At 64.0% G+C, this 57,237-nt stretch carries 51 protein-coding genes (2 of these 51 running past the window's edge); 31 read left to right on the forward strand and 20 right to left on the reverse strand.

The features are described 5' to 3' along the window. Positions 1 to 2,095, forward strand: the 3' portion of a protein-coding gene (locus J8I29_RS07190) for a CusA/CzcA family heavy metal efflux RND transporter (protein WP_209431116.1). It extends 1,079 nt beyond the left edge of the window; only the last 2,095 of its 3,174 coding nucleotides appear in the window; its start codon lies beyond the left edge, outside the window; its stop codon occupies positions 2,093 to 2,095. A gap of 28 nt (positions 2,096 to 2,123) precedes the next feature. Here the strand turns inward: J8I29_RS07190 and J8I29_RS07195 are convergent, their stop codons facing one another. Further along, positions 2,124 to 2,558, reverse strand: a complete 435-nt coding sequence (locus tag J8I29_RS07195; RefSeq protein WP_105865120.1) for a MarR family winged helix-turn-helix transcriptional regulator — start codon at positions 2,556 to 2,558, stop codon at positions 2,124 to 2,126. A 101-nt stretch (positions 2,559 to 2,659) separates the two neighbouring features. On the opposite strand from J8I29_RS07195, the gene J8I29_RS07200 reads away from it, so the two are divergent. The 4 genes from J8I29_RS07200 (at position 2,660) to maiA (ending at position 7,552) form a co-directional block, all read left to right on the forward strand. After that, the gene (locus J8I29_RS07200; RefSeq protein ID WP_209431117.1) at positions 2,660 to 3,991 is read left to right on the forward strand and encodes an MFS transporter; all 1,332 of its coding nucleotides are present in this window, start codon (positions 2,660 to 2,662) and stop codon (positions 3,989 to 3,991) included. A 69-nt stretch (positions 3,992 to 4,060) separates the two neighbouring features. After that, positions 4,061 to 5,419 carry a homogentisate 1,2-dioxygenase gene (gene hmgA / locus J8I29_RS07205; RefSeq protein WP_209431118.1) on the forward strand — a complete coding sequence of 453 codons (1,359 nt, stop codon included), beginning with the start codon at positions 4,061 to 4,063 and terminating at the stop codon, positions 5,417 to 5,419. Continuing rightward, positions 5,419 to 6,726 carry a fumarylacetoacetase gene (gene fahA / locus J8I29_RS07210; protein WP_209431119.1) on the forward strand — a complete coding sequence of 436 codons (1,308 nt, stop codon included), beginning with the start codon at positions 5,419 to 5,421 and terminating at the stop codon, positions 6,724 to 6,726. Before hmgA ends, fahA begins: the two co-directional genes overlap by 1 nt. A 190-nt stretch (positions 6,727 to 6,916) precedes the next feature. Beyond that, positions 6,917 to 7,552: a maleylacetoacetate isomerase gene (gene maiA / locus J8I29_RS07215; protein WP_209431120.1), complete on the forward strand. Its 636-nt coding sequence runs from the start codon at positions 6,917 to 6,919 to the stop codon at positions 7,550 to 7,552. A 110-nt stretch (positions 7,553 to 7,662) separates the two neighbouring features. On the opposite strand, the gene J8I29_RS07220 is transcribed toward maiA, so the two are convergent. Beyond that, positions 7,663 to 8,928, reverse strand: a complete 1,266-nt coding sequence (locus J8I29_RS07220) for an AGE family epimerase/isomerase (protein ID WP_209431121.1) — start codon at positions 8,926 to 8,928, stop codon at positions 7,663 to 7,665. 463 nt (positions 8,929 to 9,391) lie between these two features. Between J8I29_RS07220 and J8I29_RS29965 the strand changes: the two genes are divergently transcribed. Then, a complete protein-coding gene (locus tag J8I29_RS29965) occupies positions 9,392 to 9,580 on the forward strand; it encodes a GNAT family N-acetyltransferase (protein WP_245196761.1) in 189 nt (62 codons plus the stop codon). A gap of 16 nt (positions 9,581 to 9,596) precedes the next feature. Here the strand turns inward: J8I29_RS29965 and J8I29_RS07230 are convergent, their stop codons facing one another. The 4 genes from J8I29_RS07230 to J8I29_RS07245 form a co-directional block, all read right to left on the reverse strand. Then, positions 9,597 to 10,097, reverse strand: a complete 501-nt coding sequence (locus tag J8I29_RS07230; RefSeq protein ID WP_209431122.1) for a DUF523 domain-containing protein — start codon at positions 10,095 to 10,097, stop codon at positions 9,597 to 9,599. A gap of 858 nt (positions 10,098 to 10,955) precedes the next feature. Beyond that, the gene (gene eno / locus J8I29_RS07235; RefSeq protein WP_209431123.1) at positions 10,956 to 12,263 is read right to left on the reverse strand and encodes a phosphopyruvate hydratase; all 1,308 of its coding nucleotides are present in this window, start codon (positions 12,261 to 12,263) and stop codon (positions 10,956 to 10,958) included. Then, positions 12,260 to 13,276: an aminoglycoside phosphotransferase family protein gene (locus J8I29_RS07240; protein ID WP_245196762.1), complete on the reverse strand. Its 1,017-nt coding sequence runs from the start codon at positions 13,274 to 13,276 to the stop codon at positions 12,260 to 12,262. Before J8I29_RS07240 ends, eno begins: the two co-directional genes overlap by 4 nt. A 7-nt stretch (positions 13,277 to 13,283) precedes the next feature. Beyond that, the gene (locus J8I29_RS07245; protein WP_209431124.1) at positions 13,284 to 13,880 is read right to left on the reverse strand and encodes a TetR/AcrR family transcriptional regulator; all 597 of its coding nucleotides are present in this window, start codon (positions 13,878 to 13,880) and stop codon (positions 13,284 to 13,286) included. A gap of 67 nt (positions 13,881 to 13,947) precedes the next feature. On the opposite strand from J8I29_RS07245, the gene J8I29_RS07250 reads away from it, so the two are divergent. The 4 genes from J8I29_RS07250 (at position 13,948) to J8I29_RS07265 (ending at position 17,627) form a co-directional block, all read left to right on the forward strand. Next, the gene (locus J8I29_RS07250) at positions 13,948 to 14,376 is read left to right on the forward strand and encodes a VOC family protein (RefSeq protein WP_209431125.1); all 429 of its coding nucleotides are present in this window, start codon (positions 13,948 to 13,950) and stop codon (positions 14,374 to 14,376) included. Positions 14,377 to 14,533: 157 nt separating this feature from the next. Next, positions 14,534 to 15,061 (forward strand): DUF1269 domain-containing protein, encoded by a 528-nt coding sequence (locus J8I29_RS07255; protein ID WP_209431126.1) that lies wholly within the window; start codon positions 14,534 to 14,536, stop codon positions 15,059 to 15,061. Between the two features lie 377 nt (positions 15,062 to 15,438). Next, entirely contained in the window at positions 15,439 to 16,494 is a 1,056-nt protein-coding gene (locus tag J8I29_RS07260; RefSeq protein WP_209431127.1) for a hypothetical protein, read from the forward strand. Between the two features lie 311 nt (positions 16,495 to 16,805). Then, entirely contained in the window at positions 16,806 to 17,627 is an 822-nt protein-coding gene (locus J8I29_RS07265; RefSeq protein WP_209431128.1) for a DeoR/GlpR family DNA-binding transcription regulator, read from the forward strand. A 56-nt stretch (positions 17,628 to 17,683) separates the two neighbouring features. On the opposite strand, the gene J8I29_RS07270 is transcribed toward J8I29_RS07265, so the two are convergent. Continuing rightward, positions 17,684 to 18,619 (reverse strand): LysR family transcriptional regulator, encoded by a 936-nt coding sequence (locus J8I29_RS07270; RefSeq protein WP_105865132.1) that lies wholly within the window; start codon positions 18,617 to 18,619, stop codon positions 17,684 to 17,686. A gap of 95 nt (positions 18,620 to 18,714) precedes the next feature. On the opposite strand from J8I29_RS07270, the gene J8I29_RS07275 reads away from it, so the two are divergent. From J8I29_RS07275 to J8I29_RS07285, 3 genes are all read left to right on the forward strand, one after another. After that, on the forward strand, positions 18,715 to 18,894 hold the full coding sequence (locus J8I29_RS07275; protein ID WP_105865133.1) for a hypothetical protein: 180 nt from the start codon (positions 18,715 to 18,717) through the stop codon (positions 18,892 to 18,894). A gap of 47 nt (positions 18,895 to 18,941) precedes the next feature. Then, entirely contained in the window at positions 18,942 to 19,352 is a 411-nt protein-coding gene (locus tag J8I29_RS07280) for a DoxX family protein (protein WP_209431129.1), read from the forward strand. Positions 19,353 to 19,600: 248 nt separating this feature from the next. After that, positions 19,601 to 20,200 carry a nitroreductase family protein gene (locus tag J8I29_RS07285; protein WP_209431130.1) on the forward strand — a complete coding sequence of 200 codons (600 nt, stop codon included), beginning with the start codon at positions 19,601 to 19,603 and terminating at the stop codon, positions 20,198 to 20,200. Positions 20,201 to 20,600: 400 nt separating this feature from the next. Here J8I29_RS07285 and J8I29_RS07290 read toward each other — a convergent pair whose 3' ends face one another. From J8I29_RS07290 to J8I29_RS07305, 4 genes are all read right to left on the reverse strand, one after another. After that, a complete protein-coding gene (locus J8I29_RS07290; protein WP_209431131.1) occupies positions 20,601 to 21,776 on the reverse strand; it encodes a CaiB/BaiF CoA-transferase family protein in 1,176 nt (391 codons plus the stop codon). A gap of 43 nt (positions 21,777 to 21,819) precedes the next feature. Then, positions 21,820 to 23,214, reverse strand: a complete 1,395-nt coding sequence (locus tag J8I29_RS07295; RefSeq protein ID WP_209431132.1) for an amidase — start codon at positions 23,212 to 23,214, stop codon at positions 21,820 to 21,822. A gap of 107 nt (positions 23,215 to 23,321) precedes the next feature. Next, positions 23,322 to 24,788: a deoxyribodipyrimidine photo-lyase gene (locus J8I29_RS07300; RefSeq protein WP_348535989.1), complete on the reverse strand. Its 1,467-nt coding sequence runs from the start codon at positions 24,786 to 24,788 to the stop codon at positions 23,322 to 23,324. A gap of 29 nt (positions 24,789 to 24,817) precedes the next feature. Beyond that, positions 24,818 to 26,104 (reverse strand): 3-phosphoshikimate 1-carboxyvinyltransferase, encoded by a 1,287-nt coding sequence (locus tag J8I29_RS07305; RefSeq protein WP_209431133.1) that lies wholly within the window; start codon positions 26,102 to 26,104, stop codon positions 24,818 to 24,820. 198 nt (positions 26,105 to 26,302) lie between these two features. On the opposite strand from J8I29_RS07305, the gene J8I29_RS07310 reads away from it, so the two are divergent. Then, positions 26,303 to 27,526 (forward strand): TCR/Tet family MFS transporter, encoded by a 1,224-nt coding sequence (locus tag J8I29_RS07310; RefSeq protein WP_209431134.1) that lies wholly within the window; start codon positions 26,303 to 26,305, stop codon positions 27,524 to 27,526. Here J8I29_RS07310 and J8I29_RS07315 read toward each other — a convergent pair. Further along, entirely contained in the window at positions 27,523 to 28,266 is a 744-nt protein-coding gene (locus J8I29_RS07315; RefSeq protein ID WP_209431135.1) for an alpha/beta fold hydrolase, read from the reverse strand. The genes J8I29_RS07310 and J8I29_RS07315 overlap by 4 nt on opposite strands. Before the next feature lie 153 nt (positions 28,267 to 28,419). Beyond that, on the reverse strand, positions 28,420 to 29,949 hold the full coding sequence (locus J8I29_RS07320; protein ID WP_209431136.1) for an altronate dehydratase family protein: 1,530 nt from the start codon (positions 29,947 to 29,949) through the stop codon (positions 28,420 to 28,422). Positions 29,950 to 30,109: 160 nt separating this feature from the next. On the opposite strand from J8I29_RS07320, the gene J8I29_RS07325 reads away from it, so the two are divergent. Continuing rightward, the gene (locus J8I29_RS07325) at positions 30,110 to 30,826 is read left to right on the forward strand and encodes a GntR family transcriptional regulator (RefSeq protein ID WP_209431137.1); all 717 of its coding nucleotides are present in this window, start codon (positions 30,110 to 30,112) and stop codon (positions 30,824 to 30,826) included. 11 nt (positions 30,827 to 30,837) lie between these two features. Continuing rightward, positions 30,838 to 31,890, forward strand: a complete 1,053-nt coding sequence (locus J8I29_RS07330) for an aldo/keto reductase (protein WP_209431138.1) — start codon at positions 30,838 to 30,840, stop codon at positions 31,888 to 31,890. A gap of 142 nt (positions 31,891 to 32,032) precedes the next feature. Here J8I29_RS07330 and J8I29_RS07335 read toward each other — a convergent pair whose 3' ends face one another. Then, complete coding sequence (locus J8I29_RS07335) at positions 32,033 to 32,935, reverse strand: EamA family transporter (RefSeq protein ID WP_245196763.1); 903 nt, start codon at positions 32,933 to 32,935, stop codon at positions 32,033 to 32,035. Further along, complete coding sequence (locus tag J8I29_RS07340; RefSeq protein WP_348535990.1) at positions 32,932 to 33,591, reverse strand: nitroreductase family protein; 660 nt, start codon at positions 33,589 to 33,591, stop codon at positions 32,932 to 32,934. The genes J8I29_RS07335 and J8I29_RS07340 overlap by 4 nt, the downstream gene beginning before the upstream one ends. A 115-nt stretch (positions 33,592 to 33,706) precedes the next feature. Here J8I29_RS07340 and J8I29_RS07345 point away from each other — a divergent pair, with 115 nt between their 5' ends. Continuing rightward, positions 33,707 to 34,612, forward strand: coding sequence for a LysR family transcriptional regulator (locus J8I29_RS07345; protein WP_209431139.1), 906 nt, complete (start codon positions 33,707 to 33,709; stop codon positions 34,610 to 34,612). A 25-nt stretch (positions 34,613 to 34,637) separates the two neighbouring features. Here J8I29_RS07345 and J8I29_RS07350 read toward each other — a convergent pair whose 3' ends face one another. Beyond that, positions 34,638 to 35,228, reverse strand: a complete 591-nt coding sequence (locus tag J8I29_RS07350; protein WP_209431140.1) for a hydrolase — start codon at positions 35,226 to 35,228, stop codon at positions 34,638 to 34,640. A gap of 389 nt (positions 35,229 to 35,617) precedes the next feature. Between J8I29_RS07350 and J8I29_RS07355 the strand changes: the two genes are divergently transcribed. The 7 genes from J8I29_RS07355 (at position 35,618) to J8I29_RS07385 (ending at position 41,244) form a co-directional block, all read left to right on the forward strand. Further along, positions 35,618 to 36,388: a GNAT family N-acetyltransferase gene (locus J8I29_RS07355; protein WP_209431141.1), complete on the forward strand. Its 771-nt coding sequence runs from the start codon at positions 35,618 to 35,620 to the stop codon at positions 36,386 to 36,388. 170 nt (positions 36,389 to 36,558) lie between these two features. After that, positions 36,559 to 36,861 (forward strand): DUF2849 domain-containing protein, encoded by a 303-nt coding sequence (locus J8I29_RS07360; protein WP_209431142.1) that lies wholly within the window; start codon positions 36,559 to 36,561, stop codon positions 36,859 to 36,861. Further along, the gene (locus tag J8I29_RS07365; protein ID WP_209431143.1) at positions 36,861 to 38,528 is read left to right on the forward strand and encodes a nitrite/sulfite reductase; all 1,668 of its coding nucleotides are present in this window, start codon (positions 36,861 to 36,863) and stop codon (positions 38,526 to 38,528) included. Before J8I29_RS07360 ends, J8I29_RS07365 begins: the two co-directional genes overlap by 1 nt. After that, the gene (locus J8I29_RS07370) at positions 38,512 to 39,279 is read left to right on the forward strand and encodes a phosphoadenylyl-sulfate reductase (protein WP_209431144.1); all 768 of its coding nucleotides are present in this window, start codon (positions 38,512 to 38,514) and stop codon (positions 39,277 to 39,279) included. The genes J8I29_RS07365 and J8I29_RS07370 overlap by 17 nt, the downstream gene beginning before the upstream one ends. Positions 39,280 to 39,338: 59 nt before the next feature. Further along, entirely contained in the window at positions 39,339 to 39,839 is a 501-nt protein-coding gene (locus tag J8I29_RS29970; protein WP_105865149.1) for a DUF934 domain-containing protein, read from the forward strand. Positions 39,840 to 39,949: 110 nt separating this feature from the next. Further along, the gene (locus J8I29_RS07380) at positions 39,950 to 40,300 is read left to right on the forward strand and encodes a hypothetical protein (RefSeq protein WP_209431145.1); all 351 of its coding nucleotides are present in this window, start codon (positions 39,950 to 39,952) and stop codon (positions 40,298 to 40,300) included. Positions 40,301 to 40,416: 116 nt separating this feature from the next. Further along, entirely contained in the window at positions 40,417 to 41,244 is an 828-nt protein-coding gene (locus tag J8I29_RS07385; protein WP_209431146.1) for a class I SAM-dependent methyltransferase, read from the forward strand. Between the two features lie 45 nt (positions 41,245 to 41,289). On the opposite strand, the gene J8I29_RS07390 is transcribed toward J8I29_RS07385, so the two are convergent. Continuing rightward, complete coding sequence (locus J8I29_RS07390) at positions 41,290 to 44,721, reverse strand: DUF3971 domain-containing protein (protein ID WP_209431147.1); 3,432 nt, start codon at positions 44,719 to 44,721, stop codon at positions 41,290 to 41,292. Positions 44,722 to 45,016: 295 nt separating this feature from the next. Here J8I29_RS07390 and J8I29_RS07395 point away from each other — a divergent pair, with 295 nt between their 5' ends. The 5 genes from J8I29_RS07395 (at position 45,017) to J8I29_RS07415 (ending at position 50,746) form a co-directional block, all read left to right on the forward strand. Next, positions 45,017 to 45,487, forward strand: coding sequence for a peroxiredoxin (locus tag J8I29_RS07395; protein ID WP_209431148.1), 471 nt, complete (start codon positions 45,017 to 45,019; stop codon positions 45,485 to 45,487). A gap of 274 nt (positions 45,488 to 45,761) precedes the next feature. Next, positions 45,762 to 47,870: a molybdopterin oxidoreductase family protein gene (locus tag J8I29_RS07400; protein ID WP_209431149.1), complete on the forward strand. Its 2,109-nt coding sequence runs from the start codon at positions 45,762 to 45,764 to the stop codon at positions 47,868 to 47,870. After that, positions 47,867 to 48,226, forward strand: coding sequence for an MmcQ/YjbR family DNA-binding protein (locus J8I29_RS07405; RefSeq protein ID WP_209431150.1), 360 nt, complete (start codon positions 47,867 to 47,869; stop codon positions 48,224 to 48,226). The genes J8I29_RS07400 and J8I29_RS07405 overlap by 4 nt, the downstream gene beginning before the upstream one ends. Before the next feature lie 356 nt (positions 48,227 to 48,582). Then, a complete protein-coding gene (gene fae / locus J8I29_RS07410) occupies positions 48,583 to 49,122 on the forward strand; it encodes a formaldehyde-activating enzyme (protein ID WP_105865156.1) in 540 nt (179 codons plus the stop codon). Between the two features lie 343 nt (positions 49,123 to 49,465). After that, complete coding sequence (locus J8I29_RS07415) at positions 49,466 to 50,746, forward strand: cystathionine gamma-synthase family protein (protein ID WP_209431151.1); 1,281 nt, start codon at positions 49,466 to 49,468, stop codon at positions 50,744 to 50,746. A 27-nt stretch (positions 50,747 to 50,773) separates the two neighbouring features. Here J8I29_RS07415 and attM read toward each other — a convergent pair whose 3' ends face one another. Beyond that, the gene (gene attM / locus J8I29_RS07420; protein ID WP_209431152.1) at positions 50,774 to 51,565 is read right to left on the reverse strand and encodes an N-acyl homoserine lactonase AttM; all 792 of its coding nucleotides are present in this window, start codon (positions 51,563 to 51,565) and stop codon (positions 50,774 to 50,776) included. 187 nt (positions 51,566 to 51,752) lie between these two features. On the opposite strand from attM, the gene J8I29_RS07425 reads away from it, so the two are divergent. Then, a complete protein-coding gene (locus J8I29_RS07425; protein WP_209431153.1) occupies positions 51,753 to 52,610 on the forward strand; it encodes a LysR family transcriptional regulator in 858 nt (285 codons plus the stop codon). A gap of 84 nt (positions 52,611 to 52,694) precedes the next feature. Here J8I29_RS07425 and J8I29_RS07430 read toward each other — a convergent pair whose 3' ends face one another. Next, positions 52,695 to 54,170, reverse strand: a complete 1,476-nt coding sequence (locus J8I29_RS07430; protein ID WP_209431154.1) for a hypothetical protein — start codon at positions 54,168 to 54,170, stop codon at positions 52,695 to 52,697. 218 nt (positions 54,171 to 54,388) lie between these two features. Between J8I29_RS07430 and J8I29_RS07435 the strand changes: the two genes are divergently transcribed. After that, positions 54,389 to 55,969, forward strand: a complete 1,581-nt coding sequence (locus J8I29_RS07435) for an alkaline phosphatase D family protein (RefSeq protein ID WP_209431155.1) — start codon at positions 54,389 to 54,391, stop codon at positions 55,967 to 55,969. 151 nt (positions 55,970 to 56,120) lie between these two features. On the opposite strand, the gene J8I29_RS07440 is transcribed toward J8I29_RS07435, so the two are convergent. Continuing rightward, positions 56,121 to 57,237, reverse strand: partial view of a malonyl-CoA synthase gene (locus J8I29_RS07440; RefSeq protein ID WP_209431156.1) — the 3' portion only. It continues 401 nt past the right edge of the window; the window shows 1,117 of its 1,518 coding nt (coding positions 402-1,518); its start codon lies beyond the right edge, outside the window; its stop codon occupies positions 56,121 to 56,123.

Genomic DNA, 57,237 nt, shown 5'->3' on the forward strand with positions numbered 1-57,237 from the left:
CCTCGTGGCCATCCTCATGCTGCCCGTCGGTATCCTCATGGCCTTCGCGGCCATGAAGCTGATCGGCCTCGGCTCCAACATCATGAGCCTCGGCGGCATCGCAATCGCCGTCGGAGCCATGATCGACGCCGCCATCGTGATGATCGAGAATGCCCATAAGCATCTCCAACGCGCCGCACCCGGCCAGTCCCGCATTCAGATCCTGACCAATGCCGCCGGCGAGGTCGGTCCGGCCCTGTTCTTCAGCCTGCTCATCATCACGGTGTCCTTCCTGCCGATCTTCACGCTGGAATCGCAGGAAGGGCGGCTGTTCGGGCCGCTTGCCTTCACCAAGACCTTCGCCATGGCCTCCGCCGCCCTCCTGTCGGTCACCCTGGTACCGGCCCTGATGGTGGTGTTCGTGCGCGGCAGGATCATTTCCGAGCACAAAAACCCGATCAACCGGCTGCTGATCTGGCTCTACCGGCCCGTCATTCACGGCGTCCTGAAAGCCAAGACTCTCACCATCATTCTTGCCTTGGCGGCGCTTGCCGCCACGGTCTGGCCGGCGCGCCAGCTCGGCTCTGAATTCATGCCGACGCTGGACGAGGGCACGCTGATGTATATGCCGACCACCCTGCCGGGTATCTCGATCACCAAGGCCGGTGAATTGCTTCAGATGCAGGACCGCATCATCAAGTCGTTTCCCGAGGTCGCCTCTGTCTATGGCAAAGCGGGACGTGCCTTGACGGCGACCGATCCCGCGCCCACCGAAATGTTCGAAACCATCATCAACCTCAAGCCGAGAGAGCAATGGCGGCCGGGCGTCACCCTCGACAGCCTCAAGACGGAAATGGACAGGGCGCTGCAATTTCCAGGTGTGTCGAATGCCTGGACCATGCCGATCCGCGCCCGCATCGACATGCTGTCCACCGGCATCCGCACGCCCGTCGGGGTTAAGGTCTTCGGCACGGACCTTGCCGAGATGGAGAAGGTCGCCCGCCAGATCGAGAGCATCCTCAAAACCGTGCCGGGCACCTCCAGCGCCTATGCCGAGCGGGTCATCGGCGGTTACTATCTCGACATCGTGCCGGACAGGGATGCGCTCGGCCGCTACGGCCTCACCGTCGGGGATGTCCAGGACGTCATCGCCACAGCACTTGGCGGCGAGACCGTGACCACGACCGTCGAGGGCCGGGAGCGCTATGGCGTGAACATCCGCTACCCGCGCGACCTGCGTTCCAGCCGCCAGGCGATTGCCGCAGACGTGCAGATTCCCCTGCCGGGTGGCGGCACTATACCGCTGGGCGAGGTGGCGAAGATCGAACTGACACGTGGAGCGACCTCCATCCGTACAGAGAACGGCCTACTCGCGACCTACATCTTCGTGGATATCGCAGGGCGCGATCTCGGCGGTTATGTCGCCGAGGCGCAGAAGGCGGTAGCCGCGCAGGTCACGCTACCTCCGGGCACTTCGATCGGCTGGAGCGGCCAGTATGAATATCTCCAGCGGGCAGAGGCCCGCTTGAAGATCGTCGTGCCGGTCACGCTGCTCATCATCTTCCTGCTGCTCTATCTCAACTTCCGCAGCCTGACGGAAACGCTGATCGTCATGCTGTCGCTGCCCTTTGCCCTGATTGGCGGCATCTGGCTGATGTGGTGGCTCGGCTTCAACATGTCCGTTGCTGTCGCCGTTGGCTTCATCGCTCTGGCGGGCGTGGCTGCGGAAACAGGCGTCGTCATGCTGATCTACCTGCAGCAGGCATTGGCCGAAGTGGAGGCGGAGCGATCCAGCAAGGACCTGCCCTTTACCAGGGCGGATCTTCGCGAAGCGATCATGCTGGGTGCCGTGGAACGGGTTCGCCCCAAGATGATGACGGTCATCGCCATCATGGCTGGGCTCATCCCCATCCTGTGGAGCACGGGGGCCGGATCGGAGGTGATGCAGCGCATCGCGGTTCCCATGATCGGCGGCATGGTGTCCTCGACCCTGCTGACCCTCATGGTCATTCCCGCCATCTATGGCATCATTAAGGGTTGGCATTTGCCCTCCGGCCGAAACCCGGAGGTGGATGCATCGAAGGCGGCCCGGACAATCGATGCCCGAGCCGCCTGACGCCTACGCCGACCTCATACAAATGCGCTCAGCGCAAATCCATGCTCGCCTCGAGCTTGTCGAGGCTGCGTAAGAGCACCTCGGCCTCCGGGCCGAGGGCTGCCAGCATCGTGGCTTCGAAAGCCAAGGCCCGCGGCACGATCTCAGTATAGACGCGCCGGCCCAGCGGCGTGAGGCTGAGGATCTCCTCGCGCCTGTCCTCGACATTCTCGCGGCGCCTGAGCCAGCGGCGTTCCTCCAGCGCCCGCACGGCCCGGCTGACCTTGGTCTTGTGCATCGAGGAATGCGCACCGATCGCCTTCGCACCCATCTCCTCAAATTCGCCCAATGTCGCCAGCACCCGCCATTCGGGCACCGTCAGGTCGTAGTCCGGACCGTAAACTGTCCGGAAGTCACGTGATACCACCGCGCCGATGCGGTTGAGGCGATAGGGCAGAAAATTCTCGAGCGTGAGCTTGGCCATCCTTTGATAGTTACATTATCGACAGTTACGATTGCAACTTGATAATGAAGTGGTCGTCTCTGCCCTAACGGCCGCATAACCAACGATCGGGGATCGGGAGGATGAAGATGACTTCGATGGCGTCTCGCCTGAAGGTAATGCTTGCCGCTACATTAGGTTCGACACTGGAATGGTATGATTTCTTCATCTTCGCCGCGAGCACGGTGCTCGTCTTCAACAAGGTGTTCTTTCCCGCGGACGACCCCTTCGTCGGCACTCTGCTCGGCCTCGGCACCTTTGCCGCCGGCTTCCTGGCCCGCCCTTTCGGCGGCATCGTCTTCGGCGTGATCGGTGACCGGCTCGGCCGCAAGAACACACTGATCGTCAGCCTGCTGATGATGGGCGTGGCCACCGTCGCCATCGGCCTCCTGCCGACCTATGAGAGCATCGGCGTCGCAGCTCCCCTCCTGCTTCTGCTCATCCGTATTTTCCAGGGAGTAGCCGTCGGCGGCGAAGCAACCGGCGCCCTGACCATCGTGGCCGAATCCATGCCGGCTCAAAATCGCGGCTTCTGGACCAGCTTTCCGATGGCAAGCGGCCCGGCGGCCAACGTCCTCGCCCTCGGCGTTCTCGGCCTCGTCCAGCTCTGGCTCGGCGAGGAGGCCTTCCTGGCCTGGGGCTGGCGCGTCCCCTTCCTGCTCTCGGTGGTGCTGATCGTTCTCGGCTTCTGGGCCCGCCGGCAGGTGGATGAATCGCCAGCCTTCCTGGAAATCAAGGCGGACACCGAAGTAGCCCATGCGCCGCTGGCCGAAGCCTTCTCGACGCAGAAGGTCTCGATGGCCAAGGTCTTCTTCGTCAAAGCGGCCGAAAACACCCTGCTCTATCTGTTCTCGACCTTCGTGCTGTTGCTTGCGACAACCAGGCTCGGGCTCAGCCGCGCCCAGGCCATCGATGTCGTCCTGATCGCCTCGCTGGCTTCTCTGCCCGTCATTCTCGGTGCAGGCTGGCTCAGCGATCGCATCGGCCGCCGGCCCGTGATGATCGCCGGCTTCATCGGGGCGACCATTGCCGCCTTCGCCCTGTTCACCCTGGCGCAGGGCGCCTCGCCATCGGCCCTTTATCTGCGCGCTGTCCTTGCCTTGTGCACCCATGGTTTCCTGCTCGGCGGCCTTGCGTCCTACGTCACCGAGATGTTTCCGACGCGGGTGCGCTACACCGCTCTTTCCGCATCCTATCAGGCCGCTTCCGTGCTCGGCGGTTCGGTCGCCCCCCTGATCGGCGCGCTCCTGATCGAGCGGACGGGCACGCCCATGTCGGTTGCGGTCTATGCGGCGGCGATGGTGGTGCCGGCCCTGTGCGTGCTCATAGTGACGCCCGAGACACGCGGTAGAAGCGTTGATGACGACGGCCTCGGCCATCCGGTCGCCGCTGCCTTGAGCAAGGAGGATCTGTGATGTCGGCCACAACTTTGATAGTTACAAATGCAACAATTATATCGCATCAGTCGAATTGAGGAGGTGATCATGAATCTCCAGTCTCCCAAAACCGGTTCCGATCGAGATGTCTCGGTCGCCAGCGCCATCCAGGCCGGCTATATGTCTGGCTTTGGCAACGGTTTCGAAACCGAGGCGCTGCCGGGCGCCTTGCCCCTCGGCCGCAATTCTCCGCAACGCTGCGCCTATGGGCTCTACGCCGAGCAACTGAGCGGCTCCCCTTTCACGGCGCCGCGCACCACCAATGAGCGCTCCTGGCTCTACCGCATTCGCCCGACGGTGAGCCATTGGGGCGAGTTCGCCAAGGCCGATATCGGGCTCTGGCGTACGGCACCCGCGCCCGAAATCGATCTGCCGATCGCGCCGCTGCGCTGGGATCCGCTGCCGATCCCGGCGGAGCCGGTTTCCTTCCTCGAGGGCGTGCGCACCCTGACCACGGCCGGCGATGCCGCCACCCACGCCGGCATGGGCGCCCATGTCTATCTGATCACCCGCTCGATGGTGGATGAGTATTTCTATGATGCCGACGGCGAACTGCTTTTCGTGCCGCAGCAGGGTTCGCTGCGCCTATGGACGGAATTCGGCATCATCGACATCGAGCCGGGCGAGATCGCCGTCATTCCGCGCGGCGTGAAGATCCGGGTCGAACTCAAGGACGGTCCCGCCCGCGGCTATCTGTGCGAGAATTATGGCGGGGCCTTCACGCTGCCCGAGCGCGGGCCGATCGGGGCCAATTGCCTGGCCAATCAGCGCGACTTCCTCACCCCGGTCGCCGCCTATGAGGACCGGGAGGTCCCTTCCCGCCTCCATGTCAAATGGGGCGGCATTCTCTGGTCCGCCACGATCAACCAATCGCCGCTCGACGTGGTGGCCTGGCACGGCAATTACGCGCCCTATAAATATGACCTCAGGCGCTATTCGCCGGTCGGGCCGGTGCTCTACGACCATGCCGACCCCTCCATCTTCACCGTGCTGACCTCGCCTTCGGAAACGCCGGGCACGGCCAATATCGATTTCGTGATTTTCCCGGATCGCTGGCTCGTGGCCGAGAACACGTTCCGTCCGCCCTGGTACCATATGAACGTGATGAGCGAGTTCATGGGCCTGGTCTATGGCCAATACGATGCCAAGACCGGCGGCGGCTTCGTGCCGGGCGGGGCCTCGCTACACAACATGATGCTGCCCCATGGGCCCGATCTCGATGCTTTCGAGACGGCAAGCCATATCGAGCTCAAGCCGCACCGGCTGGAACATACCCTGGCCTTCATGTTCGAGAGCCGTTTCCCGCAACGGGTCACCGCCTATGCAGCCAGTTCCGATGCCCTGCAGAAGGATTATGGCGGCTACGGCCACAAGATGACCAAGCATTTCGATCCGAGCAGGCCGTGATGATTGAACTCGACCAGACACACGATCCCAAGCTGACGAGCTGGGTTGCTTCGGCCAACGGCCATGCCGATTTCTCGATCCAGAACTTGCCGCTCGGCATCTTCAGCCCGGGGGGAGCAACACCGCGCGCCGGCGTCGCCATCGGCGACGCCATTCTCGACCTACGCGCCGTTCTCGACGGCGGCCTTCTCAGCGGCTCAGCCGAACGGGCTGCCCAAGCTGCGCGGGGGAACGATCTCAACAATCTGCTGGCGCTGGGCGCAGGGCCCCGCCGCGCCCTGCGCCAGGCGCTATCCAACCTGCTGGCCGAGGCCAGTTCCCTGCGATCGAGGGTGGAGCCGTTGCTGTACAAGGCCTCGGACTGCCTGGTCGATCTGCCGGCCCGGATCGGGGACTACACCGATTTTTATGTCGGCATTCACCACGCCACAACTGTGGGCAAGCTGTTCCGGCCCGACAATCCGCTCCTGCCCAATTACAAATATGTTCCTATCGGTTATCACGGCCGCGCTTCGTCAGTGCGTCCCTCGGGAATTCCACTCATCCGGCCGCTCGGTCAGGCGAAACGGCCCGAGGCGGAGACACCCACTTTCGGCCCCAGCACACGGCTGGATTACGAGCTCGAACTCGGCGTCTGGGTGGGCCCCGGCAACGAACTTGGCGTTCCAATCGGCATCTCCGCCGCAGCCGATCATCTTGCAGGCCTCTGCCTGCTCAACGACTGGTCGGCCCGCGACATCCAGGCCTGGGAATATCAGCCTTTGGGGCCCTTCCTCGCCAAGAACTTCGCCACCACCATATCTCCCTGGATCGTCACCGCCGAAGCACTCGCCCCCTTCCGGATCGCACAGCCGCCGCGCCCGGCAGGCGATCCCACGCCACTGCCTTATCTCACCGACGCCGCCGATCAGGCGGAGGGTGCCTTCCACATCGAACTCGAGGTGCTGCTGACCACCGCCGAGATGCGTGCCCGCGGATTGACGGCCCATCCGCTCGCTCGCTCCAATGCCCTGCACATGTATTGGACGGCGGCGCAGATGATCACCCATCACACGTCCAACGGCTGCAATCTGCGTCCCGGCGACCTCCTCGGCACGGGCACGATCTCGGGTCCGGGCCAGGATGGCTGCGGCAGCCTGCTCGAGGCGAGCCAGGGCGGCAAGAATCCCATCCGCCTCGAAACGGGCGAGGAGCGGCGTTTCCTCGAAGACGGCGACGAGGTGCTCCTCCGGGGCCGCTGCCGGCGCGAAGGTTTCGCCCCCATCGGCTTCGGGGAATGCCGTGCAGTGATCCGTCCGGCGCTGTAGTCTCGTCGTAAGGATATAGGCTGGCGCGGCTTTGGTGGGCCGATCTCCAGACCGGCCTTGTTATGAGCGATATGGTTCGCAAAACGGATACCGATCCCGCTCCATCTTTCGATGGAGCTGAGGAGATAGGCACACCGGGTTTCGCGCGTATCGGCTCCACCCATCGCCACGACAGGAAGGCAGCACGCCCATGAAACTTTACACTTATTGGCGCTCCACCTCCTCTTATCGGGTCCGGATCGCGCTTGCCCTCAAGAACCTCGACGCCGAGCATGTTCCCATTCATCTCGTGCGCAATGGCGGCGAACAGCATGCCGAGGCCTATCGGGCAATCAATCCGCAGGAGCGCGTACCGACACTCGAACTCGACGACGGCGCGGCTCTGACGCAATCGTCCGCCATCCTCGAATATCTCGAGGAGACATATCCTACGCCGCCATTGCTGCCTGCCGACCTTACGCAGCGCGCCAAGGTGCGGGCCGTCGCCGCCATCATCGGCAGCGATATCCAGCCTTTGCACAATCTCAGCCCGCTGACCTATCTGCGCCGGATGCTCGGCCAGGCCGAGCCGGAAGTCAGCGCCTGGATCGCAACCTGGGTCGGCTCAGGTCTGAAAGCCATCGAGGCGCTGATCGGCGATGGCCCCTATTGCTTCGGCGACGCACCGGGCCTGGCCGACGTCTACCTCATCCCGCAGCTCTATGCCGCCCGCCGGTTCGACGTGCCGCTGGATGACTATCCCCGCATCCGCCGCGTCGAGGCCGAGGCCGAAGGGCATCCGGCCTTCGTCAAGGCGCATCCGGCGAACCAGCCCGACGCCGAATGAGAGTGTAGCTGTCCTCAATTGCTCATGAGGAAAGAAATGACTTTTTCTCTATAACTCTTTGTTTAAACGAAATTTCCCTCTCTCGGCGTCGACGCTTGCAGCTCGTGCGTTCACAGCTTCACCCCCTCCGTAATCAGCCCGCGCGTGATGCTGCCGGTGGTCGGCAGCAGTGGGATGAGGCAGGCCTGAAGGGCATGGTAGATGTCGACCTTGCCGTAGAACGGGCCGGTGTTGGGCTGGAGGTCGTCGCCAAGCTGGGGGAACCAGCCGCCATGCACCTTGTCGATAAAGCGCGCAGCGCTGAAGTTCCAGATATTGCGATACCATTCCTCGTAGAAACCGTCTCCATCGGTGGCGTTGAGGAAGGCCGCCGCGCCGATGCCCTCGCAGCAGGGCCACCAATAGCGATCGCGAATGCGCGGCGCACCGGTCCAGTCGAGCGTATAGAAGAAGCCACCCTTCTCATGGTCCCAGCCGTCCTTGACGGCCTGACGGAACAGGTTCCCGGCGGCGTCGGGCAGCCAGGTGAGCTTGCGCCCGCCCAGTTCCCAGAGCTGCAGCAGCAACCGCGCCCATTCGAGCCAATGACCCGGCGTGGTGCCATAGGGGCGGAAGACCGGGCTGCCGGAATAGTCCTTGTCGAGTTGCCAATCCTGGCTGAAATGCTCGGGCAGATGCCAGCCGTTCCCGGCGGCATGGCGCCGCACGATCAGATCGGCGATGCGCTCGGCCCTGTCGAGATAGGCATTGTCGCCGGTCGCCTCGAAGGCGGCCATCAGGGCCTCCGTCAGATGCATGTTGGAGTTCTGGCCGCGATAGGTGTCGAAGGGTTGCCAGTCGCGGGTGAATTCCTCGGCCGTGGCGCCCGGCCCCTCCTCCCAGAAATGCTCGTCCAGCACGGTGGAGATATCGGTGAGGAGACGGTCGGCATCGGGATGGCCGGCGACCTTGGCGCTCGAGGCCGCCAGCAGCACGAAGGCATGGCCATAGGCCTGCTTGGTGTCGTCGGTCGGGCCCTCATAGCCGACACCCCAGAAATAGCCGCCCTTGCCCTTGTCGCGATGGCCGTTCCAGATGAAGTCCATGCCGTGATCGATCACCACGTCGGCACCGGGGCGCCCCATCAGCTGGGCGATGGCGAAGCAATGCACCATGCGGGTGGTCGAATGGATCTGCCGTGTCGGCGGGCTGCCGGCCGGCTGTCCTGGTGCGAACGGCTTGCAGGCCATGTCGAGGTCGTAGAAGCCGCCGAGAGGGTTGAGGCTGTTCCGCTCGAACACGGAAAACAGGGCTTCGGCCTGCTGCAGCAGCCAGGCCCGATGGGTCGACAACGTCACCCATTTTGGCGTGGCGGAAGCGGAAGCGGCGGACGTCATCGGAAGTCTCCTCGATACGGCACGGATTGGGGCGTCGTTCCCCTGCTTAGAACAGCTCGGGCGCCTGCGCCACAGATTGGTATGAGGAAATGGCGGCTGAGAACGTCGACCGAGCACGGGAATGCCCGTTGCTGCTGGCTGGGGTTGAATGAGATGAGGCGGTTTGAGATGAAGCCCTTCGAGCACCGGGAGGACAGGATGGAGCGAACCATGCGCCTTGCGACACAGGCGGATCTTCCTGCGGTCGAGCGCATCATCGAGGCAGCCTACTCTCCCTATATCGCCCGCATCGGCCGTAAACCCGGACCAATGCTCGATGATCATGCGGCATCCATCCGCGACCGGCATGTGCACCTCATCGAACTCGTGGGGGAGATACAGGGCATTCTCGTTCTAATTCCCGAGGGTGACGCCCTGCTGCTGGACAATATCGCCATTGCTCCTGCAGCCCAGGGACAGGGTCTTGGGTCGCAGCCTGCTGCAAGCTGCCGAGAGCATGGCCCGCAATGCCAGCTATCGCCTCATCCGGCTCTACACCAACGAGGCAATGACGGAAAACATCGCGCTCTACACGCGCCGCGGATATATCGAAACCCATCGCGCCGAGGAAAATGGCCTGCGCAGGGTCTATATGGAGAAAGACCTGAGCTGATGCAGCCGGATATCCCTCACGCCGCGCCAACGCTTTCCAGTCTGGCCGCGAGAACGGCGATTTCCAACGGCGTGAAAACCTCGAGACCTTCCGCCCGCAGGAGCGCCGCCGTCACGCCAGCGCCGGCATGTTTACGCCCGGCAAACGCTCCATCATAGATGAAGGCACTCCCGCAGGACGGACTTCCGTCGATCAGGAGCGCGAAACGGCAGCCCTCCGCCCGCGCCAAGGCCAGGGCACTCCTTGCTCCGGCAAGATAGAGAGCAGTCACATCCGCACCGGTGAGATCGATCACGCGTGCCGTGCCTGCCAGCACGTCGCTGCCGGACAAGCCCCTATCGATCTCGGCGGGAGGCCGGGGCACGCTGAATCCTCCGGCGAGTTCGGGGCAGACGACCACGAGACGCCCTTCGTCGCGCCAGCGTGCGAGGTTCGGATGATCCAGCGTCTTCGCGGCTCCGTCATAGCGTACCGGCCGCCCAACGAGGCAAGCACTCACAAGAATCTTGGCCGTCATTGCCCTCTACTCCTGCCCATCTGCCCCGTGATAGGACCAAGCCCTTGCTGCCGCAACCGCCAGCTCCGGATTGAGGCTCGCCGGCTGTCGACGCTCCTCCACTCGGCAACCGAACGACATTACGGTACTCCCCTGGTATCAGTCCGGTCACATTCCGGTTCTATGCTCGGGAAGCTCGTATTGGGATTCGAGCATGCGGGCCCGACCAATAGCGCGAATTTTCTTAGAATTAGCATATATCGGGCAGTCTCAGGTCAGACAATTTTCGACCATCCAAGCAGTTAATCGATTTATCTCGGCGAAAGAGCCATTCAGGCCGTTTTTTGTATTGATGCCTGTAGCCAGCTTTGTTAGGAGGCGGCGCAAGCTTGCGATGATGTTATGGGGTTGCAAACGCCTTATTTGCCTGGAGATGCTTAACGTTAGCATCCAAGCGCAGATTTCGATTGCAAAAACGTAACGTCATATAGGTAAATACCAGCCGGAGGAGGAAGACGAGCGCTCCCTTCTCCGGCTTTTCTTTGCCTGACGGTCCAGGCTCCGCCCGCCCCTCCCGAGCGTCGGCCGGCAGGATGTCTTTTCGCCTCCGCCACGACGATGTCCGCAAAACGCGTTGGACCGCCTTTCGAGGGCGCCCTCGGCCGAGAGGCGCTCAAGACAAGGGTATGATGCCAATTGCCTTCTCCCCTAAGAACGGGCGAGTAGGCCCTCACCGGCAGCCTTATCTACAATCCCTTCATCTTGCTGGCCCCTTAGAGCAAAACGCGTTCAAGTGTGAACGCTTATTGTCTCTAACTCTTTGTTCCGACGCGTCTTTGCGATTCGAAGTGATTCCGTCAAATCGCAAAACGCTTTAGGTCAACGTCCATGGGAGTTATGCCTCCCCTTGCAGGGCAGGCCTTCGATGCCGGCAAAGCGTGCCCTGGATCCCAAGGCTTCTTCTATGCGCAGGGCCTCGTTCCATTTGGCCATGCGTTCCGAGCGGGCGAAGGATCCGACCTTCAACTGTCCGGCATGCCAGCCTATGGCGAGATGGACGATGGCGACGTCCTCGGTCTCGCCTGAGCGGGCCGACACGATGGTGCCGAAGCCGGCACGCCGTCCCGCCTCGCAGGCTGCCTTGGCCTCGCTGACCGTGCCAGCCTGGTTGACCTTCACCAGCACCGCATTGACGGTCTGGTTTCTCGCCGCCTGTTCGACCAGCCCGGCATTGGTGACCAGGAAATCATCGCCGATGACCTGAATGCGATGGCCCACGGCCGCGGTAAAGCGGGCCAGTCCTAGAGCATCGTCCTCGGCGAAGGGATCCTCGATCGAAAGGATGGGATAGCGCTCGCACCAGCCCAGGAGATAATCCGCCAAGCCATCCCGATCGAGTTCGCGCCTCTCCAGGCCGAGCCGATACCGCCCGTCGCGGCCGAATTCGGAAGCAGCTATATCGAGCGAGATCGCGACTTCGTCGCCCGGGGTGAAACCAGCGCGCTCGATGGCCAGCACCAGCGTATCGAGTGCCTCTTCATTGGAGTTGAAGGCCGGCCACCAGCCTCCTTCATCCGCGACGCCCTGCAGCAGGCCACGCTCGGCCATGATCTTTCCGGCCGCAAGGTAGACCTCGGCCGTGATCTCCAGCGCCTCGGCGAAGCTCACCGCCTTCGGCGCCATCACCATGAAATCCTGGATGTCGGTGCGGCGGCCAGCATGGGCGCCTCCGCCGAAGATCTGGATCTCCGGCAGGGGAAGGCTAACCTCCCCCTCCCCGGCCAGATATCGCCACAACGGCAGGCCTCGGCTCGCGGCGGCCGCGTGCAGCACGGCGAGCGAAACCGCGACGGTGGCATTGCCGCCGAGTCTCTGCTTGGTCGGCGTGCCGTCCAGTGCGATCAGCGCCGCATCCAGCCCCGCTTGATCGAACGGGTCGCGGCCCATCAGCAGCGGAGCGATCTCCTCGCGGATACCGGCGAGAGCTCCCTGGACGTCGAGGCCTCCCAGCTTTTCGCCGCCATCCCGCCGTTCGAGCGCCTCACGGCTGCCCCGGGAGGCGCCGGCCGGGGCGATGCCCCGCCCGATTGTGCCATCGCTGAGTTCGGCTTCGGCTTCGACCGTCGGACGACCGCGGGAATCCCAGATGCGGCGCGCAACAAGTCTACGAATGGCTATATCGGTCATTGGCGGATCCAGGCATTGGCGATGGCGATCAGATCTTGCTGCGGGTCGGCGATCAGCGGTCTGCCAAAGCGGCGCACGGCCTCGCGTTCATCCGCATGCGCCAGATATTCGACGGGCGACTTGCCATCCACCCGCGCCAGAAACAGCACCGGCAGCAGGGCAGCGGTCCTGGCCTCGAGATCGGCGCGGTCTTCCCAGTCGATCCTATCGAAATAGGCGCTGACCAGGGCTTCGAAGGCACCGCGATAGGCCGCGCGCGGCACGCCCCGCCGCGCGCCCTTCAACAGGAGATGATTGAGGCAGAAGGCGAGATCGAAGGCCGGATCGCCAAAGCAGGCACATTCAGCGTCGAGAAAAACCGGGCCTTTCTGCCCGCACAGAATGTTCTTGGGGCTGACATCGCCGTGAATCAGCGCCTTCTTGTTGGCGAGCGTGCGAGTGGCGACGGCCTCAATCTTGCCAGCCAGGTCGGGATGAGCGCGGGCCGTGGCAATGAGATAAGGCTCGATGCGGATCGGCTGGAAGGTCGCATCATTGGCAAAACGGGCTGCCAGGCCCGCTTGCCGCGCGCTGGCGGCATGAATGAGGCCTAGATCGGCGCCGACGCGGCCCGCAAAGGTAGCGTCGACTCGCTGCGCCAGCAAATCGACCTTCCAGACCGGGTTGAGGTCGGGAGGCAGAAAGGCCATTGCGAACAGGCCGAGTTGTTCGTCCTGGCCAAGCAAGGTCGGCACGCCGTCGGGCAACCACTGGCCGACCTGACGGATCCAGGCCGCCTCTGCGGCATTGCGGTTCGTCGGCGCCTCCCAGACGGCAGCCACCTTGAGGCGGGCCAAAGCCCGCTTGATGCAAAAGCGCCGGCTCGGCGTTTCGACCAGGTGGATGTCGGAGGAAACTCCCCCGGTCAACGCCGTAAAGCGCGCCTCCTCTCCCGGCCCGAGCAGTCCCATACGGCGCAACGCGGCGGAGATCGTCAGCGCGGCGTCTTCGGAGAGGTGATCGGAATGCGCCATCTGATCCTCATCCAGCCGCAGGACGCAGGCCATCGAGCACGGCGCGGATGAGCGCCCGCCATTCCTTTCCATCCGCCCCCGCCGCAATCGACAGTGCCGCCCTGTCATAGACCGCAGACAGAAGCAGTGCCGCCTCATCGACAGGCACCGGCCGCAACGCCCCGCCTGCAACCGCGGCGGCAATGCCTTCGCGCAGCGTGCGTCCGCCATGGCTGGCATCGATGGCATCCATCGTTTCCCGTCCCAGCACGGCCGGAGCCTCGATCAGCAAGAGCCGGGTACGCCCGGGCTCTGACATGGCGGCCAGAAAAGCCTCCCCGCCCGCGATCAGCGCTTCCATTGCCCCCAGTTCTGCCGGTGCCGCCCGCTCGATCTCGTCGGCCAATGCGGCATTCTCCGCCTCCACGACGGCGCGGAACAGCGCCTGCTTGTCAGCGAAATGATGATAGAGCGCACCGCGCGTCACGCCTGCCTCCGCCACCAGTTCGGGCGTCCCCGTATCAGCATAGCCCTTGACCACGAACAAGCGCCGGGCAGCCGCAATCAAGGCCGTTCGAGTTCTGAGCGTGCGATCCGGATTGGTACGTCGGCCACCTTCTTGCATACATGCAGCCTGTATGTTAATAAAAACATTCAGTCTGCATGTTTATAGGAGAGGCGCAGGAATGTCCATGAAGATCACCAGCTACTATCCCGTGATCATGACCAAACAAGTGGCCGCGACTGCGGCTTTCTATGTCGAGCACCTGGGTTTCCGGATCCTGTTCGAAGCCGACTGGTATGTGCATCTGCAATCGGAGGCCGACGAGACGGTCAATCTCGCCGTGCTCGATGGCGATCATCACACCATTCCCGAACAGACGCGCGGCGGGCAGGCCGGCGGTCTTCTGCTCAATTTCGAAGTCGACGATGTCGATACCGAATATGCAAGACTCAAGCAGGCGGGCCTGCCAATCCTGCTGGACTTGCGCGACGAGGCGTTCGGGCAGCGTCATTTCATCACGGCCGATCCCAATGGCGTGCTGATCGACGTGATCAAACCCATTCAACCCACGCAAGAATTCGCCGGCAATTATGCGTCCAATGCCGCGCCCCAGTGAGATCGGGCAAGCGGAAGGCCGACATCGAAATCGCTGCGCCTCTGCGGCAGGGAACAATCCGGCCCGACAACGGTCATATGGATTCAACAAGGTTGCTGGATAAGCAGCTTTCACGACGCCTCATGCGCGTCGTCACGGTCCATCATAGGAGCTTTGGATGTCCGATCTCATTGTCGTCGGCTTTGATTCCATCGATGAAGCAGACAAGGTCCTGCTCAAGCTGGATGCGCTGAAGAAGGAATATCTGGTCGATCTCGAAGATGCCGTGGTGGTTACCCGCAATGCCGAGGGCAAGGTTCATCTCAAGCAAAGCATCAACCTGACCAGCATCGGCGCGAGTTCCGGCCTGCTCTCCGGTGCACTGTGGGGTGGACTTGTCGGCCTGCTCTTCCTCAATCCGCTGGCCGGTTTCGCCATCGGCGGCGCCGTCGGCGCGGGCGTCGGCGCCCTCTCCGGTTCGCTGGCGGATTATGGCATCGACGACGACTTCATCAAGTCGCTCGGCCAGACCATTCCCAACAATTCCTCGGCCCTGTTCGTGCTGGTCCGCAAGGTTCAGCCAGAGAAGGTGCTGGCCGAATTCAGCGGCCTCAAGGGGCGGGTCATCAAGACCTCGCTGTCGCCGGAGCAGGAGCAGAAGCTGCAGGAAGCTTTGTCGGCAGCGCCCGCCCCAATCAGCGGCTGAGTTCGTTTTTCTCCCATGCAGCGGCCAGCCCGACAGCCGGCCGCCGACACTCTCGCCTCGTTCCGTAGCCGGCAGCGGCGTCCTCAGCGCGCCGCTGCTTCCAGCCAGGCAAAATCGCTTCGCGTCATCCGAACGGGCGGCGAAGCGGCATCGCAGGCCGCCCCGCGCGCGGCGGCGGATGATGAATCTCATCCATACGACGTCTCATCGTCCTTTGACGGGGATTTCTGCTCCCTGCGGCTACGACAATCCTTGCGAACGGAAAACTTTGCACTGGTTTGAAAGATTTTGATCGTATATGAGTGTCATTGAAATGAATGCGACTCGCCGCTGCGAGGAAGCGGCGGCATTCATCGCCAGTCCAAGGAGCCTATGCGATGGCCTACCCCCAAACCCGCCTCGACCAGAAACTGCGCAACATTCGAGCGGGCAACTACAAGCGTTCCGACTTCATCATCGCCGATGCCAAGGACGGCGACATGGGCTCCGGCCTGGCCGCGACCGGCTTTGCCCGCAGCGCCGATGGCGGCCAGGGCCGCGTGCGTACGCGCAGCGAATTTATCGACCAGATCCAGGCCATCGTCGAACAGGATATCGTCGACATCATGCTGGTGTCGGCCTCCAATCTCGAACTGCTGCATGAGCGCGGCGTCTTCCGCAATTCGGCGGTGAAGCCCGCCATTCGCGCCAATGACACCACCGATTGCTGGGGCGGCGTGCGTCACCAGGCCTATACCAAGCACCCATCCCGCCATTTCCGGACCGCCAACCTTTCGCGCGCCATGTACGGCACCAACGAGCCTGCGATCGGCGCTCCCGTGATCGGCACCGATCTCGGCCTCTATTCGGTGACATTCCTCAACGACATCGATCACGATTACGAGGCGCTCGATGCCTTCGCTGCTTTCCGCGAAGAGGCCGCCGATAACAATTTCAAGTACTTCTTCGAGGTCTTCAATCCCAATGTCGATTGCGGCCTCGATCGCGAGCAGATCGGCGAATATATCAATGACAGCATCCTGCGCTGCCTTGCCGGCGTGACCAAGGCGGACCGCCCGCAATTCCTCAAGATCGTCTATAACGGCCCCAAGGCCTTGGAGGAATTGGCGAGCTTCGATCCCAGCCTGGTGGTCGGCGTGCTCGGCGGGGGCGCCGGCACCACCCGCGATACCTTCGAATTGCTGCACCAGGCCGAAAAATATGGCGGCCGCGTCGCCTTGTTCGGCCGCAAGATCAACCTCGCCGAGGACCCGCTCGCGCTGCTGGCGCTGATGCGCCAGGTTGCCGACGGCAGCATCGCGCCGGACGAGGCCGTCAAGGCCTACCATGGCGAACTGTCCAAGAGCGGCCTCAAGCCCAAGCGCAGCCTGGAGGATGATCTGGCGATCACCGAGGACGTGCTCAAGCCGGCAGCCCTGAAGAAGGTGGCCTGACGATCTTCACCGTTCGGCCTGCCAGGCCGATTTGGCAAGGCGGATCCCGTCGATCCGCCTTTTGTCCATCTGGGAAGCAACGCGCTTCGATGGCAGAATCTGCAAGATTGTGCGTAAGTCTGGCCTGTGTGGTCCTGCGGCGCCGGGGTGGTCCATCCCCTTCGGGGCCGTATCGATGATCCACACCGCCTAGAGCAAAGTGAGATTTCTCCGAATCGCACTTTGCTCTCTTATTCCTTGTTTTGACGCGTTTTCTTAATCGAAAAGTCTGTCAACTTTTCTGGAAAACGCTCTAAAGGAGCCCGCATTATATGGAAGCCCCCACCAAACGCGTCGAGATCATCCCCGCCAAAAGGCGGGCGCTCATTCTGGAGCATCTGCGCATCAACGGGGCGGCCTCCATCCAGGAACTGGCCGACTCGATCGGCGGCTCGCAATCGACCATTCGCCGCGACCTCGAACATTTGATGGAAGGAGGCTATCTCGAGCGCACCCATGGCGGCGCCCTGCTGGTGCCGCCATTGCAGGCAACGTTCGAACGTGAATCGCAGATCAACGCCCATATGCAGCGCGCCCAGAAGATCGCCATCGGCGCCGAGGCGGCCTTGCGCATCAACAATCGCGAGAGCGTGATCTTCGAAGCCAGTTCCACCGTGATGGAAGTAGTGCGGGCGGCCGCCCTGCGCGATCTTTCCCTCACCGTCGTCACCAACAGCCTGGAGATCGCCCAGGTGAGTTCCGACGTACCGAGCTGGCGCGTGATCATGCCGGGCGGCACCATTCGGCCCGGCGGCTGGCGCTCGCTCTGGGGCGAGCCGGGCGAGAGCTTCTTCAACACCGTGCATGCCGATGTCTGTGTCACCGGCGCCTATGCCGTCAGCGGCAATGTCCTCACCGACGCCGCGCTCGAAGTCGCCTCGCTCAAGCGCAAGATGATCCAGTCTTCCCGCCGCACCATCGTAGTGGTCGACAGCTCGAAATTCTCGGCGCCTTCCTTCTCGACTTTCTGCGAGCTCTCCGCCATCGACGAATTGATCACCGATGACGGCATCAAGCCCGAATATCTGGAAGCGCTTCATAGCTACGGCACCAAGGTCACCGTCGTGCCGATGAAGGGGACGGCACCGCGATAGGCCGCTCTCATCAGCGACCTGTTGCCTTCCAAGGCGAGGCGGGCTCCTTGCTGCGCTTACGCCGCGCTACGCGCAGCGGCGAGTGCCTCGCCGGTCTCGTCCAGCGCCGCCTTCAGCTTGGCAAGCAGCCAGCTCGCAGCAGGGCCGAGAGCGGTATCCGTGCGCCGGATGCTCTGCAGAGGGTAGAGATTGCGGTCCCAGCCCGTCATGGCCAGGCGCACCAGCCGGCCGGCGGCGATGTCGTCATTCACCATGTCCTCCGGCATGCTGCCCCAGCCGATGCCCGAGCGGAGCAGCATGAACTTGGCGCCGAGATCGGCGATGCGCCAAGTCTTCGAGCTGACCACGCCGAATTCCTGTCCCTCGGTGAATTTGGAGCGATCGGTCAGGACAAGCTGCACATGCTCCTGCGCCCTGACATCGGCCTCCTCGCTGCCGAGCCCGGCCAGGGGATGCGAGGGAGAGGCCACGGGAATCAGGCGGATGGAACCGATGCCGCGCCGCTCGATGCCAATGATGTCCCGCGAGAGCGGCCCGCCGACACCGAGATCGGCAATGCCATCCAGCACATGTTGGGTGACGGCGCCGAGCGCCTCGACATGCAGGCGCAGCGACACGGTGGGAAACTCCGCCTGGAAGGCGTTGAGCACCCGCACCAGGGCGCAGGGCGGCAACATGACATCGACCGTCAGCGTGACCTCGGCCTCCAGCCCGGAGGTGAGCCCCTTGGCCTTGGCGATCAGGCTCCCGACACCGCGCGCCACGACGCGAGCCTCGGCCAGCATGGCCTTGCCCCCTTCGGTGAGCTGGGGCTTGCGGGTGGACTGGCGATCGAAGAGTTCCAGGCCGAGCTGGGCTTCCAGATTGGCAATGGTATAGCTGACCACCGAGGTAGCCCGCCCGAGCTGGCGAGCCGCGCCCGCGAAGCTGCCGGCCTCGACGATGGCCAGGAAGACCTGAAGCTGGTCGAGCGTGGGACGGGGATCTGACATATCAACTTTCTCGAACCTATTTGTCTATATTATCCATATTTTCCTGGACATCAATCTCTGAGATAACGGCGTCAAGTTCAGATGAGGTGCACGCCATGTCTATCACCAGCCTGTTGGACTGCCTGTTCGGACGCAAAGCCAGTTTCCCTGCCTCCGCCAAGGAGCAGGCTTCGCCGCTTCCGAAGATCCATATCGTGGCCCTCGCCCCCTCGGGTGCCACGGATGCATTGGCCAAGGCGCTGGAAAGTGCGCACTTCACCGAGATCAAAGGCTGAGGGGATAGTCCCGTTCACCGCCTCCCCAATCATAAAGAGAAACTGCCATGTCCTCAGACGTTCGCTACACCCCCTTGCTCGGCCGCGTACTGATTGCGGCGATCTTTCTTCTCAGTGGCTTCGGCAAGCTGACGGCGCCTGCCGCCACGGCCGGCTACATCGCAGCCGTCGGCCTGCCGCTTCCCTATCTCGGCGTCATCATCGCCATCCTGGTCGAGCTTGTCGGCGGCCTCCTGCTGATCGCCGGCTACCAGACCCGCCTCGTCGCCCTTGCCATGGCGGTGTTCTCGGTCGCCGCCGCCGCTTTCTTCCACAACAATCTGGGCGATCAGAACCAGTTCATCCACTTCTTCAAGAACATCGCCATGGCCGGCGGCCTGCTTCAGATCGTGGCCTTCGGTGCCGGCAGCCTCAGCGTCGACGCCGTGCTCAACCGGAAAGCCGTTGCGACCGCCTGAGGAGGAAGGCCGGGCGGGCCCGGCCTTGCGTCGCCAACTGCCAGACGGATCGCAGCGGTCCGTCTGGCCTTTTGGCAACGCTTTTCCATTCTCCGAGGGAAGCGCTACGACATCTCAACGTTTTCCCATCTAACCATCGAGATTGTCGCAGTAGCCATGCCGGCTCGTTTCGGGCATGGAAAGCCGCGATAGAACCTTCCGCCCATGATGGCTCCTCCCCGCCGTCAAGAAGATAGAGAAGACACCTCATGTCCAAGTCCTTCATCGACCATATCAAGACCCGCCGCACCCAATACGCCCTGGGCAAGACGCTGCCCAAGAGCGAGGAAGAGATCAGCAGATTGATCCAGGACGTGATCAAGCATGTGCCTTCCTCGTTCAATTCGCAGAGCTCGCGCGCCGTGATCCTGTTCGGCAAGCAGAGCGACAAGTTCTGGCACCTGACCAAGGAAATCCTGCGCAAGATCGTGCCGGCCGACAGCTTCGCCTCGACCGAGGCCAAGATGAATTCCTTCGCCGCCGGCGCCGGTACCGTGCTGTTTTTCGAGGACCAGGACGTGGTGAAGAGCCTGCAGGAGAAATTCCCGCTCTATGCCGACAACTTCCCGGTCTGGTCCGAGCAGTCCGGCGGCATGGCCCAGTTCGCCGTATGGACGGCGCTGGCCGAGCATGGCATCGGCGCCAGCCTGCAGCATTACGCGCCGCTGGTCGACGAGGCCGTGCAGAAGGAATGGGATGTGCCGAAATCCTGGAAGCTGCGCGCCCAGATGCCCTTCGGCTCCAACGAACAGCCCTTCCCCGAGAAGAGCTTCATGAACGACAACGACCGCTTCAAGGTCTTCAGCTGAAGACAGGAGACCTTTGCCGCCCGCACCGGTCTAACAGATGGAAAAGGCCGCTCCAGCAGCTAATACGGTTCACTTAAGCAGGAACCGCTCCGAATTGTCATAGCCGGGCTTGACCCGGCTACCCAGAAGCCGCACGGACGAACCGTCGGGGAGCTGGATTGCCGGGTCAAGCCCGGCAATGACAAAGGTCGAGCACCCCGAAACGCTTAAGTGAACTGCATTGGCTCCAGCAGCGGCCTTTTTGCTTCATGCATCGAACTTACGCATGGCCTTGAACCCGGATGAGCGCGACGTCGGTGTGCCGACCTCCTCAGCTCCATCAAGAGATGGAGGGGATCGGCATTTCCTTGTCGGCACAGGTTTCGAGAATGCCGATCTGGAGATCGGCACACCAATCCCTCTAAGTCTTCGGCAGGTCCGGGCTCGCCGTGCGTGCCACCATCGGTTCGCCATCGATCAGGATGGGCGTGCGCACGGAAGGAATGGAACCGCCCTTCACGCCTGGATGCGGCAGGTCGACGATCATGCCGCGATGGGTGGCCTGGCGATCATGCAGGGCATCGGCGACCGAATTGATCGGGCCGGCCGGCACGCCGACCTTTTCCAATGATGCCAGCAGATCCGCCTTGGTGCGTCGCCCGGTCAATCCGGCGATCAGGGCCGCCAGGGTGTCGCGGTTGCGGACCCGATCCTTGTTGGTGAGATAATCGGGGTGGGCTGCGAGATCCTGGATGTTGAGCACGCCGCAGAGCTTGACGAACTGGCTGTCATTGCCGCAGGCGATGATGATGTGGCCGTCGCTGGCCGGAAACACCTGATAGGGCACGATGTTGGGATGGGCATTGCCCATGCGCGTCGGGCTCTTGCCGGAGGCGAGATAGTTCATCGCCTGGTTGGCGAGCACGGAGAGCTGCACGTCGAACAGCGACATGTCGACATGCCCGCCCAGCCCCGTCATCTCGCGCCGCCGCAGAGCCGCCTGCACGCCGACTACCGCATAGACTCCGGTGAAGACGTCCGCGAAGGCGACGCCGATCTTCTGCGGTTCGCCTTGGGGATCGCCGGTGAGATCCATGATGCCGCCCATGCCCTGGATCATGAAGTCATAGCCTGCCCTGGAGGCATACGGACCATCCTGTCCAAATCCCGTGACTGAGCATGTCACCAGGCGCGGATTGATCGCCTTCAGGCTTTCGTGGTCGAGCCCGTATTTCTTGAGACCGCCGACCTTGAAATTCTCCAGCACGACATCGGCCTCGCGCACGAGGGCGCGGACCTGGTCGGCCCCTTCGGCCGTCTCGAAATTAAGCGCGACCGAGCGCTTTCCCCGGTTACAGGAATGGAAATAGGCCGCACCGAGATTCTCGCCGTCTTCCGTGGTGATGAAGGGCGGGCCCCAGGTGCGGGTATCGTCGCCCTGCCCCGGCCGCTCCACCTTGATGACCTCGGCGCCAAGATCGGCGAGGAGCTGCCCGGCCCAGGGTCCGGCCAGAATGCGGGCGAGTTCGAGGACGCGCACGCCATAGAGCGGCTTGGGCGGATTATGGGCGGGAAGGTCCGACAGAGGTGTCCACATGATGGCGACAGGGGCTTTCGTGTAAAAAATTAGGGGGAATGCGTCAGGCGGCGACCGGGAAGGTGGGAGGCCGTAGCCCCTCGATCCATTTGGCCAAGGCCAGCACGCCGCGGTCGTCATGGCGATGGCCGACGATCTGCACGCCGGCCGGCATGCCGCTGGCGCCGAGGCCCATCGGCACGGAAATGACCGGACATGAACTGGTCAGGTTGAAATGGCCGGTCATGTCGACCGACTTGAAACGGCCGTCGGGCAGGATCTCGTCGCGCTCGCGCCGGGCAGGATCGGCAAAGGGCGCGGTCGTGCAGGTGGTGGGGCACAAAAGGGCATCGTATCCCCTGAGCACTTCGGCAAAAGCCCGCCACAGAGCGGTGCGACGGTGCTCGATGGCTCTCAGCTTGACGGCATCGAGCTTGCGGCCGGCCTCGATCAGCGCGACCACGTTCGGATCGAGATCGCCCCGATGCCCTTCGAGGAGATGCCCGACATCGCCCGCAAAGCAATAGGCCCACAGATCCTCCCAATCGAGGACCGACTGCACGCTGAACGGGGTCTTCACCCAGGCGACCTCGGCACCGGACCGGGCGAGATCGTCGACGAGCCGGTGGAACAGGTCGGCAACCTCGTCCGAGATCGCATGGGTGTCGAGATCGAGCGAAACGGCAAGGCGCGGGCGGGCCGGCGCCGGCGCGACGGGAAATGCCGGTGGCAGGGCCGGCAGGGACAGGGCGTCCGCGTCATCCGGTCCTTCGCTGACCGCCAGGAACAGGGCGGCGTCATCGACGAAACGCGCCAGCGGCCCGAAATGGGCGAGCGTGTCATATTGCGTGCGCAGGATATCCATCGGGATACGCCCGAAGCTCGGCTTCAGCCCGACCACACCGCAGAGCGAAGCGGGAATGCGCACCGAACCGCCCATGTCGGTGCCTTCGGCCAGCATCACGCAGCCGGCGGCGACCGCTGCCCCCGAGCCACCCGAAGAGCCGCCCGCGCTGAACTCGGTATTCCAGGGATTGCGGGTGATGCCCCACAGGGGGCTCTGGGTATGGCCGGAATAGGCGAATTCCGGCGTGGTGGTGTGGCCGACAATCACGGCTCCGGCCGCCTTCAGGCGACGCACGATCACCGGATCACGCTCGGCGACGTGGTCGCGAAAGACCTTCGAGCCGAAAGTCGTCAGCTTACCGGCGATGGGGGTGAAATCCTTGATGCCGATCGGCACGCCGCACAGGGCCAGTCCCGCCCGCTCGGCAAGAGGCAGCGCGTCGACGCGGGCGGCTTGCTCGCGCGCCTCTTCGGCATAGATCTCGGTGAAGCAATTGATCCGCGGTTGCGCCAGGGTCGACCGGGCCAGGCTGGCCTCGACGGCTTCGAGCGCGGACGCCTTGCCGTTCCGGATCGCTTCGGCCAGTGCAACCGCGCTGTTCAATTCCGCCATGGCTCCCCCCTCAGACTCAACGGTCCTCAACCTAGCGGCAGAAACCTTATCGCGGTAGGGGCTGCGACGTCGCTGCTGGCCATGGTTCCGGCCTTCGCCATCGAGCCTTAGCTGCGCAGCGAACGCCATGCCCCCAGCGCCCTTTCGCGAGCGATCTTGTGATCGACGATGGGAAGGGGATAGGTCTTGCCGAGGCGGATGCCGGCCGCATCGAGCTGTGCGGACGAGGCTGTCCAGGGGCGGTGAACGAGGGGAGCGGGCAGGCGTCCGAGCTCCGGCAGCCACCTCTTCACGAAGCGCCCCTCCGGATCGAACTTCTCGCCCTGGGTCACCGGATTGAAGATGCGGAAATAGGGCGCGGCATCGGCGCCCGACCCGGCCACCCATTGCCAGCTCGCCGGATTGTTGGCCGGATCGGCATCGACCAGGGTCTCCCAGAACCAGCGCTCCCCGTCCCGCCAATCGATCAGCAGATGCTTGACCAGAAAGGAGGCCACGATCATGCGGGCGCGGTTGTGCATCCATCCGGTTGCCCACAACTGACGCATGGCGGCGTCGACGACGGGATAGCCGGTCATGCCCTGCTTCCAGGCGGCGAGATCCTGGCTGTCCCGGCGCCAGGGCATGGCGTCGAATTCCGGCTGGAGATTGCGCTCGTGCAAAGGCGAACAGTGATAGAGCAGGGAATAGGAAAATTCGCGCCAGCCGAGTTCCGATTTGAACTTCTCGATGTCGCGATCGCCGGCCGCCATGCCGCCATCCTGCCGCACCGACAGGGCATGCCAAAGTTGCCGTGCGGATACATTGCCGGCGCGCAGGTAGGGCGATAGCCGCGATGTCGTCCTGTCATCGAGACGATCGCGGTTGTCGGCATAGCCGGCCAAATCCTCGTCGAGGAAGTCCTGCAGGTAGGCAAGCCCCGCCGCCTCCCCGCGCCTCCAGTCCCCACGCATCGCCGCGGCCCAATCGGGGCGCTGCGGATCAGGCTCGAGGCCGGTTGGATAGTCAAAGCGCCGAGCGAACGCTTCCGGAAGCGGCGTAAAGGCGCACGCGGCTGGCGCCGGCAGGGGCGGATCGACGACGCCCTGCCGGTGGGCCCGCCAAAAGGCTCCGAAGACGCGATAGGGCGCGCCCGACTGGGAGGAAACCGTCCAGGGTTCCCGCAGGAGCGAGCCGTTGAAGCTATGCGTCTCGACACCGCGAGCGCGCAGGCTGGCCTTGATTCTCGTATCGAGATCTCGGCCGGCCAGATCATAGCGGCGGTTCCAGTAGACGGCGCTGGCGCCGAGATTGTCTACGGTCGTAGACAGGACTTCCTCGGCCGCGCCGGCAAAGACGTGCAGCCGCCCGCCTCTTTCACGAAGGTCCGCATCCAGCGCTGCAAGCGAGCCGTGCAGCCACCAGAGAGCTGCACCTTCCGGCCGCCGTCCTTCACCCGCCGGTTCGTGGATATAGAGGCAAAGCACGGGAACGCCGGCCTGGCAGGCGGCGTGCAAGGCAGGATTGTCGCGCAGGCGCAGATCGTCACGAAACCAGACGATCACAGGCTTGAGCGCGGGAGAAGTCGTCATCATCACACCACTGCCCCCGCCTCAGCCTGCTTTCACGCGCGGCTCTCCTCCAGTTGCACCCCGAGCGAGGCCAGCGCCTGCCAATAGCCAGGATAGGTCTTGGCGACACAGCTCGGATCCTGGATGGAGATGCCATGGATCTTCAGCCCGGCCAGCGCAAAGCTCATGGCGATGCGATGATCGGCATAGCTGTCGATCGAAGCCGGCAGCGTCTGGCCCGCCAGGCCGGGATCGGAGGCGACGATGAGATCGTCGCCCTCCTCACGGGCGAGATCGGGGCGGATGCGGGTCAGACCGTCGGCAAGCGCCGACACCCGGTCACATTCCTTGACACGCAGATTGGCGATGCCGGTGAAGCGCACGGGCGTCTGATTGAAGGCGGCCAGAACGGCCAGCGTCGGCACCGCATCCTGCATCTGGGAACCGTCGATCACCGGCGGCAGATGCGGAAAAGCCGCGATCAGGGCATGGGCCTTGGCGTCCGGCTGGGTGAAGGCTTCGGCGGGAACGCCGAGGTCGATGGCGCCCCCCGTCAGCACCTCGGCGGCCCACAGATAGGTCGCGGCAGAGGCGTCCGGCTCGATCAGATAGTCGGTGGCGCGATAGCCGGTCGGGGCCACGCGCCAGGTGCGGGCATCAGGCCGCTCGATCTCGGCCCCGAAAGCCCGCATGGTTGCGAGGGTCAGGTCGATATAGCCGCGGGCGCCGATCTCCTCGCCCTCCTTGCCCCCCGCCAGCACGATGTCCACGGGCTCCGTGCCGCAGGCGGACGCCATCAGCAGAGCGGAGACATATTGGCTCGACAGTCCCGCATCGATCTCGACGCGCCCTGCCCCGAAACTGCCCTTGCCATGCACGGTGACCGGCGGGCATCCCGTCGGCGCCTCGGCTGCGATGCCAAGCGCTCCGAGTGCCGCAACCAGCGGTGCGATCGGGCGCTTGCGCATATGGGCATCGCCATCCACCACGACGTTACCGTCGACCAGGGCCGCGGCGGCGGCCAGGAAGCGGGTGGCTGTTCCGGCATTGCCGAGGAAGAGCGGCGCCGCCGGTTTCATCAGGCGGCCGGAACTGTTGACGGTGAAGCTGGTCGCGTCGGGCTCCTCGACGGTCACGCCCATGGCCTGCAGCGCCACCGCCATATAGCGGGTGTCGTCGCTCTTCAGCGCCCCCGTGAGGCGGCTGGTACCCTTGGCCAGCGCCGCCACCAGCAGAGCCCGGTTGGTGATCGACTTGGAGCCCGGCGGCACCACGCGCCCACGCAGCGGATGATCCGGCGGGATCACCGTGGTCAGATCTCCGCTCCAATCCGTCGACATCCTCTATTCCTTCATTCCAACAGCAAGGCGCGTCCGCAACGGGCCGACAGACGCTATCGTGCCCTCTCTACGATTGTTGCGCGATTGCGCCAAGCGAGAACCAATCCCGTCTCCGCGGCTTCGCCGATTGCACGCCGCGGCTGCGGCCGGCTAGAAGGACAACCTGCGGAGGATCTGGTATTTCAGATAGGGTGGCCCATGACGGAATCGAAGACCAGCCCTCACGCCCTCACCTTCGTTCTTGTCACCGTGCTGATCGACATGATCGGCCTCGGCATCATCATTCCCGTGCTGCCGCGCCTGATCGAGGACGTCGCCCATGTCGACATCGCCCAGGCCTCGGTGATCGGCGGCTGGCTGTTCGTGGCCTATTCGGCCATGCAGTTCCTGTTCGGCCCGATCCTCGGCAACCTCTCCGATGCGCACGGGCGCAGACCGATTCTGCTGCTCTCCATCGGAGGCCTCGGCATCGACTATCTGCTGACCGCCTTCGCCCCGACCATCGCCTGGCTCTTCCTCGGACGGCTGATCGCCGGCATTTGCGGGGCCTCCTACAGCGCGGCGAATGCTTTCATTGCCGACATCACCAAGCCCGAGGAGCGCGCCAAGGCCTTCGGCATGATCGGCGCAGCCTTCGGTGTCGGCTTCGCCTTGGGGCCGGCCCTGGGAGGCCTGCTTGCCGGGCTGGGCCCGCGGGCGCCCTTCTTCGCCGCGGCGGCCCTGTCGATCGCCAATCTCGTCTATGGCTATTTCGTGCTGCCGGAGACCTTGCCGCCCGAAAAGCGCCGCCCCTTCTCGCTGTCTCGCGCCAATCCGCTCGGCACCCTGATCGCCTTTCGCCACCACCCCTTCCTGCTTGGCGCCGGGCTGGTGCTGTTCCTGCATTTCCTGGCCAACAATGTCTACCCGGCCATCTGGGCCTACTACACGATCTACCGCTATGGCTGGAGCGAGTTCGATGTCGGCCTGTCGCTGGCGGCCTTCGGTGTGATCACCGGGATCGTGCAGGGCGGCCTGGTCGGCGCCATCATCCGGCTTCTCGGCGAATGGCGGACCGCCGCCATCTGCCTGGCGCTCGAGGCGGCCGTGCTGGTCGCCTATGGCCTAGCCAACAAGGGCTGGATGATCTACGCGCTGCTTGGCTTCTCCAGCCTTGCCGGCATTGCCATGCCAGCCATCAACGCCATGATGTCGCATCAGGTCGACGACGATGCTCAGGGCGAGTTGCAGGGCGCGATCTCCGGCCTGATGGGCATTACCGCCATTCTGAGCCCGGCCATGGCGACCCAGCTTTTCGGCCTGTTCGCCGGCAAGCAAGCCGTGATCGAACTGCCCGGCGCGCCCTTCTTCGCCGCGGCGATCATCGCGGCTCTTGCCTTGTTGGCTTTCCTCGCGGTGCCGGAGAAACGGCCGGCATCCTAGCCATCCGGCCTGAGCCAGGCCCTGACGGCCCGCGCCCCCTCGGGCGCGTGCTCATAGACGACGCTGTTGTGATTGCCCGCGGTCCAGATCATCTCGACGCCATGGCGCTCGGCGAAGACCTTCATATGGCGCCCGCGGATATCGTCGCGGCCGCACCACATCAGCACCGGCGCCCGGCCCGACAGCAAGGCCTCCGCCAGGCCATCCATTTCGGCGAGCGCATCCCAGCTGGCACGAAGGCCCGGCTCGTCCTCGGGCGTCACCCAGGAGACCAGATGCGGCACGAAGGCCCGCGCCAGTTCGAGGGCCTGTTCGAAAAGCAACGGCCCCTCGAAACCCGGCGGAAAGGCCGCTGCGACGCCCTTCACCGGGTCCCAGCCACCGAGCGTCAGGGATTGGAGGCGATCGGGCCAGTGCCTCGCCATGCCGGCCGCGGTCCACGCCCCCATCGAATGCCCGATGACATCCGCCCTCTCGATGTCGAGGGCATCCATCACAGCCGCCACCTTGCCGGCCTGGTCTTTGAGGCGGTAGGCGGCAGGATCAGCCGGCTTGTCACTCTGGCCATGGCCGAGCGCATCCACCAGCACCACCATGTGATCGGCCAGAAACGCTTCGGCGAAGCCGCCGTCGAGCCAGCATCGGGAACTCAGCAAATGCCCATGCAGGAGAACGACGGGTAGACCGGCACCAAGTGTCTGATAATGCGTGCGATGACCGTTATGGGAGATGAAGGGCATGGCAGAAGTCTTTTAGCAGAGAACGGCTCGGCACTTGTCATACCCGGGCTTGTTCCGGGTATCCAGGGGCGGCCGCGCGCCGGCCTGAAGCGTTGGATTGCCGGGTCAAGCCCGGCAATAACAAGTGGCGTACAATGCGGGCCGCTTCCGAAACTACATCGTCGCGCCAACCTGCCAGGGCACGAACTCGTTGGAACCGTAGCCGAGTTCTTCCGACTTGGACTTTTCGCCCGAGGCGACGGCCAGGATCTTGTCGAAGATCTCCTTGCCCTTCTCCTCGATCGAGACGCCCTCCAGCACGTCGCCGCAATTGATGTCCATGTCGTCCTGCATGCGGCGATAGATGTCGGAATTGGTGGCGAGCTTGATCGACGGCGTCGGCTTGCAGCCATAGGCCGAGCCACGGCCGGTGGTGAAACAAAGGACATTGGCACCGCCGGCGACCTGCCCGGTGGCCGAGACGGGATCGTAGCCGGGCGTGTCCATGAAGACGAAGCCCTTCTCCTTCACGGGTTCGGCATATTCATAGACGGCGGTCAGCGTCGTCGTGCCGCCCTTGGCCGCGGCGCCGAGAGATTTCTCCAGAATGGTGGTCAGGCCACCGGCCTTGTTGCCGGGAGACGGGTTGTTGTCCATCGAGCCATTGTTCTTGGCCGTATATTCTTCCCACCACTTGATGCGCTCGACCAGCTTCTCGCCGACTTCGCGGCTGGCGGCGCGGCGGGTCAGCAGGTGCTCGGCGCCGTAGATCTCAGGCGTTTCGGAAAGAATGGCCGTGCCGCCATGATGCACCAGCAGGTCGGCGGCGGCGCCGAGAGCGGGATTGGCGGAGATGCCGGAATAGCCGTCCGAACCGCCGCATTGAAGCGCCAGGATCAGCTCGGAAGCGGGAATCGTCTCGCGCCTGGCCTGGTTTGCGAGCGGGAGCATCGCCTTGATGCGCTCCATGCCCTGCTCGATGGTCTTGCGCGTGCCGCCGGTATCCTGGATCGTCATGGTCTGGAAATGATCGCCCTCCACGATGCCGTATTCGCTCTTCATGCGGCCGATCTGGAACACCTCGCAGCCCAGGCCCACCAGCAGCACGGCGGCGATGTTGGGATTGGAGGCATAGCCCCACTGCGTGCGCTTCATGATCTCGAAGCCCTCGCCCTTGTCGGCCATGCCGCAGCCGGTGCCGTGCACGAAAGGCACCACGCCGTCGATATTGGGATAGTCGGCCAGGATGCCGGACTGGTTGAAGGCATCCGCCATGAAACGGGCCACCGAGGCCGAGCAGTTCACGCTGGTGAGGATGGCGACATAGTTGCGCGTGCCCGCCTTGCCGTTGGGGCGGCGATAGCCCTGGAAAGTCGCCTGCTGATCGAGCGGCAGAATGGCCTCCTGCCGGGCATCCTCGGCGAAAGCATAATCGCGCTCGAAGGCATGGAACTCGCAATTATGCGAATGGACGTGCGAACCCGGTACGATCGGCTGAGAAGCGAAGCCGATGATCTGGCCGAACTTGACGATCGGCTCGCCCTCGCCGATCGGCGCGACGGCGATCTTGTGCCCCTTGGGCACGCGCTGCAGCGCCGCCACACCCTCGACCTCCGCCCCGGGCTCGATCACGTCGATGGCGACGAGCACATTGTCCCTGGCATTGAGGCGCAAGGTCCGGGCGGTTTTGGGAACGATCTGCATGACGACATCCAGTTGAAAAGGAGCTGTAGCGTTTTGCGATTTGACGGAACCACCAAGAATCGCAAAGACGCGTCGAAACAAGGAGCTAGAGAAAAAGTGCGGTTCGGAGAAACCGCGCTTTGCTCTAGGCAAAGCCAACGGGCATTGCTAACATGTTAGCATGTCAGACGTTGCGGTCAAAGCCTCTTATGCCTTTCTCGAGCCGCTCGGCCTCACGGGCCGCGGCGGCACGACGGAGCGCGTGCTGGCCGTATTGAGGGAAGCCATCATCGGCTTCGAGCTCGCGCCGGGCGAGGATATCGACAAGCTCGCCCTCTGCGAGAGACTGGGTGTATCGCGTTTTCCCGTTTCCGAAGCCCTGGCCCGCCTGCAGGGCGAAGGCTTGGTGGAGATCCTGCCGCAGCGCGGCACCCGCGTCTCGCGCATCCGGCTCGCCGAGGTGCGCCAAAGCATGTTCATCCGCCGCGCCCTGGAGGCGCAGGCGGTTCGCAGCCTGGCCCTTGACCATGACGACAGGCTGCTGCCGACGCTCGAACGCAATCTGCGCTACCAAGAGGCTGCGGCCGAGGCCGGCGACCGTCGCGGCTTTCACCTGCTCGACCTCGAATTCCACCTCACTCTGCTCGACGCCCTCGGCTTTGCCCGCGTCAAGGCGGCCGTCGAGGCAGCCCGCGCCAATCTCGACCGCGTCCGCCGGCTGCTCTCCTCGCCCCGGCACATAGCCCTCACTTTGGTCGACCACCAGGCCATCGTCACGGCCCTGCGGTCCGGTGACGCCGATGCCGCGGCCAGCGCCATGGAGGCGCATCTCGATTCCGTCATCACGGAACTGGTGGCCTTTGCCGCCGAAAACCCCACCTTGTTCGAAGACCTGTGAAGAGAGAGGCTATGACCGACAAATTGCCCGACAGCAAATTCGCCATCCGCAAGCACACCAGCCGTTCCGGCGCGGTAATTCCCTTCACCGAACTCGGATTCGGCACCGCCCCGCTCGGCAATCTCTACCGCGCCCTCGACGAGGATGTCGCCGCCCTTACCGTCAATGCGGCCTGGGACGCCGGCATCCGCTATTTCGACACCGCACCGCTCTATGGCCTCGGCCTCGCCGAGACGCGCCTCAACCCCCTGCTGCGCCGGCGCAAGCGCGAGGACTACGTCCTCTCCACCAAGATCGGGCGCCTGCTCAAGGTGGTGCCGCCGGATCAGCGCACCGGCATCGGCAAGTTCTTCGACACGCCGTCCCGCCGTGAGGTCTACGACTATTCCTATGATGGGGTGATGCGCTCGGTGGAATTCTCGCTGGAGCGCCTGGGCATCGACACCATCGACGTGCTGCTCGCCCACGATGTCGACATCTTCACCCATGGTTCGAAAGAGGCTTCCGACCAGCGCATCAAGGAGTTGATGGAGGGCGGCTATCGCGCGCTCGAGCAGTTGCGCAGCGAAGGCACGGTCAAGGCGATCGGCGCCGGCATCAATGAATGGCAGGTGGCCGAGACCCTGGCCCGCGCCGGCGATTTCGACGTCTTCCTGCTGGCCGGCCGCTATACACTGCTCGAACAGGAAGCCCTCACCAGCTTCCTGCCCTATTGCGCGGACAAGAAGATCGGCATCGTGCTGGGCGGCCCTTATAATTCCGGCATCCTGGCGACGGGCCCGCGCCCGGGTGCGTTCTACAATTACGATCCGGCGCCGCCCGCAATCCTCGACCGCGTCGCCAGGATCGAGCGGGTCTGCGCCTCCCATCACGTCAAATTGGTCGAGGCCGCGCTGAAATTCCCGCTCGGCCATCCCCAGGTGGTTTCCGTCATTCCCGGCGGCCAGTCGCCCCAGGAAGTCACCCGCAACGCCGAGATCATGGGCGCCAAGATCCCCGCGGCACTATGGGACGACCTCAAGAGCGAAGGCCTGCTGCGCGAGGACGCGCCGGTGCCGGCCTGACCGGCGCGGTCATCCCGTGCGCGATGCAGCATGAAATGCTGCTTCGCAGACACGGGACCGCTCACCAAATCCGGTACTACGACGCGGTCCCGCATCTCCATCGCACCACTTCGTGCCGCAATGCGTGCGGGATGACCTTTCCCTACTTCCCAGCTCCGGGCTGGACCTTCTGGCTCAGCCAGACGCTGCCGATCACCATCACCATGCCGAGCAACTGCAGCAGGGTGAGCGACTGGCCGAGCAGGCCCCAGCCCAATGCCACGGCGGTCAATGGGCTGAGGAAACTCAGGGACGCCACGGCCGAGGGGCCGAGCCGGGCGATGCCGCGGAACCAGAGCATATAGGTCAGCGCCGCGCCGATCAGGGCAAGGTAGGCAAAGCCTGCCATGTTCTGCGGGCTGAGCGCCGGCAAAGGCGGTTCGAGCCAGACAGCCACGGGGATCAGCAACAGGCCTCCCGCCGTGAGCTGCCAGGCCGTGAAGGCCAGCGTCGAGACAGGCGGCTGCCAGCGCCGGCTCATCACCGTCCCCAGCGCCAGGGAGACCGCTCCGGCCAAGCCCGCGATGATGCCGATTGGATCCAGCACCACGCTCCTGGGCGCGATCAGCAGCAAGGCGACACCGGCAAGGCCGGCCAGCGCCGCCGCGATCGCCGCCAGCCGCACCGGCGTGCCCAGCACGGCACGTGTCAGGAAGATCACGATCAAGGGCTGGATGGCGCCAATGGTCGCAGCCACGCCGCCCGGCAGCCGATAGGCCGCGATGAACAGCATTGTCAGGAAGAAGGCTATATTCAGGGCGCCCAGGACCACGACCCGCCACCACCACTGTCCCGCCGGCAATTGCCGCACCAGCGCCAGCAGCAGCAGGCCGGCGGGGAGCGCCCTCAGCATCGCCACGGTGATGGGGTAGCCAGGCGGCAGGAGCTGAGTGGTGACGATATAGGTGCTGCCCCATACCGCCGGCGCGATCGCCGTGAGCAGCACGTCGAAAGAACGGCCATAGCCCATGATGCCGCCCGGGGAAGCCTGACTGAGACTGCTCATGACAGCACCATCACCTCTTCCAGCGGCCGCCTCGGCTTCTGGGGCCAGTTGCCGTCAGCCGCCAGACCGACGGCGACCAGCATCACCGGAATCTCTTCCGGTCGGAGGCCGAATTCCTCCCTGACCGCCTGGGGGTCGAAGCCCGTCATCGGTGCCGAGGCAAGGCCCGATGCGGACGCAGCCAGGATCAGCGTGGCGGCTGCGAGGCTGGCGGAACGGATCGCCTCGTCGCGTTCTGCTTGGGGGTTGCCCTTAAACTGCCGGCGGACCGCCTCCACCCAGCCTTCCGCCATGCCCTCGGGCATCAGGCCCGCCTCGACCGACGGGCGCAGCCTTGCGCCGAGATCGACGCTGCCGGGCAAGGTGCCGCAGACGATGAAGGTGACGGCCGCCTCGCTCACCTTGGCCTGGCCATAGGCGGCTTCACGCAGGCGGGCCTTGGCTTGCGCCCCGCGCACCGCGATGAAGCGCCAGTTCTGCAGATTGTAGGCGGACGGCGCCAGCGTCGCCAGCCTGACCAGTTCGCCGATCTCGTGTTCGGACAGGACATGTGAAGGATCGAAATGATTGGCCGACATCCGGTCTTCGATGGTCGATTTCCAATGCGCCTCGATCAGCGAGGCCTCGGCAACGGGGATCTTGGCGAGAAAGGTCACGGCACACCTGCATCATGGGATCGCATCCGCGATCGAGGCCACGATTTTATGCAGCCACCACCAAGTGATAATATGCCATCAGATTACGATATTCACTACCACAGGTGTTCAATCGATGGATCAGTTGACGGCTTTCAAGGCTTTTCGCCAGGCGGTCGAGCGTGGCAGCTTTGCCGAGGCGGCCCGGGCCCTCGGGCTGTCGCCTGCAGCGGTCAGCAAGAATATCGGCGAACTCGAGGCGCATCTTTCGGTGCGCCTGTTCAACCGCACCACCCGCCGCATGAGCCTCACCGAAGCGGGCTCGCTCTATTATGAACGCGTACGCCAGATTCTCGACGATATCGACGATGCCGGCGCCTCCATCGGAGCCCTCATGCTGGCGCCGACCGGGCTCCTGCGTGTCAGTGCCCCCATGACCATGGCTCTCAGGCATCTCACCCCTGCCCTGCCGGCCTTTCTCGAGGCCAATCCCGGCCTGTCGCTGGACCTCAACATGGACGACCGCCGGATCGACATCGTGAGGGAAGGCTATGACGTCGCCATTCGCGGCAGCGATATCCTGGAGGATTCCAGCCTCGTCGCCCGCAAATTGATGGCCGTTCCTCACATCGTCTGCGCGGCTCCGTCCTATTTCGCGCGAGCGGGCCTGCCCTCGGCTCCTGACGATCTGCGCCAGCATAATTGCGTGCAGTTCAGCCTGTCGGGTCACGTCAATCACTGGACCTTCGCCAAGAACGGAGAAACCGTCGGCGTGCCGATCAAGGGACGGTACAAGGTGACATCGAGCGTGGCGGTGCGCGAAGCGCTGCTGGCCGGCTTCGGCCTCAGCCTCATTCCTCTCACCTATGTGGAAGAAGATCTGCGCGCCGGCCGCCTTCAACAGGCGTTGGTGGACTGGACTGGAGTGGAGACCGCGATCTTTGCCATCTACCCCTCCAAGCGCCATCTCGTGCCCAAGGTCCGGGTATTCCTGGATTTTATCGTCGAGCAGTTCTCCCGCCCGGCTTTGCTCGATAATTGAGGATGGATGGCCGATACCCAGCCCCTCAATCCCTCATCGCTTCCTTGAGGGCATCGATGATCACCCCGCTCGACCGAATGCGGGCGACGCGCGGCAGGACGTGGTCGATCGAGAAGCGATGCATCTCCGCCGTCATGCTGCTGGTGGCGTCCTCGGCCACGATCGCGGCATAGTTGTTGGCAAAGGCATCGCGCGCCGTCGCCTCGACGCCGAAATTGGTGGCGATACCGCTGATGATGACAGTGTCGACGCCGCGCCGACGCAGCTGCAAATCCAGTTCCGTGCCGTAAAAGGCGCTCCATTGGCGCTTGGTGATCACCACATCGGCCTTCGACGGGTTGATTCTCGCATCGAAGGCAACCGCTTCGGCGGGCATTTTGTCCTCCGGCAGGATCAGGGGCGCATCCACGGGAACCTTCACCACATCCCCATAGCCATCGGAAAAAGCCACCCTCACCAGGATGACCGTGCCGCCCGCCTTGCGCAGCGCCTTGCCGATTCGCAAAGACCGCTCGACGACATCCCCGCCCGAATGCGGCGCCACCGGCCGGCCGACGATCCAATTCTGGAGATCGATCATCACGAGGGCGGTATGGCGGGGTTCCAGACGCAACATGGCAAGCTCCGATAAACGTCAATGCGCTGGAACAAAGCGCGTTCACGACCGAACGCCCGTCTGCTCCTGCTCCTTGTTTCCAAGCCAATCCGACGAATTGGCTCGAGCGTCTTTGCGATTCCAGACGAGTTCGTTCAACCGCTCGACACTTAGGGCACCGCGAGGTGCCGGCGGAACGCGTCGTCAGTCATGGCCTTGCTAGTATCCATGACTCACGACACGTCCGGGGTAGCCAGCCTTGTAGGGGCAGCCTGCCGCAAAGCTCAAGTCGACCAACCGGTCAAGCCTGGGCTACAAAAGGATAGGTGGTCCGGCGTGGAGACAAGCGCCTCATCGGCGATCTACGCGGCGGGCGACCCAGGTTTCAACGAGCAGGCAGTGCATCAACCATGGCGGACAACAAGGACGTGCTGGCGCGGCGGGTGGAAGAGGCATGCCTGAACGGCTGGCCAGCCTTGAAGACGGTATGGCTCGACGGCTGGCTGCTGCGCTTCTCGCATGGGCATACCAAGCGGGCCAACTCCATCAGCCTGCTCTGGCCCGGCGCGCGACAGCCGGGAGAGCAGATTCGCTCAGCCGAGGCATTTTACACCCATCATGGCCTGCCCACCATCTTTCGCCTGTCGAGCGTCTCGTCGCAGGATATCGGCACCGCCTTGGACGAGGCCGGATACGGACCGGGCGAAGATGAGAGCTGCGTGCTCTTCCGCGACCTCGCTGCCGCACCGCCCCATGGCGAGCACGGCGTGGCCTTCGTGCAGCCGAGCCTTCACGACAGCTGGTTCGAGGCCCACGCACGGCTTCAGAAATTCTCCCCGGCGACTGCCGCTCATGCCCGAGCCCTGTTCGGCGCCGTCGCCGTTCCGGCCGGCTATGCAGTGTCGCCGGCCGAGGACGGCAGCCCCGCCGCCCTCGCCTTCGGTGCGGTGCACGATGGCATCGTCTGCATCAACGCGGTGGCGACCGATCCCGCCTTCAGGCGCCGGGGCCATGCCTACAATGCGGTCAGTGCCCTGCTTGCCTGGGCTCGCGACGAGCAGGGTGCGAAAGGGGCCTGCCTGCCCGTGGTTGCAGGCAACGATGCCGGCCGGTCTCTCTACCGCTCGCTCGCCTTTTCTACAGAAATCAGCCGTTATTCCTATCGCCGGAAGGTTGCATGACCGCCGGGCAGCCTTGTCCAGGATGCATGCCTTTTTGGCCATCGCATTGATCGATATATTGAATTTTCGCGACCACTTTAATTTACGTTATTTTTATGTATTTAAATCTATTTGACAAATTGCGCGCGAGAACCGATATCGTGGACGAATTCCAAAAAGGGGTTTTCGTCATGCCGCTCGCTATCACAGCCAACCGCCTCAGGGATGGGCGCGTGGTGTTCCGCACCCCCAGCGGCAGCTGGTCGCTCGACGTGGCCGACAGCGCCATCGAACCCGATCAGGCCACCGCCGATGCGATCCTTGCCAGCGTCAACGCCGCCGCCAATGAGCAGGACGTCGTCGAAATCTATGCCGTCGAGCTCGACGTCAGCGGCGAGAAGCCCCGTCCCGCCAAGCTGCGCGAAGCCATCCGGGCGCTGGGCCCGACCATCGCCTATCTGCCCAAGACCGAACTCGCCGAGGCTGCCGAATAATGGGTGCCCTCTACCGCTATGACGAATTCGACCACGCCTTCGTGAATGCGCGCGTCGCCGAGTTTCGCGACCAGGTGCAGCGCCGCATCAAGGGCGACATCACCGAGGAGGAATTCAAGTCTCTTCGGCTGATGAACGGCGTCTATCTCCAGCTGCATGCCTATATGCTGCGCATTGCCGTGCCCTATGGCACGCTCTCTTCCAAGCAGTTGCGCACCCTCGCGACCATCGGCCGCCGCTGGGACCGTCATTACGGCCATTTCACCACCCGCCAGAACCTGCAGTTCAACTGGATCGCCCTCAAGGACGTGCCGGATGTGCTGCAGGCCCTCGCCGATGTCGAGATGCATGCCATCCAGACCTCCGGCAATTGCATGCGCAACGTCACGGCCGACCATTTCGCCGGCGCCGCCGCCGACGAGGTCGCCGATCCGCGCGTCTATGCCGAGATCATGCGCCAGTGGTCGACGGCCCATCCGGAGCTGTCCTATCTGCCGCGCAAGTTCAAGGTCGCCATCACCGGCGCCGAGGAAGACCGGGCCGCGGTCAAGGTCCACGACATCGGCTACCAGATCGTGCGCAACGAGGCTGGCGAGATCGGCTTCCGCGTCTTCATCGGTGGCGGCCAGGGCCGCACCCCCATGGTCGGCAAGGCCCTGCGCGATTTCCTGCCCGAGGCGGATCTCCTCACCTACACCGAGGCGATCATGCGCGTGTACAATCTCGAGGGCCGTCGCGACAACAAGTACAAGGCGCGCATCAAGATCCTCGTTCACGAAAAGGGTCTCGATTCCATCCGCGAGGAAGTCGAAGCCGAGTTCGAACGGATCCGTGACGGCGCCCTCAAGTTGACGCCGGATTCGGTGGCGGCGATGCAGCAATATTTCGTCGCCGGCCCGTTCGAGACGATCGGCCAGACGCCGGTCTTCGACAAGGCCAAGGCAAAGGATGCCGATTTCGCACACTGGGTGTCGGTGAACGTCCATGCCCACAAGCAGCCGGGCTATGGCATCGCGACCATCTCGCTCAAGCCGATCGGCGGCATTCCCGGCGATGCGTCCTCCGACCAGATGGACCTGGTGGCCGATCTCGCCGACCGCTATTCGCTGGGCGAGATCCGCATCAGCCATCTCCAGAATCTCGTGCTGCCGCATGTGAAGCTCGACGACCTGCCGGCGCTGTTCGCGGCCCTGCAGGACGCGGGCCTCGCCACCGCCAATGAAGGGCTTATCACCGACATCATCGCCTGCCCGGGCCTCGACTACTGCTCGCTTGCCAATGCTCGCGCCATTCCGATCGCGCAGGGCCTGTCCGAGCGTTTCGGTTCGCCCGCACGCCAGGCGGAAATCGGCAGCCTGCCGATCAAGATCTCCGGCTGCATCAATGCCTGCGGCCATCATCACGTCGCGGCGATCGGCATTCTCGGCGTCGACCGCAAGGGCGTGGAAAACTACCAGATCACGTTGGGCGGTTCGGCCCGCGAGGATTGTTCGATCGGTGAACTCGTCGGCCCCGGCTTCGGCGCCGACGGCATCGTCGACGCGGTCGAGAAGGTGGTCGACACCTATCTGGGCCTGCGTCTCTCCCCACAGGAAACATTCCTGGAGGCGGTGCGCCGTGTCGGCCTGCCGCCCTTCAAGGAGGCACTCTATGGACAGCGTGCTTGATCTCTCGGACGCTTACGTGAACCTCGATTTGGCCAACCCAGCCATCGATCCGGAAGCGCAGGCGCTGGCCCTGGCGGCGCAATATCACAATGCCGATGCGCAGACCGTGCTGCGCGCGGCGCTGTCGCTCTACAAGGGCGGCATCGCCCTGGTGTCGAGCTTCGGCGCTGAATCGGCTGCCCTCCTCCACATGGTGGCGGAAATCGACCGCGCCACGCCGGTGATCTTCCTCGATACCGGCCGGCTGTTCAGCCAGACCCTGCTCTATCGCAACGAACTCGCCCGCCGGCTCGGCCTCACAGACCTGCGCACTGCCTCGCCTCGCCAGGCGCTGGTGCAACAGGAAGACCCCGACCGGCTGCTGGCCTACAGCAATCCGGACATGTGCTGCTGGATCCGCAAGGTCGACCCGCTCGACACCGCGCTTGAGCCCTTCTCGGCTTGGATCACCGGCCGCAAGCGCCATCAGGCTTCGACTCGCGCGGCCCTGCAATATTTCGAGGCGGATGCCGGACGCATCAAGGTCAATCCGTTGGCGGACTGGACCTCCAAGGACGTGACGGACTATCTCGAACGCCATGACCTGCCGCCACATCCCCTGGTCGCCGAGGGCTACCCCTCGATCGGCTGCATGCCCTGCACCAGCCGCGTCGCCGAAGGCGAGGATGCCCGCGCCGGACGCTGGCGCGGCAAGTCCAAGGTCGAATGCGGCATTCATGTTTCGCCTGAAAAGGCTGGAAGTGGTATCTAAGAGATAGCTTCCGTACAGTTGAGAAGCCTGCGCTTTGCGTGGGGATTTAGGAGACGCGCGTGCCCCTCTGGAAGAACGGCCAATTCGAGGCTGACATCTATAAGCTGGCCGGAGACGAAGAGGCCCTGCCGGACGGGGCCGTCATCGTCTCGCTGAAGCGCTTCCTGGCAGAAAGGGACAGTCTTGCCACCCGCAACGCCCCGGTCGGTGTGGTGCTGCAGCCGGCGGATGACATCGAGCTGCTGGCCGATGCCTTGCCGAATCTGCCGCTGCTGGCCCTCGCCTTTCCCAAATTCGGCGACGGCCGGGCCTTCTCCCTGGCCCGTATCGCGCGGGAACGTTATGGCTTCGCCGGCGAGCTCAGGGCCGTCGGCGATATCCTGTTCGACCGCATCGCCTATATGATCCGCTGCGGCTTCGACGCCCTTGACATCAGCAACGGCCCGACGATCGCCGCGCTCGAGGCCGGCAAGGTGCCAGTCTCGCATACGCGCTACCAGCCGACCGGCGGCGACGGAGCCCAGCCCGACAAGCTCAAGCCCTGGCGCCGGCTCGGATAGCAAAGACGTCGCGGCGCGGGAGGCTGTCCGCCCTCGTAACGATCATCTACAACCATCAAGCTTGCCCTGGACGGCGTATCGGCCCAAACTAACCGGGAATCGGAGGCTGCATGCTCTCATTCCAGGTGATGTTCATTCGGGCCATGTCTTCGGTCCTCGAAACCAGCCAGGCCAGCGCCGTCACCATCGGCCATCGTATGCCCATCCTGGCGACGCTGCCATTCTGGCCCCACCCCGACAATCTGATAGAAGCCAGCCGCATGGTGACCGAGAAGTTCGAGGCCCTTGCGGAAGGTGCGGTCGCGGCAACGGACGAAATGGCGCAACTGGGGCTGCGCGCCGCCTTCGGCGAGGCCGATGCGCGTGACCTGGCTTCCGGCCTGATGTCCGTCGCCGTCGCGGCAGCCCGTCCGGCCCAGCGGCGGGCCCGGGCCAATGCCAGACGCCTCTCGCGGCATTGACGCCGTGCGCTTCGCAGATAATCGAATCGCAAGGATCTTCATCCCCGGTGGAAAGGGATGACGGAGCGCTTATTTGCGAACAATTCCCAACCGGCTTGCTCTAGCGTACGCGGACCATGGAAAAGGTTTCTCTGAGCCAGGAGAAGGAAACCCTTCTCATCACCCTCTACGCCAAGGGTGAGGAAAGCCGCTTGCCCGACTCGCTCTTGCAGGACCGTTTCGCGGCTTCTGCGGTCGATCGGATCGATTACGACTTCTCGCGCCTCGGCATCAATCGCGACATGATGATCGGGCTGGCGATGCGTGCCCACATCCTGGACAACTGGGCCCGCGCCTTCCTCGCTTTTCACCCCGAGGCGATCGTGCTGCATCTGGGCTGCGGCTTGGACTCGCGCGTCTTCCGCATCGATCCGCCAGCCACCGTGCGCTGGTTCGACGTCGACTATCCCGAAGTCATCGAACTCAGGCGGCGGCTCTATCCCGAGCGCGCGGGCTACCAATTGATCGGATCATCCGTAACCGATCCCGCCTGGCTCGAGGCCATTGCGCCCGAAGGCCGCCCGGCTCTGATCCTTGCCGAAGGCATGTTTCCCTATCTGCCAGCCGACCAGGCCATCCCCCTGCTCGACCGGCTGGCCAGCCATTTTCACAATGGCGAGATCGCCTTCGATGCCTACAACAGCCTCGGCCTGCGCATGATCCGCAAGCAGCCTTCGGTGCGCGCCACCGGTGCGCAGCTGAACTGGAGCCTTGGCGACCCCCATGACATCGAGCGGCAGGTCCCACGGCTCAAGCTCATGCAGGAATTGCTCGCTTACGACAGCCAGGGTTACGACCCGGCGCAGATCGCCAGAATGTCGCGCTCGGCCCGCCTGGCCGTCTGGCTGTTCAAGGCCATTCCCGCCCTCGGCCGGGTCGGCCGGCTGCTGCGCTACAGGTTCTGACCGGCGCGAGCCGCGGGAGACCGCACGGCAGGCGACCCGAAACCCTCAATTCGACTGCTTCTGGAACTCGAAGATCTTGCGCAGGAAGCCCGGCGCGATCGCCGAGAGCGGATTGACCGTGAGGACCGGCGCGTTGACCCGCCCCGACACCTTGAAGTTGATGGCGAACAGGCCGCCATATTGACCGCCGCTGAGCAACCCGCCGATGAGCGGTATCTTGGAGAAGATGTTGTTCAGGGCATAAGCAGGCACGAAGGTGCCGGTGAGGTTGACCCTGTCGGTGCCGTAGTCGAGGTCTCCCGATAGGCTGACGCCGACATCCGGCCCCCAGACGACCGAATCCAGGATGCCGATCCGCGAAGCAGTCCGGGTGAAGGCGAGTTCGAGCCTGGTGAACTGGGCGGAATCGCCGCTGCCGGGCGCGTAGGAGGAGAGCTTGCCCGCATTCTTCAACGTGTCGCGGTATTGTCCCAGGGCCGTCTCGTTCTCCACCGCGAAGCTGCGCATCACAAGGCGGCCGCGCATATTGTCGATCACCGGCGAGAAGCGGGCGCCGAGCGCGCCGCCGCGCAGGCGGGTATAGAGATCTAGGAAGCGCATGACGGCGCCGGCATTGGTGGACTGGACCGTGACCAGATTGCCGCTGCGCCCCTCATTGCCCAGCGAGGCGGTGACCTGGCCATTGGCTAGCCTGCCGCTGAGATCGAGCTTGCGGATCGTCGTCCCCTTGCTGTCCAGCAACAGGCCGAGATCGGCGACGCTCTCGTCATTGAAGCCGACCACCTGGCCGATCCGGATATCGGCATTGATGCTGGTGCTCGCACTGCTCCCCTTGGCGCGCTTCTGCAGCATCGACAACAGCGGGCGAGCATCGAGCCGATTGCCACGCACGAAGACCTTCCAGCCATTGCCGAGCGGCTCGAAAACGCCCTGGAAATCATCGCCCGGCGACAGGCTGATCATATCCATCATCGCCTTGCGAAGCTTGTTGTCCGGGCCGATCGTCACGGTGCCGCGCAGCGAGACGGGCCCGCTCTCCACCGTCAGCTTGTCGAGCGTGCCGCCGCCCTTGTCGGCTGGGTCCCAACTGAAGCTGATCCGGCCCGGGGCGCCGGCCGGCTTCTGCCAGCCCGGCAGCAGGTCCTTGATGCGCACCGCCGCCAGATCGATATCCACGTCGTAGCGAGGGTCACGCGGATCGGCGACCGGATGGATGTCGGCCTGGATCGGTCCCGTCAGCGCGTCGCCGAAATCGAAGCCCTTACGCTTTCGCGTCGCCTCGTCCAGGATGACGCTGAGGGCCATTTGCGGCTCCTGGCCCTCGGCCTTGCGCAGGTCGAAATTGGCCGGCAGCCCGTCGAACACGCCCTTGCCGGTGAGCAGCATCAACCCCGGCTCGAGCGAGAGCTTCATCGTGCCGTTCTGCAGGCTGCTGCCGGCAACATGGTCGATCGACATTTCCTGCACGCCGCCCGTAATCGCGTATTTGATGTCCTCGGGGCGAGGATGGTCGATCAGAGGCAGGTCGAGCTTGACCTTGAGATCCGCGGTGCCGTTGACCTCGTCGGGACGAATATCCAGGCCCTTGGCGGCCTCGGCCAGCGGCGGCATGGTCATCAGCTTGGCCACGGCCTGCGCCGGGCCCTTCACCCCGAAGACCGCGGACTGGTTCGGCGGTTTCAAAGCGAAATCGCTGATCGAATAGGTGCCATCCGCCAGGGCGAGCGTACCGGTGTCGCCGGTCTCGACGGACGCGCTGTCGACATGGACACTAAGACGGCGGCCGGAGAAATCCACCCTGCCCTCGACCTCGCTGATCGGCGGCAGCGTATCGACGATCTGGACGATGCCTTTCGACATCGGGACGGAACCCGAAAGCGCTTCGTCCGGCAAGGGCGGCGTCTTGCCATTGACCGATGCCAGCGCCCCTTGCGGAATTGCGAGCTTGAGCGTTGCTCCGTCGACGATACCGGCCTTGATATGATCCTCCAGCCAGATCTTGATCTCCGGCACCGAGAAGACGGGCCATACCCGGTTCAACGCCACCGCCGACAGGGTCCTGGCTTTCGCCGTCAGGTCGATCGCGGGGGTCTTGCCGCCGAAGCCGATCGCACCGCTGAAATCGATGGCGACCGTCGGCCCCTGCACCTCGCCCTTGTCCAAGCTGAGGCGATTGGTGGCGGGATCATAGCGCCCGCTAAGGCCGATGCGGTCGAGTTTCAGCGGTGGCCGCTCCTCGCGGCGGCTCGCCAGAAGCACGTCCAGCGCCTGCAGGTCGTAAGTCCACACCGGCCCTGTCGCCTCGGAAGGCGGAACGACCTTTCCCTTGAAATCCAGGATGCCCTCGCCCGACTTGACCATCGCCTGGCCGATCTGAATGGCGCCGGCCGCCTTGTCCCAGTTCAGGCTAACCTGAGCGCCATCGAACACGAAGGGAGGCTCCTTCGGCTCGACATTCCAGCTGCCGCCGGCACTGGCGATGTTGACCTGCGCCATCTCAACCGAACCATCCGGATTGATGCTGGCACGAGCCAGCACATCGAAGGAGGCCTTGACCGATGGCTGCTCGACACCCGGCGCCAGAGCCGCCACGAGTTCTGTGACCCCGATATTGCTGGCCTTGATGTCGACCGAGCGCGGCTCGCCGTCGCCGCCTTCCGTGGTGGCGTTGATGGAGCCTCCCGCGGCGGCCAGAGCCACCGACAGGCCACCGGCGGCGGCGGTACGGCGGACGGTCAGGTCGATACCGCGATGGACGACGTCGTGCCCGATCGCCTGGTCGTGCACCGCCAGCGCGGCGTCACGCAGCTCGACCCTGTCGATCGAGCCGACCGAGGCGATCATCGTGTCAAAGCCGTTGAGAACCGCGGCAAGCGACAGGGCCCCTGCGGGGGGCGCCGTGCTGTCGACCCCGGCCTGGAGCGTGAACCGGCCGTCGATGCTGACATTGACGGTCGCCGCCGCGCCCTCGACCACGATCGAACGTGCGGTGACGTTGCCAAGCAGCAGCGACGTCAGATCGAAGCCGGCATAGATACGCGGTGCCGAGGCGATCACGACGTCATGCTCGCGGACGGTCACGCCACGGATCATCGCGACCAGCCCTTCCGGACGCCGTTCGATCGCCACATCGTTCAGGCTGAGACGATAGCCCGGCGGCAATTTGGCGGCGATGGCCTGGTGCACCGTCTGGGTGATGAAGGGCAGTGACAGCGGGCCGTTGCCGAGCCGCCAGTAAAAGATGCCGATGGCCGCCCCGACCACCACCGCTGCCGTAGCAGCCACGGACACGGCGCTGCGCAACAGCACCCGGCCGCTACCACGCCGTGGCCGGGCCGGCGGCTGTTCGACAGGGTCTGTCGGTGATTCTTCCGCGGCATAGTCGTATGGCAATTGCTCCGCAGCGGTCTCCAAGGCCGCCGCCTCATCGGGGGCAGCCGTCGATTCATGCACTGCGTTCTGTGCGTCCCTCGCCATCAACGATTCGCCAGCCTCTTGCGATAAATCCTTCATGCCCCACGGCAATGCCGGTGAGATGATGGCCTCACCCAGGTTGCCGTACCGTTAAGGAGACGCAGTAGGATGAAGATGCAAATTGTTGAGATAAGCCGATAATTCCGAATCGTCTTATCCGCGGATACGCTGGGCAAACACGCATCGGACCTCCCCGTCGCGAGAGACGGGTGCCCGGATGCAGAACGGCCTGGACCGCGCCTGTCCCGAAACATACACGATTGTGCTCTGACGTACCATTTTGCCGAAAGGAAGGCATATGCATCCCCTGCAGGCCGGCGAGGCGGCTCCCGCCTTCGCCCTCCCTCTCGCCGATGGCGGCACGGTTCGGCTCGAGAATTTTCGCGGCCGCAAACTGGTGATCTTCTTCTACCCCAAGGCGGATACGCAGGCCTGCACCCGCGAAGCCATCGAGTTTTCAGCGGCAAAGGCGGATTTCGCCGCCGCCGGCGCGGACCTGCTCGGCATCTCGCACGATCCGGTGCGCAAGCAGCAGAAATTCGTGGCAAAGCACGGATTGACCACGCCAATCGCCTCCGACGAAAGCCTCGACATGCTCAACGCCTATGGCGTGTGGGGGGAAAAACAGATGTATGGCCGCACCTATCTCGGCATCGAGCGCACGACCTTGCTGATCGACGCCAAGGGTATCATCGCCCGCGTCTGGTCGAAGGTGAGGGTGGCGGACCACGTCGCCGAGGTGCTGGCGGCGACGCGCGCCCTTGCCTAGTGGCAGTCGTGGATTTCATCCAAGCGGAATTCGGAGCTTCAGCCGGAGGCTGACGTCTTGAAAAACGAAGTGCCTGCCGGCAGGCAGTGTCAGCCAGAGGCTGACGCTCCAGGTTTCCCGCGCCTTCAGGAAACAAACGCAGCCGTGATGCCAAAGGCACATTCGGTCCATTCCCTGCATGAATGGATCGATGAATTATCGCAATGCCCGCACGGAAGGCTGGCTCTTGCGGCCCCCTCGCCCTACGATGTGACGGTGACATGACGAGATCCCGATGAACAGACCGCTCGGCCCGATCCGCAGGGCTTCCGCCTGCCCGCATGATTGCCCCTCGACCTGCGCCCTCGAGATCGAGGTGCTCGACCGCAACACCATGGGGCGGGTCTATGGCGCCGCCGACAACAGCTTCACCAAGGGCGTGATCTGCGCCAAGGTCGCACGCTATGCCGAGCGTGTGCACCACAAGGACCGCCTGCTTCATCCCCTGATGCGTACCGGGCCGAAGGGGTCGGGCCAATATAGACGCATCAGCTGGGACGAGGCGCTCGATCGCACCGCCGAGGCGATGCTGGCCGCCGAGCGCGATTTCGGGGCCGAAAGCGTCTGGCCCTATTACTATGCCGGCACCATGGGCCTGGTGATGCGCGACGGCATCAACCGCCTGCGGAATGCCAAGCGTTATTCGGGCCAGTATTCCACCATCTGCACTTCGCTGTCCTGGTCGGGCTATCTCGCCGGCCATGGCCGCATGACGGGTACCGATCCGCGCGAGATGGCCCATTCCGATTGCATCGTGCTCTGGGGCACCAATGCGGTGGTGACGCAGGTCAATGTGATGACCCATGCCGCCTCCGCCCGCAAGAAACGCGGCACCAAGATCGTGGCCGTCGACGTCTACGACAACGCCACCATGCAGCAGGCGGACGTCAAGATCATCCTCAAGCCGGGCACGGACGGGGCTCTGGCCTGCGCCCTCATGCATGTGCTGTTCCGCGACGGCCATGCCGACCGGGCTTATCTCGCCAAATTCGCCGATCATCCGCCGGAGTTCGAGGCTCATCTCGCCAGCCGCACGCCGCAATGGGCTTCCGACATCACCGGCGTACCGGTGGCCGATATCGAGGCCCTGGCCAAACTGCTGGGCGAACGGCCCCGTACCTTCTTCCGCCTCGGCTATGGCTTTGCGCGCTCGCGCAACGGCGCGACCTCGATGCATGCGGTCAGCGCCATTCCCGTGGTGATGGGCGCCTGGCAATATGAGGGCGGCGGCGCGCTGCACTCCAATTCCGGCATGTTCGGCTGGCGCAAGACGCTGATCGAGGGCCTGGACGTGCGCGATCCAAAGGTGCGCGAGCTCGACCAGACGCGTATCGGCCCCATCCTCACCGGCGAGACGCAAGCGCTGTGCGGCGGCGGCCCGGTGAAGATGCTCCTGATCCAGAACACCAATCCGATGTCGGTCGCCCCCGACCAGGACAAGGTGAAGCAGGGCTTTGCCCGCGAGGACCTCTTCACCGTGGTGCATGAGCAGGTGATGACGGATACCGCCCGCATGGCCGACATCATCCTGCCGGCCACCATGTTCGTCGAGCATGACGACGTCTACCAGGGCGGCGGGCAGCAGCACATCCTGCTCGGCCCCAAGCTGATCGAGCCGCCGGGCGAATGCCGCAACAATCACGAGGTGATCAGCGCGATCGCCAAGCGCGTCGGCGCCGAGCATCCCGCTTTTGCCATGGATCCGCGCGAATTGATCGACCGCACCCTGCAGGCCTCGAACCGCGGCACGCTGGCCGAGCTCGAGGAAAAGCGCTGGCTCGACGTGCAGCAGCCCTTTGAGGATGCCCATTTCCTGAAAGGATTCGGCTGGCCGGACGGCAAGTTCCGCCTCAAGGCCGACTGGCCGGGGAATCCCTATGCGGCGCCCGCCAAGTTCGGGCCGGTGCACGACATGCCCGCCTTCCCCGATTATTGGACGGCGATCGAGCTGGCCGACGAGGTCTTCCCCTTCCGCCTGACCACCAGTCCGGCCCGGAACTTTCTCAACTCGAGCTTCACGGAAACCCCGACCTCGCTCGCCAAGGAAGAACGGCCCGATGTGCTGATCCATCCCGACGATGCCGAGGCCCACGGCATCGAGGATGGCGACAAGGTCGAGCTCGAAAGCCCGCGCGGCAAGGTAAGGCTGCATGCCAAGCTCTTCGAGGGCTTGCGCCGCGGCGTACTGGTGGCCGAGTCGATCTGGCCGAACAGCGCCTATGAGGACGGCAAGGGCATCAACACCCTCACCGGCGCCGATGCCCCGGCGCCGGTTGGCGGCGGTGCCTTCCACGACAACAAGGTGGCGATCCGCAAGCTTCCGGCGACCGCGGCCCAGGCATGACTCACGAGGAATACAACGCCTTCTGCGGTTCTCTCCCGGCCACCAGCCATGTGGTGCAATGGGGCGGAGCCCATGTCTGGAAGGTCGGCGGCAAGGTCTTCGCCGTCGGCAGCCAGCAGAACGGCGAGCCCCGCTACACCTTCAAGGTGAGCGAGATCTCCTATGAGGTGCTCAAGGAACAGCCCGGCCTACGCCCCGCCCCCTATCTCGCCTCGCGCGGCATGAAGTGGATCCAGCATTATGCCGAGCCGGGCCTGAGTGACGACGAGCTGCGCGACTATCTGCGCCAGTCGCATTTCATCGTCTCGCGGGGCCTGTCGAAAAAGATGCGGGCGGAGCTCGGCCTGCCAGGCTAGAGCTACAATCATGGTCCTGTTGCTCGACCGTCATTGCGAGCGGAGCGAAGCAATCCAGCTGGTGCCATGCGTGAAAGACTGGATTGCTTCGCTCTGCTCGCAATGACGAAGGGAGCCACCACGAGGTTGGAACTGCGACCATAGCGCCAAAGCGCCTTGTGATCGATGGAACCACCAATTGTCGCGGGAACTCGTCACAACGCGGGCTTGGAGCCAGCCTCCCCGACTCCCGAGAACAACTATGCGTCCTTTTTTCACAAGCCCGGAGGCTTGCGGTTTTCAGGACCACCGGCCCATCATCCGCTGCCACAAGAAGGTCTCATCGTGCCGATCGGGCCCGGAACAGGAGCAGTGACTTGACGGACATCATCTTTCGTACCGGCGAAGCCACCGTGCTCGCCAAGGAAGGCCAATACACGGATGCCATGCCGGAGGTGCTGATCGGCTCCGTTGACGGACCGGTCGGCCACGGCTTCGCCGCCATGCTTGGCCAGACGGTCGGCCATACCCGCATGTTCGTGGTGCGCGACCTCAACCAACTCGTCCGTCCCGCCACCATGATGACGACGAAGGTGACGATCCATAACGCCGCCTATGTCGAGCTTCTCGGCGGCGTCGTTCAGGGAGCGACCGGCGACGCAATCGTCGACTGCGTCATCGAGGGCGTGCTGCCGAAGGATCAAACGGACAAGATCTGCATCATCATCACGATCTGGCTCGATCCGCGCTGCCCGGGGGACCCCAACCTCGACAAGGCCGACCTCTATCGCACCAACTACGAGGCGACCAAGCTCGCCATCCGCCGCGCCATGACCGGCGAGCCCACGATCGACGAATTGATCGCCAACCGGAAGACCATAAAACACTACGCGCTCGACGGCGTCGTCGAGTATTGAGCCGATATGAAGCTCATCCACCCGATTTCGGAAGGAGCCGCTAAGGCGTTTTCCAGAAAAGTTGATAGACTTTTCGATTAAGAAAACGTGTCAAAGCAAAGAGTTAGAGAAAAATGGCAATTCGAAGAAAAGCCATTTTGCTCTAGCTGGTCATCAGGCTGTTATCTCCTTCCCGCCACCTGCAGTGGCCGGGGATGACTATTTCGGTTCATTGATGCTCAACGGGCTCCGAAGGAGCCGGCCGGTCCAGCCACCGACTCCTTCCCTTTGACAGGCTTCATGGCCGAAAGCACCATACGCGCCATCCTACCGTTTCCGACGATGCACGTGAAAGGAGCCGGTCATGGCCGTCGATCGCAGCCACAAGCACATGCTGGGCAACCACGCCCTGCATCCCGAAACCCTGATGCTGGGCTATGGCTATGATCCGGCCCTGTCGGAAGGCTCGGTGAAGCCGCCTGTCTTCCTCACCTCCACCTTCGTGTTTCAGTCGGCCGAGGAGGGGCGCGACTTCTTCGACTATACCTCGGGGCGGCGCACGCCGCCCGCCGGCAGCGCGGCGGGGCTGGTCTATTCCCGTTTCAATCATCCCAATACCGAGATCGTCGAAGACCGCCTCGCCATCTATGAAGGCGGCGAAGCGGGCCTGCTGTTCTCCTCCGGCATGGCCGCGATCTCCATGGCGGTGCTGGCCTATGCCCGCCCCGGCGATGTCGTGCTGCACAGCCAGCCGCTCTATGGCGGCACCGAAACGCTGCTCGCCCGCACCCTCGCCGATTTCGGCATCGGGCACACCGGCTTCATCGACGGCCTCCATGCCGACTCGATCAGCCAGGCGGCCGACCAGGCGATGGTGGCGGGCCGCGTCAGCGTCATCCTGATCGAGACCCCGTCCAATCCGGTCAACACGCTGGTCGACTTCTCCCTCGTGAGTGCCGCCGCCGATCGCATTGCCGAAATGCAGGGCACCCGGCCGGTGATCATCTGCGACAACACGCTGCTGGGTCCGCTCTTCCAGCGGCCCCTCGGCCATGGCGTCGATATCGTGGTCTATTCGGCCACCAAATATATCGGCGGCCACAGCGACCTCATCGCCGGCGCGGCCATCGGCAGCAAAACGGCGTTGAAGCCGGTGCGCGCCCTGCGCAGCGCCGTCGGCACCCAGCTCGATCCCCATACCTGCTGGATGCTCGGCCGTTCGCTGGAAACCCTGTCGCTGCGCATGCAGGCGGCCGCGCGCAATGCCGTCACCGTCGCCGACTTCCTGGCCGCCCATACCGGTGTCGCCGCCGTGCATGCCCTGCATGCGCTGCCGGAGGATAGCCCGGCGCGCCGGGTGTTCGAACGGCAATGCACCGGCGCGGGTTCGACCTTCTCCATCGAGATCAAGGGCGGCCAGGCCGAGGCCTTCCGCCTGCTCAACGCCCTGAAAGTGTTCAAGCTCGCCGTCAGCCTGGGCGGTACCGAGTCCCTCGCCAGCCATCCCGCCTCGACCACCCATTCGGGGGTTCCGGCGGAGCTGAGGGCCCAACTCGGCGTGACGGACGCCACCATCCGGCTCAGCGTCGGCATCGAGAATGCCGAGGACCTGATCGCCGACCTCGCCCAGGCCCTGGAGGCCTGAGCGGGAACCTTGCCGAGACGGGTGGCGTCAATCGTAGAAATGCGGGGCCTGTCTGAAACCAGCCCAGGCCTCGGGATCATGGCCCGGCACCACGCTCGCCCCCACCCTGTCGGCAAGGAAACGCAGCTTGCGCACCGAGCGCGCGACATCGCTGGCCGAGGTCATCAGTCCCGGCAGCGCCTTCTCGTTCCAATGATCCCAGCTATACGCCGCATCGATCGCCAGCAGGAACGGGCCGCTGTTGGGAAGATCAACCATTACGGATTGATGGCCGGGCGAATGGCCCGGGGTGAACAGGAGGCGGATGGCGCCATCGCCGTAAAGATCGAAATCGTCCGTCGCCTTGCCCTCCAGAAATTGCCAGGCGAGGCCCGGCCGATCGAAATCCCGGCGGGCGTAGGCTGCGGCGGCAAACCAGTCCGGCGTGAAGGCATATTCGTATTCTCGGCGCTGCACGACATGGGTGGCGTTCGGAAAGCGCCCGATCGCGCCGCTATGATCCGAATGCAGGTGCGAGAGCAGCACGAAGCGGATATCGCCAGGCCGGATGCCCAGAGCTTCGAGCTGGGCGACGCAGCCTTGTTCCGGCCTCATCACCGGGCGGAAGACCTCGGCGCTGCCGCCCCAATAGGCCTTGGGATCGGCAAGGCCCTCGACCGCCAGGCCTCCGTCGATCAGCACCGCGCCCTCCGGATGCGTCACCAGGAACCACGGAACCGGGATCTCGTAATCGGCGCCCTCCCCCTGGTTCATCTTGATGTGGTGCAGCTTGCAGCGCTGAGTGCCGGACTGAAACATATACAATCGTAGACTAGACATTCGAACCTCCGACTGCCCACCTGCTCTGTGCGAGGCGGGCTAGGCTGGCGCCGGCCTTGCCGGAAACAGTGAAAGAGATATCGGGCATGGCAGCTCCTCCAACAGGGATAGCGCCTGTATGGAGCGAAGCTTTCATTCTGAAAAGCAGGAAGATATGCTGATATCCATCGGAAAAACGGATGGATAGATGCGCCCCTTCGATCTCGATCTCCTGCAGACCCTCGTCGCCATCGCCGAGACCGGCAGCCTGTCGGCCGCGGCGCCTCGGGTGCATCGCTCGCAATCAGCCGTCAGCGAGCAGATCCGCAAACTCGAGCAGCATTGTGGCGTGCCGCTGCTGGTGCGCGGCAAGCTCGGCGCCAGCCTCACGCCAGCCGGCGAGCGCCTGGTCGTGCATGCCCGCCGGATGCTGGCGCTCAGCGAGGAAGCTTTTCGCGACGTGCTGGGCAGGCCGCTGGCCGGCGACCTGCGCCTGGCCATCACCGATTATTTCCGCCCGGCGACGATCACGCTCCTGCTCAAGCGCCTGCGTGAGCGCTACCCGCAGCTCAGGCTGCATGTCGCCACCCGCCAGAGCCTGATGATCGAGAGCCGCCTGGACTTCGACATCGGCCTGTCCATGCGTCTTCTCGACGACGACGCCACCCCCGACGAGAATGGCCGCATCCGGCTCGGCCGCGAGCCGCTGTCCTGGGTGGCTTCCCCCGCCCTCGAGCTCGATGCGGCCCGGCGCCTCCCGCTTGTCGTGCTTCCGGAAGCCTGTGCCTTGCAGCGCCTGATCATCCGCACACTCAACCAGAGCGCTATCGACTATGAGATCGCCCATTCGGCTGCCGGGGTCGCCGGCCTCCATCTGGCGCTCGCCGCCGGCCTGGGCGTGGCCTGCCTCAACCGTTCCGCCATACCCGCAGGCATGGCCATTCTCGATACCGGTCTCGGTCTGCCGGCCATGCCCGACATCGAATTCTCCATCCTGCCGCCTCAACCCGGCGAATCCGCCCTGGTGGCGGAAGTCCGTCATGTGCTGGCGAGGGAGCTTGCCTGATCTCCGCGCCGTATTCCGGACGCGAAAAGGGCGGCCCTTCGGGAAAGGCCGCCCTCGCAGCATCGCTTACAGGGTGGAGGCGCCCTACTTCTGCGCCCCCGGCCCGAAGGACTGGCCATTCACCGTGACCTTGCGGGCGAGACTGTCGAAGTCGATGTCCCAGGTCAGCCGGCCGTCCGGCCCGGTCTTAGCGAGGCCCTTGAGGAAGGCGATGCCCATGGCCGCACGCTGAGGCCCGGGACCGGCGGTACCGGCCTTGCCGAGAGCCGCGGCGATCTCATCCAGATTGGAGGCGGAGACCGTCGCCTTGCCCTGCTGGGCGGGCAGCAGCGAGCTTTCTCCCTTCCCTTTCACGTCGTAGGCGGGAGCGGTGAGCGTCTGGTCGAAGGCGAGCTTGGGCTGGCCCGCCAGGAGCAACGGCATCAGCGCCGCCTGGAGAGCACCCGGCTGAGCCGGTTTGGCATCGGTGCCGACTTCGATCGCCTTGCCGGCAATCGTCTCGAGATCGAGGCCGGTCAGGTTGATGTCGAGCGTCGCCTTGTCCGGCACCACAGCCTTGGCCCAGTCGGGCACCATGCCGTCCGGCAGGACCAGGCCGTTCATGGCCAGGTTCAGGCCGACATTGCCTGTCTTCACCAGGCCATTCGAGGCTAGATTGGTATCCACCGTGGCAATCTTGATGATGCCCTTGGGCGTCCCCACCGTCAGATTGTCATAGCGGATCTGCGCGGCCAGTGTCTTCCACAGCGGCAACATGGCTTTCAGCTTGGCCCGCGCCTGCTCCTGGGCCGCCTTGCCATTGTCCCCCGCCTTGCGGGCCGTGAAATAGGCCAGGGCCTGCATGAATTGCTGGCTGCTGAAGCCATTGGCCGCAAAGGTCTCGTGTATGCGGTCGGCGCGCAGCACCATCGGCGGCGCCGGATTGGCCGGATCCTTCACGGTAACCGTCTCGACGAGATCCAGCAGGTCCCCCGTCATGTTCAGGTCCGACTTGCCGGCCTCTCCGACTTTGCCGGTCAAGGCGAAATCGATCTTTCCGAGGCTGGCGTCGATATCCTCGATCGGCGAACGCATGGTGAAGACGGCCGACTCGCAGCTCATGCTCTGGTCGGCGAACTGCACGGCCTTGAGGTCGAAGACGCCCTTTCCGGTGCAATTCTTCAGCCGCTGGACCAGCTCGCTCTGCGGCCCGGCCTTTCCTGATTTATAGGTGAAATCGAGCGAAGGCGTCGTTTGCTCGAAGACGTATTTGCCATCGGCCTCGGGCTTCACGTGTCCCGTGAACGGACCGAAGCTGAACTGGGCACCGTCCGCTGGCAAGCCGAGCTTGCTGCTGCTGACATCATAGGTGAGGTCATAGCCGTCGCCATTGGGCTTGATCGTGAGAATGCCCTTCTCGAACACTTTCGGGCCGAAATAACGGGTAATCTCGTCACGGATCGCCTTGGCGCCCTGCTCGGTGGCCGGCTCTGCCATGGCTTGCGACGAGGCCAGCCCTACAAGCGCCACGCCAGCCAGCACGACCCGGCGACGAACGCCGCATTTACGCTCAGATTGCATCAAGAAAGCCATAAAATACCCGGTCTGCTCAATGGAAGATCCCCAGCTCCCTATGCCACAAGCGGAAGCAGGCCGCCTGTGAATTTTTTCTGCAGGGCCTCGCAGGGGAGCCCGGTCGATGCTCCTCTCACGTCCAGTTTACAATTCCTCCAACCAACTGACATGCCCCTGTCATGTCGGTGGCCAAGAAGGAGCGCATTTCAAGCCGGAGAGTCGCCATGCGCTTCATCGAAAAACCCTTGTCCCGCCGCCGCTTCCTGACCGCAACCGCCGCAACCGGCCTGCTCGGGGCCGCGGGCACCTTCGCCATGCCGGGCGTCTCCCGCGCTGCCGACCGCCCCGAGGTAACGGCCGGCCTGCAGTCCGGCGACGTCGCCGGCGAAAGGGCCGTGCTGTGGTCGCGCACCGACAGACCGGCCAACGCGATCTTCGAATGGTCGACAACCGAGAGCTTCAAGACGGTGAACCGGCTGCCGACGGTGACCGCCTCTCCCGAGACAGACTACACCGTGAAGATCCTGGCCGAAGGCTTGCCGGCGGACCAGGAGATCTTCTACCGCGTGCGCTTCCAGGACCTCGCCCATACCAGCGTCGAGAGCGAGCTGGTCACCGGGCATCTGCGTTCGGCCCCGGCCGGACTGCGTGACGTCTCCTTCGTCTGGTCCGGCGACACGGCCGGCCAGGGCTGGGGCATCGACGTCGATCGCGGCGGCATGAAGATCTATTCGGCCATGCTCAAGCACAACCCCGACTTCTTCATCCATTCCGGGGACAACATCTATGCCGACGGCGTGATCAAGCCCGAGGTGAAGCTGCCCGACGGCACCATCTGGAAGAACATCGTCACGCCGGAAAAGTCGAAGGTCGCCGAGACTCTCGATGAGTTCCGCGGACAGTACAAATACAACCTCATGGACAAGAACTTCCGCGCGCTCTACCAGCAGGTTCCGGTCTTCACCCAGTGGGACGACCATGAGGTGACCAACAACTGGTCCTCCTCCAAGGACCTGCTCAACGACGAGCGCTACAAGGAAAAGTCGATCGCGGCCCTGGCGGCGCGCGCCGCGCAGGCCTTCCACGAATATATGCCGATCGCCACCACGCTGGCCGAGCCGCGCCGGGTCTATCGCAAGATTCCCTATGGCCCGCTGCTCGACGTCTTCATGCTCGACATGCGCACCTATCGCGGTCCAAACGGCGCCAATCTGCAGACCACCGAGGGCGGGGAAGCCGCCTTCCTCGGCACCGAGCAACTCGCCTGGCTCAAGCGCGAGCTCGCCAATTCCAGGGCGACCTGGAAGGTGATCGCCGCCGACATGCCGCTCGCTCTGGTGGTTTGGGACAAGGCCGATCAGAAGAAGGGCTTCGAGGCCGTCTCCAACAATGAGAACGGCAAGCCGCTCGGTCGCGAGCTCGAATTCGCCGATCTCCTGCGCTTTATCAAGGCAGCCGGCGTGAAGAACACGGTATGGCTCACCGCCGACGTCCACTACACCGCCGCCCATTACTACAACCCGGACAAGGCGGCCTTCCAGGACTTTGACCCCTTCTGGGAATTCGTCTCCGGCCCGCTGCATTCGGGCACGTTCGGACCGGCCGATCTCGACAATACGTTCGGCCCCGAGCTGAAATATGTGAAGGCGCCCGGGCCCGACAAGCAGAACCTGTCCCCCGCCGCCGGCCTGCAATTCTTCGGCCATGTCGCCATCGCCGCCGACACGCGGGTGATGACCGTCACCCTGCGCGACGCGGCGGATGCGGCGCTCTGGTCGACGCAGATCGAGCCGAAGCTGGGCTAAGGCAAAAACCCTTCTCCCCTTGCGGGAGAAGGTGGCATTGCGCAGCAAAGACGGATGAGGGGTGTTGGCGCATGCCTTTCAAGGGTGCGTTTCTCCCCTCATCCGCCCCTTCGGGGCACCTTCTCCCACAAGGGGAGAAGGCTTTCATGTCTCACCCCCGCGCGTAGAGATCGCGATAGGTCGTCTGCAGCACGTTCTTCTGAACCTTGCCCATGGTGTTGCGCGGCAATTCTTCGACGAAGAGCACGCGCTTGGGCTGTTTGAACTTGGCCAGGCGGCCCTCCAGGGTCTGGAGGATCGTTCGTTCCTCCACCGTGCTGCCGGGCTTGCGCACCACGATGGCCGTCACCCCCTCGCCGAAATCGGCATGCGGCACGCCGATGACGGCGCTCTCGAACACACCGGGGATGCCGTCGATCTCCGTCTCCACTTCCTTGGGATAGACGTTGTAGCCCCCGGTGATCACCAGGTCCTTGCCGCGTCCGACGATATGGACATAGCCGCGATCATCGATCTTGCCGAGATCGCCGGTGATGAAGAAGCCGTCGGGCCGGAATTCCGCCTTGGTCTTCTCCGGCATGCGCCAATAGCCCTTGAACACATTGGGGCCCTTCACCTCGATCATGCCGATCTCCCCTTGCGGCAGGGCTTCACCCGTCTCGGGCTGCACGATGCGCAGGGAGATGCCCGGCAGCGGCATGCCGACGGCGCCGGCCACGCGCGCCCCGTCATAGGGGTTGGAGGTGATCATGTTGGTTTCGGTCATGCCATAGCGCTCGAGAATCGCGTGGCCGGTGCGCGCCTTCCATTGCTCATGCGTCTCGGACAGCAAGGGCGCGGATCCCGACACGAACAGACGCATATGGGCGGTCGTCTCGGCCGTGAGGCCCGCCTGCTGCAGGAGGCGCACATAGAAGGTCGGCACACCCATCATGCAGGTGGCGCCGGGCAGATGGCGCAGCACCTCCGCCGCATCGAAGCGCGGCAGGAAAATCAGCGAGGAGCCCGCCATCAGCGTGGTGTTGATCGCCACGAACAGGCCATGCGTGTGGAAGATCGGCAGGGCATGCAGCAGCACGTCCGTCTGGCTGAAGCGCCAATAATCGGCGAGAGTGAGGGCGTTGGACGCCAAGTTGCCATGCGTCAACATCGCTCCCTTCGAGCGTCCTGTGGTGCCGGAGGTGTAGAGCAGCGCCGCCAGGTCGTCTTCGCCGCGCGTGACCTCGTCGAAGCTCTCCGGTGCGGCTTTCGCCACCTCGGCGAGCGAG

The organism is Labrys sp. LIt4, from assembly GCF_017813775.1.
GTDB lineage: Bacteria > Pseudomonadota > Alphaproteobacteria > Rhizobiales > Labraceae > Labrys > Labrys okinawensis_A.

Coding starts and splice junctions, on each gene's coding strand:
- J8I29_RS07195 (WP_105865120.1), bottom strand. CDS start 2,558: ATGGCCAAGCTCACGCTCGAGAATTTTCTGCCCTATCGCCTCAACCGC.
- J8I29_RS07200 (WP_209431117.1), top strand. CDS start 2,660: ATGAAGATGACTTCGATGGCGTCTCGCCTGAAGGTAATGCTTGCCGCT.
- hmgA (WP_209431118.1), top strand. CDS start 4,061: ATGAATCTCCAGTCTCCCAAAACCGGTTCCGATCGAGATGTCTCGGTC.
- fahA (WP_209431119.1), top strand. CDS start 5,419: ATGATTGAACTCGACCAGACACACGATCCCAAGCTGACGAGCTGGGTT.
- maiA (WP_209431120.1), top strand. CDS start 6,917: ATGAAACTTTACACTTATTGGCGCTCCACCTCCTCTTATCGGGTCCGG.
- J8I29_RS07220 (WP_209431121.1), bottom strand. CDS start 8,928: ATGACGTCCGCCGCTTCCGCTTCCGCCACGCCAAAATGGGTGACGTTG.
- J8I29_RS07230 (WP_209431122.1), bottom strand. CDS start 10,097: ATGACGGCCAAGATTCTTGTGAGTGCTTGCCTCGTTGGGCGGCCGGTA.
- eno (WP_209431123.1), bottom strand. CDS start 12,263: ATGACCGATATAGCCATTCGTAGACTTGTTGCGCGCCGCATCTGGGAT.
- J8I29_RS07240 (WP_245196762.1), bottom strand. CDS start 13,276: ATGGCGCATTCCGATCACCTCTCCGAAGACGCCGCGCTGACGATCTCC.
- J8I29_RS07245 (WP_209431124.1), bottom strand. CDS start 13,880: ATGCAAGAAGGTGGCCGACGTACCAATCCGGATCGCACGCTCAGAACT.
- J8I29_RS07250 (WP_209431125.1), top strand. CDS start 13,948: ATGAAGATCACCAGCTACTATCCCGTGATCATGACCAAACAAGTGGCC.
- J8I29_RS07255 (WP_209431126.1), top strand. CDS start 14,534: ATGTCCGATCTCATTGTCGTCGGCTTTGATTCCATCGATGAAGCAGAC.
- J8I29_RS07260 (WP_209431127.1), top strand. CDS start 15,439: ATGGCCTACCCCCAAACCCGCCTCGACCAGAAACTGCGCAACATTCGA.
- J8I29_RS07265 (WP_209431128.1), top strand. CDS start 16,806: ATGGAAGCCCCCACCAAACGCGTCGAGATCATCCCCGCCAAAAGGCGG.
- J8I29_RS07270 (WP_105865132.1), bottom strand. CDS start 18,619: ATGTCAGATCCCCGTCCCACGCTCGACCAGCTTCAGGTCTTCCTGGCC.
- J8I29_RS07275 (WP_105865133.1), top strand. CDS start 18,715: ATGTCTATCACCAGCCTGTTGGACTGCCTGTTCGGACGCAAAGCCAGT.
- J8I29_RS07280 (WP_209431129.1), top strand. CDS start 18,942: ATGTCCTCAGACGTTCGCTACACCCCCTTGCTCGGCCGCGTACTGATT.
- J8I29_RS07285 (WP_209431130.1), top strand. CDS start 19,601: ATGTCCAAGTCCTTCATCGACCATATCAAGACCCGCCGCACCCAATAC.
- J8I29_RS07290 (WP_209431131.1), bottom strand. CDS start 21,776: ATGTGGACACCTCTGTCGGACCTTCCCGCCCATAATCCGCCCAAGCCG.
- J8I29_RS07295 (WP_209431132.1), bottom strand. CDS start 23,214: ATGGCGGAATTGAACAGCGCGGTTGCACTGGCCGAAGCGATCCGGAAC.
- J8I29_RS07300 (WP_348535989.1), bottom strand. CDS start 24,788: ATGATGACGACTTCTCCCGCGCTCAAGCCTGTGATCGTCTGGTTTCGT.
- J8I29_RS07305 (WP_209431133.1), bottom strand. CDS start 26,104: ATGTCGACGGATTGGAGCGGAGATCTGACCACGGTGATCCCGCCGGAT.
- J8I29_RS07310 (WP_209431134.1), top strand. CDS start 26,303: ATGACGGAATCGAAGACCAGCCCTCACGCCCTCACCTTCGTTCTTGTC.
- J8I29_RS07315 (WP_209431135.1), bottom strand. CDS start 28,266: ATGCCCTTCATCTCCCATAACGGTCATCGCACGCATTATCAGACACTT.
- J8I29_RS07320 (WP_209431136.1), bottom strand. CDS start 29,949: ATGCAGATCGTTCCCAAAACCGCCCGGACCTTGCGCCTCAATGCCAGG.
- J8I29_RS07325 (WP_209431137.1), top strand. CDS start 30,110: ATGTCAGACGTTGCGGTCAAAGCCTCTTATGCCTTTCTCGAGCCGCTC.
- J8I29_RS07330 (WP_209431138.1), top strand. CDS start 30,838: ATGACCGACAAATTGCCCGACAGCAAATTCGCCATCCGCAAGCACACC.
- J8I29_RS07335 (WP_245196763.1), bottom strand. CDS start 32,935: ATGAGCAGTCTCAGTCAGGCTTCCCCGGGCGGCATCATGGGCTATGGC.
- J8I29_RS07345 (WP_209431139.1), top strand. CDS start 33,707: ATGGATCAGTTGACGGCTTTCAAGGCTTTTCGCCAGGCGGTCGAGCGT.
- J8I29_RS07350 (WP_209431140.1), bottom strand. CDS start 35,228: ATGTTGCGTCTGGAACCCCGCCATACCGCCCTCGTGATGATCGATCTC.
- J8I29_RS07355 (WP_209431141.1), top strand. CDS start 35,618: ATGGCGGACAACAAGGACGTGCTGGCGCGGCGGGTGGAAGAGGCATGC.
- J8I29_RS07360 (WP_209431142.1), top strand. CDS start 36,559: ATGCCGCTCGCTATCACAGCCAACCGCCTCAGGGATGGGCGCGTGGTG.
- J8I29_RS07365 (WP_209431143.1), top strand. CDS start 36,861: ATGGGTGCCCTCTACCGCTATGACGAATTCGACCACGCCTTCGTGAAT.
- J8I29_RS07370 (WP_209431144.1), top strand. CDS start 38,512: ATGGACAGCGTGCTTGATCTCTCGGACGCTTACGTGAACCTCGATTTG.
- J8I29_RS07380 (WP_209431145.1), top strand. CDS start 39,950: ATGCTCTCATTCCAGGTGATGTTCATTCGGGCCATGTCTTCGGTCCTC.
- J8I29_RS07385 (WP_209431146.1), top strand. CDS start 40,417: ATGGAAAAGGTTTCTCTGAGCCAGGAGAAGGAAACCCTTCTCATCACC.
- J8I29_RS07390 (WP_209431147.1), bottom strand. CDS start 44,721: ATGGCGAGGGACGCACAGAACGCAGTGCATGAATCGACGGCTGCCCCC.
- J8I29_RS07395 (WP_209431148.1), top strand. CDS start 45,017: ATGCATCCCCTGCAGGCCGGCGAGGCGGCTCCCGCCTTCGCCCTCCCT.
- J8I29_RS07400 (WP_209431149.1), top strand. CDS start 45,762: ATGAACAGACCGCTCGGCCCGATCCGCAGGGCTTCCGCCTGCCCGCAT.
- J8I29_RS07405 (WP_209431150.1), top strand. CDS start 47,867: ATGACTCACGAGGAATACAACGCCTTCTGCGGTTCTCTCCCGGCCACC.
- J8I29_RS07415 (WP_209431151.1), top strand. CDS start 49,466: ATGGCCGTCGATCGCAGCCACAAGCACATGCTGGGCAACCACGCCCTG.
- attM (WP_209431152.1), bottom strand. CDS start 51,565: ATGTCTAGTCTACGATTGTATATGTTTCAGTCCGGCACTCAGCGCTGC.
- J8I29_RS07425 (WP_209431153.1), top strand. CDS start 51,753: ATGCGCCCCTTCGATCTCGATCTCCTGCAGACCCTCGTCGCCATCGCC.
- J8I29_RS07430 (WP_209431154.1), bottom strand. CDS start 54,170: ATGCAATCTGAGCGTAAATGCGGCGTTCGTCGCCGGGTCGTGCTGGCT.
- J8I29_RS07435 (WP_209431155.1), top strand. CDS start 54,389: ATGCGCTTCATCGAAAAACCCTTGTCCCGCCGCCGCTTCCTGACCGCA.